The organism is Mesorhizobium sp. M1E.F.Ca.ET.041.01.1.1 (assembly GCF_003997355.1).
Classification (GTDB): domain Bacteria; phylum Pseudomonadota; class Alphaproteobacteria; order Rhizobiales; family Rhizobiaceae; genus Mesorhizobium.
In genome coordinates, this window is record NZ_RZSL01000001.1 from 17,624 (window position 1) to 70,565 (window position 52,942).

Consider the following 52,942-nt stretch of genomic DNA (forward strand, 5'->3'; position numbering starts at 1 on the left):
CGTTGCTGTTGCTTGGTGATGATGAACTCGGCCAGCAGCTCGGCATCCGAATGGCCTTCCCATAAGCCGAAGGAATCCTGAGTACGAATGAGCCGCAGGAGGCATTTGACGAACGGGGAAGCAAGGGCCTCGCCGTCCCCGTGGACAGCAGGGCCAACCGGTTCATGAGGAATTTCGCTTTTCCCCAATTTCAGTACTCCTCTTGAAGGACGATCTCTTTTTCTGCGATGTGTGGTTCGGGCGCTTGCGTGGGCGGGGAATGGCTTGGGCGAGCCGATCCCACGCAACAGTGTCCCGTGGCCGACCTCGAGCACGTCCACCAATGCGAGACCTTTCACCGCGGCGCGAACGCCTGCGCCGCGGTTCGACCCGAGGTAAACGCAATGGAAATTCCACCTGCCGCAAGCCGCGCACTTTTGCGGCATCGACGTTATTGCTGCGAAGTGCGCCTGGGCGGGCGGATTTGCCGGTGTTCAATTCCAATTGTCATGCCCTTCGCGATCCTTGCTCAGGAAGTGACAGCGTTTTGAGTTTCGGAAGTCTTGTTTTGCGGAGCCACACAGAGACCCGCGTGACAGGCAGGCTCACCCGTGTAGTTGGCCAGGGCTTGGAGCAACGAGGTGAGGTAGCGCTGTTTGGTTTGGTCCGGCACTGGCTCCGAATGGTCCAGCGATTTGATTGCCACCTCGATCAACTCGATCGCCCGGTCCTTGTTGCCGCTCTCGTAATAATACTGAGCGACCGGAAAGTAACACCCGAATTTAAAGTCTCCATCGCCTTGCGGAGGATTAAGTTCCAGGATCTGTTCGGAGAGCTCCTTGCCCATCGCAAAGCGATCATCATGCGGAAGATGGGAGTTGTCGATCGTGGGATGGAAGAGTTGGTTCAGCGCCATCACCACCCAAGACATCGCTTCGAACTTTTTGTTGATCGCGTCCTCGACCAATTCGCGCATAAGCGGCAAGCCGGTTTTGATGTCGCGCAGCTTGTGAAGCAGAATATCCGCATGAACCCGCCGAAAATCAAAAGAGTCTGGCATCACGGCGAGGCCTTCTTCGATGGCCAATAGTGCCGCTGCCCAATCCTCGTCCTGCATCGCCGGCCCAAGTTTGGCGTATATCGGCTGACTCAGCGACGATTCGCGCACACGCGAGATTCGCTTTGCATCGACGGCTTTCGCTTCATAGCTGCTGCGCCAGCTGCCGTTAAGGACTTTCGGCAAAACGTCATCGAGAGGTGCCGGGTGGCCGATATAAGCGATGTGGCCGTCGCGGTCGACCACGAACGAGGTGGGAATCCCGAACGAAGAGCTGGGTTCCAGCCAGAGCTTTTTCATTTCGCCAGTGCAATCGAACGCTGTCCGATAATTCAGATTCGGGAACTTCTCGGTCAGCCAGGCATCCACGTTGGTCCGCGCTTCGTCCGCGGTTGCAGCCTTTTCGCAAGCTGCGACTCCGATAATCTCAAATCCGCTGTCTTTATATTTCTCCTGCAGTTCGATCAAATGGGGCATGGCGTGGACACATGGTCGGCACCAAGTCGCCCAAAATTCAACGAGGTAGACCTTGCCGGGCCGAAGGCTCGTGAGGGGCTCGCCACGCAGCCAGTTCTCCACTTTCAGCGCAGGAGCCGGGGACCCCATACGCAGTTCCATCTTGGTGTCCAAAGTCATTCCACACCTTTCGTCTCTTTTGTCGCGGAATATTTTCCAGTCAAAATCGGACACGGTCTCGAGGGCATTGCTCCCTCTCGCTTGCTTCAGCGGAGCTCTCACCGTGTTGCCGCACATCAAGCACGGCAAAGGGCATGCCAACCCTTCTTAGCTTCGGCAAGCGCCGGTACCGCCTTGAATAAGCGAGCCCTAACACGGCCAGCTGACGTTAACCTGAATGTCGGCTTTCGACGGCTCACCTTAGCGGCTGCCGTTTAGGAAGGTGAGAGTTTGGCTGGCCCGCTGGCGATAAGACCGGCTTCGGCGTCCTGGAGTAGTCGCACTTCGGCGATGGGGTCGAAAGTGCGGGAGAGGCTCGGTACCCTTGCAGCCACCGCCGCATGTGGCCCGGCGTCATAATTCGCGTCGCGGTTGCCAACGGCGGCGTTGGGCTCGATCCACGTGGCGTTGAGCCCGACAGCACGTAAAGCTGCATCGTGATTGAATGCCCTTTGCTGTTTCACGCCAAGCAGGAGTCGCGCGACGCTACCTTGCTCAAGCGCGAGCAGAGCGATCTGACGCCGTAGGAATATTGCTCGTCCCGCTTTTGCCGCCAGAGGCGGAAATCTTTCCTGAATGCCACCGCCGATCATCAATATCGACGAATCATATCCCGCTGCCCATTTGTTCGACTCCGAGGTCGGGCCAGCACTCCGTCAAGGGACGGTTGATGAACCCTAGATGCTCGGGATTGGCGCATGGCGCGCGCCGCAGAAGGCTGTCAAGGATGCGGCGCGCTCGCCAGGCCAGCAGCCCAAAGTTCGGATCAGCCAGCCCGCGCTGTCCAAGGCAGGCGTTCTGAACGAAAAGGCGTCGGTCTCGCGGTCCGTCCCAGTACACCGAAAAATCCTCGCCGATGGCGAGCTCATTGCCGATCTGTTCGAGGCGATCTGCGATCGGTTCTAGGAAACCCGGCAGCGGTTTCTCGTACCCGGTGGCCAGGATGACGATATCGGCGGTTACTTCTCCGATGTTGTCCAAGCCGCGTTGCAGCGTGAGCCTGTGCCCTGCTCCGGCATTGATGCAGCGCGACACGTTGCAACTTGGCCGCAATGTGATCTCGCATTGGTGTGGCTCGAGAAAGGCGTGGTGGTAGAGCGCCTGATAGACCGCGCGCAACTTGCTTTCTGAAATGCCCTCGGAGGCAAGCGCGAAACGCCGCAGGAACAGCTGTCGATGCACCTCGCTCATCGCAGCAAAACGATCCGAGAAGCATGGCGTGAACAGCCCGTTTGTGAACGCGTGGTCGTCGAAAGGCATCTCGCGCGTCAAGACCCATGTGATCGCCGCGGGCCGCCGTTCTTTCGGCCGGCCGACAAGGTGCAGTAGCAGCTCGGCTCCCGACTGTCCGCCGCCAACAACGCAGACATGCTTTTTTTGCACCTCAGGATTGATGTGGGCCAACTCAGATGAGTGGAACAGGTTGGGTCCAGTCCAGCCATGAAACTGAGGCGGAATTTGCGCCTGCTTGCCTATGTCGATGACGAGGTTTCTTGCATCAAGGACCGCGTTGTCCGTCCGCACGCGAAACTCGCCGTCAAAGCGGATTTCGCGAACGGCCTCGCCGCCACGGACAAGCGGATTCTTCTGGAACGCCCAGTTGAGATATTGGGCGAACTCGGCTCTAAGCACCCCGTGAAATTGCGCATTGAGGAAATTGTAAAGACGCCCGTTCTCGTGGAGGTAGTTTACGAATGTGTAGGCTGATCGCGGATTGACCAGAGTAACCAGATCCTGGAAGTGGCCGACCTGGAGCTCCGCGCAATCGAAAGCGCTGCCTGGATGTCCTCGGAAATCGACCTCCCGGTCCAGGAACAGTGCCCCTTGCGCAATCTCTTCCTGTATCTGACACGCAAGGCTCAAATTAGATGGTCCAGCACCCACACCAATACAAAAGAGGTCCACTTATCCTTACTCCTCTAGGAGTGTTTTCCAACTCAGCGGCATGTTGACGTCGATTGCCGGGCATTGAGCAATGCGAACCTCACAGGCATGCTTGAGCCGCGGTCCCGACTGAGAGGACAGCAAAAGCGTGTGCCGCCTTCCAGGTCTTGGGCTCAATGTCGGCGGCATCGACAGCGGCGCGGCGTGATCCGAACCCAAGAGCAGAAGGAAAGTGTGTGATGCTGTCGCGCGGCTCTTCCGGATCTTACGGCGGCTTCTAGCGCCGGCCTCCACCCCAGGAGTGGCTGTTTCCCTGCCACGACGGAAGCGGCTCTTTCTTTCGAGGGGCGTAACCATGGATAACGGCTCTTAATGCTTTCGGAGACTCCCATGCATGCGGCGTGCCGGATAAAGACCTGTCAAACCAACGAGTTCGCGCAGTTCCAGCTCGTCTGGAATCCGACATTGTCGCACGCCCGACGATCGGGCAGGGGAAGCTCCGCGGCAGCGGCCCTTGCACACCGCAGGCTGACAGGGACAGCCGCCGATTTGACGCGCGTCCGGGTACTGATAAGGGGCCTTCCAACAGGGTTCGCGCACGAGGCGGGGTCTCCTGGTACACCCGCCCTGTGGCTTGGCTGCGGTCTGCTGCAGCCGTTCGTCTTTACTGCCCGTTGCGGACGATCTCGCACGAGTTGGTTCACGAGAGCGTCGTGAAGCAGTCGAGGCGTCCGGTTTGGCTCTGACAAGCGTCGCAAGATGTTCGCGGATCCAGCCATGTCTCCGCAATCCGACCGGTAACCGACGACGACTTCGGACTGGTTGGCGGTCCTACGACCTGATCGGTGTTCCTACGGAGCTGATCAGCGAGCCAAAAACAGCGGCAATGTGGTCTTCCCAAAGCTCCAGCTCGGCGGACCGCCGAAAATCCGCTCACGCAGCCCACGGCTGCCATAAGCACCCATAACCATCATGTCAGCACAGATGTCGTTCGCGTGCTGGGTCAGCACTGTGCCCGCCGATTTGCCGGCGCTCTTAAGCAGGTCAACGGAGACCCGAGCACCGTGCCGAGTAAGATAGGCAGCGATGTCAGCTCCAGACTGCGCGCCTTTCCCGTTGTTTTGCGCCTTTGGATCGACCATAGCGACACAGACTTCCTTGGCAGCGGATAGGATACTAAGAGCTTCCCGAACCGCACGCGAGGCCTCTACACGCGAATCCCAGCCGACCAGCACGCGTCGAGGCGACAGCGTCGCCTTAACGCCCTTCGGCACGATGAGCACCGGCTTTCCGCTATCGAACAAGCAGCCGTTGACAACAGGAGGTCCGAGAGTCTCATCGTTGAGGAGGTCTCCTCCAACGATCGTCAGGTCAGCGCAGAGCGCCCGCTGTCGTGCCACTTCACCGAGGCTAGCCGGATCGCAATAGTCGGTGTCAACGTCACAGGAAAGCGACATAGCTTTCAGCCTTTTGAGGATATCCGCGGACCGTCTTTCCATTCTGGTCACGTCCTGTGAAAATTTCTCGATTTGCTGAAATCGATAGTTCGGTACTGCAATTGCCTGTGCACGTCCTGTATTCCATTCGGGGGGCGGAGACAACATCAAGAGCAATGGAGGCGGTATAATGAGTACCGATAGGTGCGCGCCGACCTCGGCACACAGTCCGGCAGCTGTTGTGAGGTCCTCATCAGAATGATCAGCACCCGTCACACTGAATATGCTTTTAAATTCCATTTGCCTGCTTCTCCTGGTCTTCGTTAGGAGCGCCTCAAAGCGGCAACACCGCTCTCAGGAGGAAGAGAGAGCGGCACCACGTTCGATCACCGATTTCAGTCGTCCGGCTTCTCGAGCGAGTAGCCGGCCGACCTGACGGTGCGAATGACGCTGCCGGGCAAGGCCGTTTTCAGCGCCCTCCTGATTCGGCTGATATGGACATCGACGGTGCGTGCACCGACATGAATGTTGGGCAGCCAGGCCGCCCCGATAAGCTCGTCCCGGCTGAAGACCTTGCCGGGGGCCTCAATCATAAGCCGCAGCACGTTGAAATCGATCCGTCCGAGATGGATGTCGTGGCCATTACCGCGAACCCGATGGGCATCGAGCTTCATCTCCAGGCCTCCACAACAAATCCAACTGTCGTTTTCAACCCCGTTCGGACCACGCTTGGTCAGCCCGAGCCTCGCCCGCAGGCAGTCGAGCAGCTTGGCCGGAGCCACCGGCCGCACAAAGCTCTCAACGCCTGCCTTCAAGAGATCGAGGTGCTGGTGCTCGGCGCCAGGCGCGATCAGGGCGATGATAGGCAGGTCGGTGGTGCGCGGTTCCCGCTTGAGGTGGGCGCAAATTGCGGACCCGTTTATGCTGGCTGGGTCGCAATCCAGCACTACGGCCTGAAGCTCCCGTTGTTCGGCCAAGGCCAGCGCAGCCTTCGCGCCGTCTGCCGTCTCACTGCTGAAACCGTCAACCTCCAGTATGTGGCTGTAGAGCAGATAGAACTCGGCATCTTGCGAGCAGATCAGGACCAGCGGCTTCTTCATCGGCGATACCCCAACAACCTGGTCGGCCTCGAGTCCCTGGATCGAGGGGACTGGCCAACATAGTTTCTCGGGTCCGTCATGATGGCCTTTCTCGAAAATCGCGCCCATCATGCCAGCGCCACGTGGGGAAAGGTTTCGATGACTGAAATCGCATCGTCGACCAGCTTCGTACCGGCCGTGGCGAGCTTCAGGAGCGTCTCGAAGCCAAACCGGTGGACATCGCGCAGCGTTTTGGACAAAACGACCAGCCGTCCGGTCGTGAAAAGCACCCGACCAAAACCCTCATGGCTCACCTGGATCATCGGCGATGCCATAAGGCCGCAGCGCTCCTCGATCGCAAGCCCGATGGCGGCGTAGTACTTGTCGAGCCTCCACAGCACGTCGGGATCGGGATCTCCGATGATTGGGATCCCTCGGCGCTGTTCCTTGGTAATGATGAAGTCGCCCAGCAGCTCAGCGTCCGCTTTGCGTTCCCACGAGCCATAGGAATCCTGAGAACGGATCAGCCGCACGAGGCATTTGACGAACGGGGTGCAAAGAGCCGCCTCGTCTTCGGCGACAGCTGGGGGGATTGCGGGGTCAGGCATTGGCGTCCTCCTCTTTTCAGTCCTCGTCCTCGAAGGACGGTTTCTTTTCGGCAATGCCCGCTCGCGCCAGCACCTTGCGCAGCCAAGGCGGAGGACACGTCCTGAGCATCATCTGCGTGCGCAAGAGCACCTGTGGGATCGATTGGGGCTCCGCCACTTTGATCGGGTGGATTTTTGCCGCGACAAGCTTGGCTGCCGAAGGGCCGCCAATTGCCAGACAAAACAGGATCTGACAGCCCTTGAGCGCATCCACCTTTGGCGTGATGCGATCATCGCGCTCGGCCCGATGCTCCCCGCTTTCATCGGACACGTCATCGAAGGCCACGGCTTCTACGAGATTCCATTCCTCGCGCGTCACGTCGTAGACAGCAAAGCGCCTGGCCGACCCGAAATGGGCGTTGAGGTCCTGCATGTCCTGAGTGGCGATCGCAACGCGCAATGCGCCCTTACGTCGTTCAGGCATCGGGGCGAAAACCTCACTACTGACCAGCGAGAGGCGGCGAACAGCGTTCATCGTGATATTTCTCGATTACGGAGTGGATCAAGCGCCTCAGGAGTGGGCGCGTGTTGGTTGGCCTGGAAGATGCTGGCGACCTCGAAGATCATGTCGCGGGTGCCCTGATAGAGAATTGCGAGCTTGTGCTGGCTGCCTAGTCGATCGAAGACCGGGAACCCGATGCGCATGAGCGGAATTCGGAGCCGCTCCGATGCTTGGCGCCCGTGCGAATGCGTGACAAGCAGGTCAGCACCGACGGCAAGACTTTCCAGATCGCCGAGATCGCCGATCTGAACCGAAACCGCCGGGACTTTCTCGAGAATTTTAGACCTGTCGGTCGTTGTGACGGCCGCGGCTATCTCGGAGCCGAGGCCAGCAAAGAAGGTCGCAAGTTGGAACAGCTGGTCTGGTTCGGCAGCGATGGCAATTTTCTTGCCGCCGAAATGGAAATGTCCGTCGAGCATCGCGTCCTGCAATTGCGCCCGGCGCCGGCGCACGCGGGCCGGTACCGCCGCGCCCGAAATCGCAGACAGCAGCGACACGAAGCGGTCCGTGTCCTGCAGCCCAGTCAGTGACTGGAACAACACGTAAGGCACGCCGGTCAACCCGTGCAGCGCTTTCGCCGGGCGGCGCATGTGCTCACCGATGGCGATGCATTGCATGGCCGTGCCCAACTCGCGAATGTCTTCGACGCTGGTGCCGCCGTATGTGGTCGCTACCCAGCGGTCAGGAACCGTACCGTCGAGCGAGCCTGAAATGTCGGGCAGAATAACCGGCTTGAGCCCAAAGCTTTCAACCATGTCCCGCATATGCTCGATGTCGGCGATAGAGAGGTTGCATCCGGGCAGGATTGCGATCTTCTTCGGGTGCCGCGCCCGTTCGCCCGAGCGCGTAATCCCTTCGATCATTGCGGTGACTGCCTTGGCCCAGCCCTCTTCGATCGCGCCGTCAAAATCCGGCGTGTTGGCCAGCACGACCTCCGTACCCGCAAGCTGTTGCGTGTGCTTCCGCATGATGTTGGCAATATCACCCGCGCAATCTTCGCCACGCGTCTCCACCAGCGCGGTCGTGCACACCCCGATCAGCGTTGGCTTCGTGCGGTTCTTGAGGTTGAGGATCGCCTCTTCCAGATGGTCGGCTGCGCCGAGGATGGTCGCCACCTCATCCATCGCCGTAGTCTGCAAGGGAATCGCTTCTTTGAAGTGCCGCACGAAGAGAACGAGCGCAAAGCTTGTGCAGCCTTGGCTGCCGTGGAACAGCGGCATCGCACCGTCGACGCCAAGAAAGGCAAAGGCGGCACCCAGCGGCTGCGACGACTTCAGCGGGTTGACTGCCGCCGATTTGCTCTGGGGAAGGATGCGGGCCATCGGTCGCCTCAACACTCGTGTGCCGTCGCGCAGGCGAATTCATCAAACAGGTACGCGGTCTCGTTCCTCGTGCACGGCAATTCGCCTATCAGCTCAGGCTGGCAATCCCACGGGGCCGGCTGGCGCACCTGAGACCAGATCGGATTGTGAATGGCGAGGTCGATCTGGCGTACGAGTTCCACCATGCCGTCATAGCCGGCATAAGGATGCTGGCGCTCCTGGTTGATATCGAGCCAGGGCGTCTTGGCCTTGAGCGCAATGAATTGCGTGCGACCGCCCGACAGCATGATATCGGCCCTGTGTTCAGAGAGCATGGCGTACAGCTCGCTCGCAGCCATGGATTCGAACATGTGCTTGTCGTGCTTGAGAACTTGTTTGATGCGCTCCTTGTCCTGCACCGTAGATTTCTTGATCGAGGTGCCGACGATCTCGATTCCGATCTCCATCAGCGCATGGACAACCGACCAGGACTTCACACCGCCTGTGTTGAGCAGCACGCGCTTGCCTTGGAGCCTTTGCCGGTAGGATTCGAGTTTCTTCCACGCGATCGCCTCCTGCTGCGCGATCAGCGTCTCTGTGCGCTCGAGGATCTCCGGATCGGCGCCCTTCCTCACCAGCAGCCTGACAAGGTTTCGAAGAGCTTGCGATGTGTCGGAGATGCCATAGAAGGAGCCCTCGAAGAACGGGATGTCCCAGCGCTCCTCCATCTTGCGGGCAAGACTGATCAGCGCGGTCGAGCACACCATCATTGCCGCCCGGGCGCGGTGCGCGGAAGCAATGTCGCGGTAACGCGCATCGCCGGGAATGCAGGCGCGCACCCGGATCCCGAGCCGATCGAGGAGCGGCTTTACAAGCCAGAATTCGCCCGAGAGGTTGAATTCGCCAAGGATGTTGATGTCGTAGGGTCCGGGGTCGTCGGGTTCGACCGTGCCGATGACATGATCGAGCAACGCCTCGGCGGCGAGCTTATTGCCGAGGTTCTTGGAGCCTGCCAGGCCAGGCGCATTGATCGGCACCACGGCCAAACCGAACTTTTCCGTGGCGCGTTTGCACACGGCCTCGATGTCGTCACCGATCAGCGCCGTTACGCAAGTCGAGTAGACGAAGATCGCCGGCGGCGCGTATGTGTGCTTGATCTCGCGGATCGCCTTGAAGAGTTTCCGCTCGCCCTGCCCCATCACAAGGTCGAGTTCGGTGAGGTCGGTCGTGAAGCTTGTCCGCCACAAGGTCGGCCCTGACGAAACCGCACCACGGTTGTCCCAAGAATTGCCCTCGCAGGCGAGCGGCGCATGGACCAGATGCGCAACGTCGGTGATCGGCTGCAGGACGATCTTGGCTCCGTCAAAGGCGCAGCCGCCGGCTGCCGCCCCTGGTGTCAGCGACTTCGAGCAGCCCTCCTTGCGCGCCTTGGCATCTTTGCCACGGTTCTTATCGCAGGCGGGCTCATCGAAGGCGTCCTTGATTTTGGCGCTGAGGGAGGACATTGCTCAGCCTCCCCAGTCCATTGGGCAAGGAATGGCCTCGGCGAAAAGCCGGCCACGGCTCTTAGCGCGTGAGGTCATAGGAATAATCCGTCACACCCGTCTCGCTCGTCTCGCGATCGAGTTTGTCGAAGATCTTGTCGAGGATCGTCGTCAGCACGCGCAACGCTCCCTGGTAGCCAAAGAGCGCAAAGCGGTGATGATGGTGCCGATCGAAGATCGGAAACATCAGCCGGATCAGCGGTGTTCCGGTGTCGCGCTCCAGGTACTTGCCGTAGGAATTGCCGATCAAAAGGTCCACCGGCTCGGTAAAGAGCAGTGAGCGCAGCGCCCACAGGTCCTTGCCCGCCCAAACCTGGGCAGCCTTGCCGAAAGGCGAGGATGCTAGCAGCTTCTTCAAATCGGCTTCCCATGCCGAGGTGCCATTGGTGGCGAGGCAATGGGTTGGCTCGCCGCCGGTCTCCATGACAAAGCGGGCCATTGCGTGAACGAAGTCGGGATCACCGTAGATGGCGTATTTCTTACCATGCAACCAGGATTGGCTGTCCGCCATGGCGTCTACCAGTCGGCCGCGCTCGAGGCGAATTGCCTCGGGAATCTCCTTGCCGGAAATCGCCGCGACCTCCATCAGGAATTCGTCCGTCGCCTGAACGCCGAGCGGATAGTGGAACGAGGCCGTCGCCTGCCCGACCTCCTCGCAATAGCCCAGTGTCTTTCGGGTGTTGTGATGCTGCAGCGAAAGCGTTGCCTCGGCGTTGAGGGCCTTCTTCACCTCGTTGATCTTCGTGCCCCCGTCATACATGCGGTATTCACCGTCCGAAGGCGTATCGAACTGGTCAGAGGCATCCTGGATCAATGTATAGGACACGCCCATTACATCGAGCAGGCGCTTGAGCTCCCGGTTGTTGCCGACGCAGAAGCCGTCGAAGCCCGGAATGATGTTGATGGTTCCTTCGATTTGCGTACGCTCCTGACCTTTCCAGAAGTGCTCCAAAATGCCTTTGACCATGTTGTCATAGCCGTCGACATGACTGCCAACGAAGGCCGGGGTGTGGGCAAAGGGCACGTCGAAGTCGCGCGGGACTGAATCTTCGTCCTTGGCGTTCTGGATGAAGCTGTGCAGGTCGTCGCCAATGACCTCTGCCATACAGGTCGTCGACACGGCAATCATCTTGGGGTCGTAGAGCTGGTAGGTGTTGGCGAGCCCGTCGACCATGTTCTTCAGGCCGCCAAACACCGCCGCATCCTCGGTCATTGAGGAGGAGACCGCCGCGGCAGGCTCCTTGAAATGGCGCGACAGGTGCGAGCGGTAATAGGCGACGCAACCTTGGCTGCCGTGGACGAAGGACATGGTTCGCTCGAAGCCGGCGGCAGCGAATACCGCACCCAGCGGCTGGCAGGCCTTGGCCGGGTTCACGACAAGCGCTTTGCGGGCGAGGTTCTTTTCGCGGTATTCCCACGTCTGGGTGAAATCGCGCTGATCGGAAATGATTTCATCGGGGTGCGGACATTCGAAGTTTAGCTTCTTCTCAGCGAGCATCTTTCTGTATTCCGGCTCGCGGAACAGGGGAGCGTGATCGAGAATTTTTTCAGCCGACTGCGGCATGATGATTACCTCTTTTGCATCTGGCTGCGCGGGACGGCAGCTCAGGACGTCAAGACGTTCCAGGCTCCGGCGGATCAGAGGCCGCGGGAGTTCACCGTCTCAGTGGGAGACTGGGGCTGAAGCAAATGTTTATTCGGCAGCCATCGCCCGCTCATCGCCCCGGCTTCTTTTCCAAGGCGCGTGGAATAGGTCCCAGACCGGGTTGTTAATGGCGAGATCCACATCACGTGCGAAAATGGCAAAGCCATCGTAGCCGTGATACGGGCCTGAATAATCCCAGGAATGCATCTGGCGGAACGGTATGCCCATCTTCTGCACCGGGTATTTTTCTTTGATTCCCGAGCCGACCAGATTTGGGCGAATCCCTTCGATGAATTTCTCCAACTCATAGCCGGTCACGTCATCGTAGATCAGCGTGCCGTTCTTCACGTAGTGGCCGGTGCGCTGATAGTCGTCGCTGTGGGCGAATTCATAGCCGGTGCCCACGATGACCATGCCGAGGTCCTCGTAGGCCGTGACGACGTGGCGGGGGCGCAGGCCGCCCACATAGAGCATCACGGTATTTCCTTCCAGGCGCGACAGGTACTTGGCGATGACCGCATCAACAAGCGGCCTGTACTTGGCAATGACCTTTTCGGTCTTCTCCTCGATTTCCGGCCCAAAATGCTTGGCTATGTTGCGCAGAGAGGCTTCGATCTGGGAGGGACCGAAGAAATTGTACTCCATCCAGGCGACGCCATACTTTTCCTCCATATGCCGACAGATGTAATTCATCGACCGGTAGCAGTGGATAAGATTGAGCTTAGCCTTCGGGGCGCGCTCGATCTCTGCGAGTGTGGCGTCACCCGACCAGTTGCCAACCACGCGCAGCCCTATCTCCTCAAGCAGTATGCGCGAGGCCCAGGCATCGCCGCCGATATTGTAGTCGCCGATGACGTTGACGTCGTAGGGGCCGGCCTCGAACTTGACATCCTTTTTGTCGAAGACCCAATCCCGGATTGCATCATTGGCGATGTGGTGGCCAAGCGACTGCGAGACGCCGCGGAAGCCCTCGCAGCGTACCGGCACGATCGTCTTGTCATACTCCTTGGTCTTTTTGCGAGAAACGGCCTCGGTGTCATCGCCAATCAGGCCGATAGGGCATTCGGACTGCACGGTGATGCCGTTGTTGAGCGGAAACAAGACTTCAATCTCGTCAATGATCTGTTCCAGCTTCTTGTCGCCGCCGAAGACGATGTCCTTCTCCTGGAAATCGGAGGTGAACTGCATTGTCCCGAACGTGTCGACGCCCGTTGTACCGACGTAGTAGTTGCGGCGCTGCGACCAAGAATATTGGCCGCAGCCGACCGGGCCGTGCGAGATATGGACCATATCCTTGACTGGCCCCCACACCACGCCTTTCGAACCAGCATATGCACAGCCGCGAATCGTCATCACCCCGGGAATGGACTTGATGTTCGATTTGACGTCGCATTCGGAAAGGACCTCGCTTTCCCCGCCAGCCTCGTTGCCGCTCTTTGCGACGTTGAGGTGCTTCTTGCGGCGCTTCGCCGCCTTGTCGGGATAATGCGACAGCACCTCTTCGATAAGCTTCGCATGAAGAGCACCGTCATTCTCGTATTCCCGGCTCATGAGTCCCCCTTTCAAGGTTGGGTGACGCCTCAAAGAATAGGCGCCGTTCTCTGCAAGGCGCGCCGATTCATGGCAGCGCTAATGTCACTACTGGGCCGCCGCCTTCGCCGCTTCCTTGGAGTGAAGCTCGGCAAGCATCTGCTCGTCGGTCTTCATGATGCCGAAGTCGAGCAGCATCTCCTCCAGCTCCTCCATGGTGATCGGCGTCGGGATCGTACCCTGGCCCGAATTGGCGTGGATCTTCTCGGCCAGAGCGCGGTATTCCCCTGCCTGCTTTGAGTCCGGCGCGTACTGGATCACCGACATCTTCCTGAGTTCGGCATGTTGGACGATGTTGTCGCGGGGCACGAAGTGGATGAGCTTGGAATTCAATCGGCCAGCCAGTGCTTCGGCCAGATCGAGTTCGCGGTCGGTTTGACGTTCATTGCAGATCAGCCCGCCCAGCCGCACACCGCCCGAATGGGCATATTTGAGGATGCCCTTGGCGATGTTGTTGGCGGCATAGAGCGCCATCATCTCGCCGGACATGACGATATAGATCTCCTGGGCCTTGCCTTCGCGGATCGGCATGGCGAAGCCGCCGCATACCACGTCGCCGAGGACGTCATAGGAGACATAATCGACATCGTCATAAGCGCCATTCTCCTCGAGGAAATTGATCGAGGTGATGACGCCGCGGCCGGCGCAACCGACACCCGGCTCGGGGCCGCCGGACTCCACGCACTTGATGCCTCTGTAGCCCACCTTGAGCACGTCCTGGAGTTCGAGGTCTTCCACCGAACCTTCCTGTGCGGCGAGATCCAGGACGGTATCCTGAGCTTTCGAATTCAGGATCAAGCGTGTGGAATCGGCTTTGGGGTCGCATCCTACGATGAGGATTCTCTGCCCGAGGTCGACAAGGGCAGCGAGCGTATTTTGGGACGTGGTGGACTTGCCGATGCCGCCTTTTCCGTAAAAGGCGATCTGACGCAGACCTGACATAATAGCTTTCCTTCCTTCGTTCTAATCATCGCGACTGCCCGCGACACAAGTGCCGATAGGCAGCTCGTGCCGCCTCACACCAAGCATCGCAAAAAGCGTACCAGCGTGATCGGCCGATCCCAGAAAAAACTTTGTCATTAAATTCCAGCCGCTTAGACGGCGGCAAAACGCGCGAACGGGCCTTTCAGGCGTCTGTCACGGACACGACAAAGCCGACACAGATTGTCGTGCGCCATCCAAACCGCCGTGTGTCGAGCTCGAAGCGGGAGAATGGGGAAGTTAGCCCAAAGCTGATGGCGAGACCATCGGAAGACATCGGCTCTTGTCTTTCCAGCCTGCCATTGATCGGGCGGTCGCTGGATGAGCAGGAGCCTGGGGCTTGACCGCGGCGCGGGTAGTTCAGGCAGGCTTACAGAGCGGGAACGCCGGCGGCCGATAGACATCCGCGCTTAACCTTTCATAGCCCGTCTACAAGTTGGTTCCGCCGACGCGCTATATGGAAGCCAAATAATTCAGTAGCTTAGCCGAGAGCATTGATTTTTTCAGAAAGATACGTGTTATACGCGTACGAACCGCCGAACCCATGGTCGGCGCCCTCATGCGCGTGAGACCCCGTTGTGGGCGAGGCTCGCGACTGGCTGCACGATCCTAGCCGGCCTGCTTGCCATTGAGTTTGGTCCCGCCGCGGTAGGCTGCGGCATCAAGGGCAACATCAGCTACAACACTGGCAAGAAGATTATCACGTTCTTGGACAGGAATCTTACTGGGAGACACGCATCAACAGGCGGGCGGGCGGGCTTCGAGAGGTTAGTGTCGCGGCAGCTTGCAGATCTGCCCACGGGGCCGCCACGATCGCAAAGTGTGTACAAAAGCGCCCTCTCTGCCGAACTGAACAGTGCTCACGGCCATAGCCTCGGATGAGCCCGACTGGCTTGACCTCTGCATGATGAGAGCAGCTTTTACACCAGGTGCGCAGCACATGTCTTTAACGAACGCATCGTCTTCAAGAATATAGAGAGCAATTCGGAAAACCGAGTAGTTGGCGGCGAAGCTAGGAGAAGGTATACACCACCCTCTTGTTACCCCAGAGTAGAACGTGCAGCTGCGGCAAGACGCGGGCTTCGAACCACCTGTCGCTGGTCACCTTTTCTACCAGCGATTCCATGCGCATCATATTCCGTCGGACTCGACAGAGACGTCTTCATTACCACGGCGGGGCGGCGTGTGATTGCCGGGTTGCAGACAAACCTCGCCGCGACGTCTTTGGGACGAGTGGTGTCGGCACCGAATCCCTATCATTTAGACTAGCCAGCTTGGGGAGCGCCGTCAGACCGCCAGACCGGAAGAGGAGGCTTCGCGCCAACTTGTGCCAAGAATGTTGGACCGTGCGGAACCGCTGGGGCGGCGCTCAACTCTGGCGCAGGATGAAGCGTCGATTGGGTGAATGAATAGGGCGCGCGTTCGACGGGTAGAGGGAGGCAAATCGCTGGATGTCTGCCGGATCAACGTCAACCGGTTCCATCGCCACCATCCACTCGACGTTTTCGGTGCACGGCGGCGTCGTCAGTGAGCCCTCATAAGTCCAATAGCCAAGCGAGGCTGGCAGAAGCCAGTTGGGATTCACCTCGTCGATCGTCACCTCCCCATTCGGCAGTTCGGGAAAGGCCGCAGCAAGGGCAGCAAAGCTGGCATTTGTCGCGCCGGGCGTTAAAAAGACGCCCAGCACGCCCAGAGTACCACTTTGCGTGTCCTTGTGAACGAAATGCACCTCCATCGGGAAGCTCTTGCCCGCCACGTGATGTTCGCTTGGCGCATGGAAATGGAACTGTACCAGTTCGTAGACACGATCGCTGCGGGTCAGCGTGCTGCCTTGTGGCATATTGATTTGAATGGTGTGGCCGTTGTTCACCATATTGCCGCCGCCCTTGTGCCAGCCGATGGCGATATGCGGGATATCCGCCTTGACCGCGCTGTTGATATTGATCGGCGATTGCTGCGTGCCGGCAGAGCATACGAAATTTTCCTTATCCAGATCAGCCCAGTGCTCCGGTCCGACCGGACCGGTGTACCCCCAATGGGCACTGGTCGCTTGGGCGGCTTGAACGCAAATCCGGCATGCGCCGAGCGCAACCAACCCTTTGATCAGGTGACGACGATACATATTACTTTTGCTCCTCTTGCGAACTGATGTTGGTGGCTGCCCTAATGGACGCGTGATGGCCAATCGGCGCGGCCAGTATTGTCCTTTGCAACTGATAGATGCCCGCATGCCTTGGCGTGCTTTCATAAGTGCGGCTGCCGTTTCTCGGCTGGCCGGCTTCTGCAGCCCGCAACGGGAGCAGTTTCAACCAGCTAAACGATAAAAAATTTGAGCAGACCAGCGCTTGACCCCCGCCGCAAAGGCACAGGCGAAGGTGATCACTGCGCGGCTGCCGTTCGCGCCGGAGGCCGCATCGCTATACTTTACACTCGCTGCCCAAGGAGACGCAGGCGACCCTAATACGTTTTCATCGCTACTCCCGACGCAGCCGACCCACGCCACGAAAACGTTGCTATATTTCACGTTGGGCCAGTGAGGAAATCGATCTTCTTTATGGAAGGCATTTGCGCAATGGATGCATTCCCATGCTGACAGTCGTGCGTCAGGCCGGACAATGAGATACATCGATAAGAGCTGGACAAGGATGAGGGGATGACGTGCTTGCGACGGAGCAGGTGGGGCGAGAAGGCCAGTTCTTGCGGATTTCAACTTTGCGTGACGACAGCTCATCGGAGTCAAGGTGACACACGCCGGCAGCGGGGTGTCCGGGCGGTTTCCAGCCGCACAATCGCGAGACCGCTGACGCGAACAAAGCTCGGCTGTACTCGGCACGCGAAGAGAGCCTGCCAAGCCGTTGGAGCCCGGCCTTCCGGTGCGACGCAAGCCGCAGACTAGACCGCCCTCTTGTTACCCCAAAGCAGAACGTGCAGCTGCGGCAACACGCGGGCTTCGAACCACCTGTCGCTAGTCACCCTTTCGACAAGCCATTCCATTCGCATCATTATTCCGTCCAAGTCGACAGAGGCGTCTTCACTGCCAGGGCGCGGCGGCGTGTGATTGCCGGGTTGCAGATAGATCGGAAGGTGCGGATATCTCGCCGCGACTTCTTTGGCGTAGGCATAGTCACTCTCGTCGAAAACGACGAGCTTGAGCACGATTTGCGGCTTCTCTTGCGCCGCTTCGAGGCATGCATCAAACGCAGCCCAACGGGTGGTCATCTCGCTGGACGGCGGCTTTGGGCTAAGGGTCAGCACGTCAAGATCCGCAAACCACTCCCTCACCACGGAACCCTGCGTTTCCAGTGCAAAACGATAGCCCTCGCGATGGCCGCGTTCTATGAGGGGACCGAACGGCTGAATGGCCGGGTTGCCGCCTGACAAGGAGACCATAACCGGCCTGCCGCCGGAAAGCGCATGGACGGTTTGCCACACGGCATCGATCGGCATCGGTAGCCATTCATGGCGATACTGATTGTCCACCGCGTGAAGGCTGTCGCACCATGAACAGCGATAATCACATCCGCCGGTTCTGATGAACACCGTCGGCAAGCCGATGAGCACGCCCTCGCCCTGGATAGTCGGCCCGAATATCTCGCTCACACGGATTGCGGGATGCATGTCGGTCACGGACGGTATTCCGCCCAAGTTTTCGGTGTTTCGCTAACGCGCACGGCCGCGGTCTGCGGCAGACGTGCCTTGCACCATTCATAGAAATGTCTGGCCAGGCATTCCGCCGTGACCTTCTCATGTCCCAGCACGTCGTTGAGGTGCCGATGGTCGAAGCTCTCGTCAATGTAGCGTTTGAGCGGCGCCAGATCGTGATAGTCGCGCACGAAGCCGTGGGCGTCCAGTTCCTTGGCCGACAGCTCCACTACGACGACATAGTTATGCCCGTGCAGGCGCGCGCATTGATGGTTGGGAGGCAAGGAGGTGAGCTGATGCGAGGCCGAGAAGTGGAATTCCTTGGTGATGTGGAACATTACGCGCGCCTCCTGCGCAGCGCCTCAAGCCAGAAATCGGCGTCCTCGTAGTCGGTGGGATCAGCGTGCCCGGCGAGATGGAACGCTTCGCGCCGCTCGACGCAGGTCCCGCATCGTCCGCAGTGACGCACGCCGCCCTTGTAACAGGACCAGGTCTCAGCAAACGGGGTGCCGTATCTTGCGCCATCCGCAACAATGTCAGCTTTTCCGAGATTCACATACGGTGCATAGAGGCGTATCTGCGCATAGCCGTCGAGCGCGCGGTCTTGCATTGTCTGGAAAGCTTCAATGAAGGCCGGACGGCAATCGGGATAGATGAAATGGTCCCCACCATGCACGGCCGCCGCCACCGCTTCGGCGCTGTGGGCGGCGGCGAGACCGAAGGCGATTGCCAACATGATGGCATTGCGGTTCGGCACCACCGTAATCTTCATCGTGTCTTCGGCGTAGTGGCCGTCCGGCACGTCGATACTGCTAGTCAGCGCTGAGCCGGAAAGGCCACGGCCAATTTCGCCGATGTCGATGATCTGGTGCGGGACCTTCAGTCGCTGCGCGCAAAGAGCGGCGAAGCCCAATTCCTTCCTGTGCCGTTGGCCATAGTCGAAAGATAGAAGGCCGGTGAGTTCGTGCTCCGCTGCCACCATGTGAGCAAGGGAAACGGAGTCCAATCCGCCAGAGCAGACGGCGAGAGTCTTCATCATTGGTATCCTTGTTTTGACCGGGTAAGGCTGCGACCGGAGATTTCTCTGCGCCCCCACTACTCCAGCGACTCAGTTTTGTGAACCGGGAGAATTTGCGCTCAGCCCGATTGGAACGGGAGTGCGTCGCGTCCAACACGCGTGATCAATAAAAGTTGAGCGCTTCAGCAGTTTGTTTCGCATCGCGCCAACTTTCGCAATCTGCTGTCGGATCGTCGACTTCGAGACAAGGTGATGTTCGGCCGACATCGGCTGACTCTTAATTAAGCCGCAGAACACATGTTGGCTTTCTGGCCTTCGCTTGTGCGGTTGGCACGACAATTGACATTCTAATTGTGGGGCGGCACACCCCGCCAGCCGAAAGTGGCAGTGAGCTCCTTCAGGCGCAGGTTGATGTGCTGATTATTCGGCGATTTTCCGATCTCGAACCAGAAAGCGAGGGCGACATGGATGCCAGCAAATTTGACATTGGCGACATCCGCCTGGAGAACCCTGCGCGGCGCGATTGAGGCCGCAGGCGAGCCTGCTCTACCTGCCGCCCTACAGTCCCGACTTCAATCCGATTGAGAACGCCTTCGCCCAACCTAAGGCGCTGCTGCGAGCAAAGGCCGACCATCAAGGCTCTATGGGACTGACGTTGCCCCAGCAGTTTTGAGTTCGTTTCCGGCGTGGGTTGTGCCCTGCTGGGCGGGTGAAGCGACGGGCGCTGGCGCGGAGCCTTTGGCATAGCGCAGCGCGAGCGACCGTCGCGGATTGAAGGTGCTGGCGAACTTGGCCGGGGTCTGCCAGGCGATTTGGGAGTGCGGCCGCGCGGTGTTGTAGTCGGCGTGCCACAGGGCGATGGCTACGCGCGCCTGAGCCAGCGAGGTGAACAGCGTCTCGTTGAGCAGTTCATCGCGCAGTCGGCCGTTGAAGCTCTCGATGAAGCCATTCTGCATCGGCTTGCCGGGCGCAATGTAATGCCATTCGACGCGGTTCTGATCCGCCCAGGAGAGGATGGCGTTCGAGGTGAACTCGCTGCCATTGTCGCTGACGATCATCCTGGGCCGGCCGCGCTAGTGATGAGCCGGTCCAATTCGCGGGCAACCCGCATGCCCGAGAGAGACGTATCAACGATGAGTGCCAGGCACTGTCTCGTGCAGTCGTCGACGACGGCCAGGATGCGGAAGCGGCGCCCGTCGGTGAGCTGGTCCGATACGAAGTCGAGCGACCAGCACTCGTCGGGCCTCAGCGGCACCAGCATTGGCGCCCTGGTCCCGATCGCCCGCTTGCGGCCGCCACGGCGGCGAACGGCGAGCTTCTCCTCCCGATAGAGCCGGAACAGCTTCTTGTGGTTCACGACCAGGCCCTCCCGCCTCAGCATCACGAGAAGACGCCGGTAGCCGAACCGGCGACGCTCCTGCGCGATCGCCTTCATCCGCTCGCGAACCTCCCGGTCGTCCGGCCTGCTGGTCTGGTAGCGAACCGTCATGCGGCAACAGCCGATGGCTTTACACGCCCGCCGTTTGCTCATCCCGAAGCCTTCCTTCAGGCGAGCGACAGCTTTCCGCTTGGCGGCGGGCGTCACCATTTCTTTCCCACAAGGTCCTTCAACGCGGCATTGTCGAGCATGGCGTCGGCCAGAAGCCGCTTCAGGCGCGTGTTCTCGTCCTCCAGCCCTTCAGGTCGCCGAGCCTCGGTGACATCCATCCCGCCGAAGCGGGCCTTCCAATTGTAGATCGAGGCGTCGCTGACCCCGTGCTTGCGGCACAGATCGCCAACCGATACCCCGGCCTCGTGTTTCTTCAAAATTCCGATGATCTGCTCTTCAGAGAAGCGGCTGCGTTTCATGTCCTGATCCTCTGGATGGGCCAGAACGAACTTCAAACCGGATTAGATCAGAGGGGCAAGGCCTCGGCGCGGTCGTCGACCTCTTCACCCCAGCCGAATGTGCCAACTACTTCAAAGCCGCAGGATATGACCTGGATCAGATAGGACGTGCTCCAATGGTTTACACCTGACAGGAGTCCGGCCCCCACAACCGTTTCGCAATGAGGAGCAGCGCTGCCGCTGCTCCTCCAATCACACGACGGATTCACGATGCGGCAACTCGAGCCATGATTTCGGATCGAATGGCCGATGCGGTGTATAGTGAGGCATCCAGCGGCAAATCCCCAAATGCCAGTTGACACAGAAGATAATTAGCACCTGCCTCTTCCAGCTGATCAAGGAGAGCTTTTCGGACAGAATCTGCCGTTCCCACGACGCACAATTCACTTTCAATTGCTGCATCGAAGTTCAAAGGCAAGTTTGGTGGAGTGGAAATGGCATTTAGTTCGTATAGAAATTTGAAGCTATTGAGCCATCGTTCATAGGCAGGTGCTGCGAGCAAATACGCATCTGTTTCAGAACGCCCTATCACCACCATTCGGAGCAATCCAAGAAATGGCGCTTGCTGGCCAATGTCAGCATCGTGAATTCGGGCGGCGCGGAACGCGTCGGTAACGCTGCGAACAGAAGTGGAAGGTCCGACGCAGGCGATGTTTGCCCCATTCGCAGCGGCCCAGCTAGCCGGCTCGGGTCGATTGGTGGCGATCCATGTCGGCGGATGGGGATATTGGTGAGGTCTCAACGTCAGCGGAACATCTTTCAACTCAAAGTGGCGGCCCTGATAAGAAAGCGTCCCGCCTTTCATCGCATTGATGAGAATCTCACTGGCCTCCGCATACTGTTCTGGTGCTGCTTCTACAGCAACCCCGAAGTATCCCAATTCAGTGGGAGCAGAGCCGCGCCCTATGCCGAGTTCAAGCCTGCCGCCGCTCAACTGATCAAGCATGCAGATCTCCTCGAAGGCACGCAGCGGATGATAGAGCGCAAGTAGCATTACCATGGGACCAACACGAAGACTGCGGGTTCGCTGGGCGACGCTCGCTAAGAACAAATTCGGTGATGGACCTCTGCCATGCGGCGTACAGTGGTGCTCGGCGAGATGATACGCATAAAAGCCATAGCCATCGCACGCTTCTGCTAGGCTCAGCCGATCTGCATATTGTTGTGCGATGTCATCGCCGTTTTCGTCCAGATGATCGAAGATGCCGAAGGTCAGGCCCGAAGCGGAAATTTTCTTCAATTAATTGTTCTCCAAATTACCTATTATTTATTCGCTAATCATCATAGCTGGCGACATATCAGCACCTATTACTTGGCGCTTAATGTGAATTGACTTAATGCTTGTGCACACCGCGATTCTTCTTAAAGCTCATACAGACGCGTTTGGCGGCAGCAAGGAATTTGTCCATCTGCTCTGTGGTGCCAATGCTGACGCGAATACAGTTCTTCAAATCTACGTCAGGAAAGCTGGCGATGAGGATCGCCTGCTCTTTCAACGCGGCTTGCCAGCATGAGCCCTCCTGTCCCGCCGGCACACGGGCCAGCAAAAAGTTTGCGTGGGAGGGTGTTACGGAAAAGCCAAGTTGCAACAGCGCCAGGGTCACTCGCTGTCGTTCATGCTTGATGTGCCTGTGGTTCTCTTCGTAGGCGTGGCGATGCGCAAGAATGCTTTTCCCGACCGCCTGCCCGATCACGTTCATGTTGAAGACATTCTGGATGTTGCGCAGCCTGCCAATGATTTCTGGGTGACCGAAACCGAAGCCGACTCGCACGCCAGCAGCAGCATAGCTCTTTGAAAAAGTCCTCAAGATCAAAAGATTCGGATGTCTATTGACGAGGCGCAGGGCATTGTCGGGTGCGAAGTCAACGTAGGCCTCATCCAAGACGACCAAGCGATCTGCTTGCTCCACAAGGCGTTCGATTTCGGCCACCGGCACGAATGTTCCGGTCGGATTGTTCGGATTAGCCAACAGAATGAACTTCGCGTCTTTTGCGGGGCCGGACAGCAGTTTTTCTATCGGCAGGGGATGAGCTTCGCTCGATGCGATTTCGAGAAACTCGGCACCCTGCAACATGGCAAGTTTACGGTTGAACGAAAATCCGGGCGACAGCATCGCCACTCTATCTCCTGGGGCGAGGAAAGCTCTGTAGATGAGTCCGAGCAGCTCCGACGAACCGTTGCCGGCAATCACCTGATCTTTGGAAAATCCGTAAGCATCGGAGGCAGCTGCCCTTAAGCTGAGATTGTCGTCTTCCGGATAAAGATACTGGTGTTCGATCGCAGCAATTGCACTTTGCATTACGCTCTTCGGCAACGGAAACGGGTTCTCGTTCGTATTTAGCTTAACGCAATTTGCATCCGTCGCTGGTCCGTTGGACGAGAGAGCATCTAATTTGCTGGCCACCGGCGAAAAAAGCGAAAGCACGGTCTTCAGTTTTGCATCGCACATGTTCTTCTCCGTTTTTCAGTCCCGCAGGGCATGTGACATGAGGCAATAGTTGATCGTGACTTGATCGACGTTCGGCTATATCAGCGCTGCCTTCCCACCCTGGTGGGGATCGCCGACCACGGTTTGGATTTGACACCGGCAAGCTGTCGAGAACCTGATGACGACCCAACGTGTGGCCGACGGCCGATTCGGCGCAACAGACGGTGTTTCAACATCGCATCGTCCTCAAAGCCGCATGCAGGGCCTGCACGACAGCCCGTCTCCAGCGCCCGCAGATAGGTGGAAGCCGAAGTCTTGCCGAACCTCAGTTGCTCTGCCACCTGGCCCACCGGACTGCCCTGTTTATGGGTCAGGCGCAGGATATCTCTGACGCTCGTTCGTCTTGCTTGCTTCCGTCTTGGCATGGGCTCTCTCGGTTTGCTGATGAGAGAGCCAAATACCGGCTCATCTGAGCATGAGACGCAGGCCTGACGATATGGAGCGTCGCTGTGGCGCGCGTAGCCAAGAGGGTTCGCCTCGGTGGCGGGGCATGCAAGACGGCGCACCTCCTTAGCCATCCTGTCCCATCGTCTCAGATCGTGAGGCGCACCTTATAGTCGGTGAGGAGATCTTGCAGGGTCAGGTTACGCCCTAGCGCTTAAGGTTGTTGGTCGCACCGAGCAAGCGCGGGACCTGTCGACGGACAACAGCGGTGCCACTGCCGGCACTAGGTCGTCCAGCATCGCAGTGAACCGCGTACGTAGTATTTTGTCGTAGGCGGCATTCTGGATAGCCGGATACGGGCTCTTCACCCGCTGCACCACCGATTGCGGGATGATGTCGCGAGAAACATTCACGGATTTCGTGAAAAAAGTGTACCCGCCGAAGAGCCCCACTCGCGGGGGCGGTGCAGCACCACCTCGGTGTCACTGCTCGTGTTCATGCGATGGACTAGGCCGGCCAGCTGTTGACGCAGCTCGCGGTAGTTGTAAGTCTCACCCGTGTAGACGAGCACCAAGTCAGGTCGGCCATCCTCCTGGAGCATCCTCGGCTGACGGCCGCCCTGGATATCGATGATTGCCAGGCGGTGGTGTCCCAGCGCCGCAGGCCCGCCGATCCAAGTCCCCTCGTCGTCCGGACCGTGGTTCGCTATGGTGGCCGTCATATCGGCAAGCTCCCTTCGCGCATCGGGACCTCCGAGGTCTCGATTGAAGTCGATCCATTCACAGATGCCGCACAGGTTATGTCGCCGCATTTGGGGCGAAGCAGATATAAGGCCAGTGGGAAACCATCGAGGCAAAGTGACGGATCTAGCCCAGCTACGATCCGCATCCGACATTGTCGGACATCGGACAGCACCGCGATTCGCTGCATAGGAAGCCTGGAGTCGCGATTTCCCTTGGGGGAATCAGCGCATGAAAGGAGAGCTGGGTCGTGTCTGCCGAAATGAGAAATTGCTCCCCCTTATTGCCTCACCGAGGAATGTTACCCAGCGCGATAGACGGACATGCCCTACCTCCCCCCGTTGCAGCTGAGGGAGATAGGGGCCAGCTCTTCATTCAACCCTCATGGAGGATGATCAGCCCAGCCATTTCCATGCGCCGGCCTTCACAAGCCGTGCACCATTCAGGTTCTTTTCCTTGAAGCGCGACGATCCTTGTCAGACGTCGCAACACTTGCTGCCGAGAGCACGAGCTCTTCCTCGAGCATGCCTTGATCTGCGCCTCGAACGGCTCGCACATGCTGGGTTTCAACGACTTCGCAGAGGTTGATATTCTGCAGTGACTTCGTCTCGCTGCTGCACGGCATTGACGCTGGGAGCCATGCTCGCGTGGCGCAATTGTGCTGAAGCCGGTGCCCACGGCAACGTTTCTTAACCCGCCCCAGATCCTGGCGTTTGGCTATTTCCGACATTCGTGTCCGGCTTCGGACAAAGGCCGGGTTTGCCGAACGGAGTCGCACCCAATTTCCAGTGCTGCTTGAGCAATAATATCGACCGGCATTACTGCACAACACGAAAGTTGCTGCAAAAACCGAAGTGAACCCAAGGCATCGGGTCAATTGGCATGGCGCTTGCGACTCGGTCGATAGAACGCAGTCAAAATCACGGTTGCAGACCATGCCTACCTCTCAAAGCTCGATAAAGCACGCGAGCGAAATTCCCCGTCTCCGCGGAAGCTCGTCGCCTTTAAACGTGCCTGCTCGGGGGCGGTCTTGCACAAGACCGGTCCGAGGCAACCACGCCAAGGCGCGAGGCTGCCGGAACTGTCGACCGAAGTCGATGCCGCTTCAGTTTAACCGAAAAATGCACCGTACCACTTTGGCCTGGGAGCAAATCAATGACCGACAGAAAGAACGTTCCTCTCGTGACCTTTCGCACGCGTGTTCGCGATGAGTCGATCGGGGGGCCAAATCCTTATCGGTGGGAGAACAAGACCTCCGACGATTATTTCGGGGGCAAGCGCGTCATCCTGTTCTCGCTGCCTGGCGCCTTCACCCCGACCTGCTCGACCTTCCAACTGCCCGATTTCGAAAAACTCTATGATCAATTTCTGGAACTGCGAATTGACGCGATCTACTGCGTCTCGGTCAACGATGCTTTCGTCATGAATGCGTGGGGAAAGTCCTTGGGGCTGCAGAAGATCGAGCTGATCCCAGACGGGTCGGGCGAGTTCACGCGCAAAATGGGCATGCTGGTCGCGAAGGACAATCTGGGCTTTGGCATGCGCTCCTGGCGATACGCCGCTCTGATCGACGATGGCGTGGTGGAGCAGTGGTTCGAGGAGGAAGGCTTCTGTGACAACTGCGAGACGGACCCCTATGGCGTTTCATCCCCGCAAAACGTTCTCGACAAACTGAAGGCGGCGGCATGACCCAGAAGTGGCAAGTCTCACACAACCCAAGCACACACTAGAGCATCCTCGGCAGATTACGGTTCAACATGCATCTCTCAGCAAGCCTGCTTCAACGCCAGAAGCAACGTATGGTCTTATCGCCTCAAGCCATTGAAGCTATTCGCTTGCTGCGATTGACGCATACTGAACTCCATCAGCTCGTGCAGCAGGCACTCGAGAGGAACCCCGTTTTGAAGCCTGACCCGTTTGACGACGATTCGCCGCTGTCAGGGGTGGATCAGCGGAGCAGTCAAAGCAGAAGCGAAATCGGCGAATCGCCCATTGGCGGGCCGTCTGGCGGGCGCGGGCAATGGAAGTCGCAACGCAGTAGCGGCAACGATCGACCTGCCGTCGAGGAGTTTACCGCCCACACCGAAACATTGCACGACCATGTCGCCCGCCAGGTCGCCCTCACCCCGTTCACCCCCCAGGAGCGGCTGATTGCCGGACAGCTCGCCGCCCATCTGGAGGACACTGGCTATCTTCAGGTAAACCTTTTCGATCTGGCCAGGAGGTTAAACGTTCGGCAAGCTGATGTGGAACGGGTCATCGGAATCTTGCAGCAATTTGATCCGCCGGGGATTTTTGCGCGAACTCTCAGCGAATGCCTGGAGATTCAGCTGCGCCAGCAAGACCGGTTCGACCCGGCTATGGCAGCTTTGGTCGCCAATCTCGAGATGCTTGCACGGGGGGATTTTCAGGGATTGAAGCAGCGTTGCGGAGTCGACGAGGAGGATCTCCTCGACATGAGGAACGAAATCCGCGCGCTCGATCCCAAGCCTGGAGACCGGTTCCAGTCCGGGACGCCGGAAACCATCGTACCGGACGTCTGGGTAATGCCCAAGTCCGAAGGTGGATGGCGGGTGGAGCTTGATCCGGCCACGCTGCCCAAAGTGTTGATCAACCACACCTATGTCGCCGAAATCTCGCAGCTGACCAATCAAAATCCGGAAGGCAAAGCGTTTCTCGACCATTGCCAGGAAAAAGGGAACTGGCTGATCAGCTGCCTCGAGCAGCGCGCTAAGACGATCCTTAAGGTTGCGACCGAAATCGTGCGCCAGCAGGATGCCTTTTTTACACACGGCGTCGCCCATCTGCGGCCTCTCTGTCTCAAAAATGTCGCTGACGGGATCAAAATGCACCAGTCGACGGTAAGCCGGGTGGCTTCGAACAGGTACATGTTAACTCCGCGCGGGGTGTTCGAGCTGAAGTATTTTTTCACAGCGACAATCGCATCCTGCGAGGGCGGCGACGCGCACTCCGCCAAATCTGTCCGCCATCGGATCAAGGCAATCATCGCCGAAGAATCGCTCGACAAGGTACTTTCCGACGAAGACATCGTTGCTCAGCTCAAGCAGACCGGCATCAATGTCGCTCGCCGTACCGTCACCAAATATCGCGAGGCGATGAACATCCCTTCCTCCATACTACGGCGCCGCGATAAGCGTTTGTCCGCAGCTGCGATCAAGCGAAGTGACTAACCGGCATTCCTGGTCGGCGAGAGGCGACTCTCAACTTCCTCCGGGCCGAAGCAGCTTTCGAAGTCCTGGCATTCCCGACAACTGGGTGCAGTGCATGACGAAAAGCCTTCGGCCTCACACAGCTTGCGGTAAAAGTACTTTTTCCATTTCATGTTTTCTGTGTTGCCTGCCGCCAGCGCGGGAAAATGTCTGGCAAGCAGGCGGCTGAGCTCAGCGCGATTTGAGAGGCCAAGATCCCGCCAAAGATGGTCCGTGCGCATCGCACGCCGGGCGATGATCTTGGCCAAGCGGCCGCTCGCCGGGTCGGCCGGCGCAGCATGCGCTAGCAGCAGCCGGCGTAGCAGCTCCTCTTCCAGTTCCGGCTCGGGCTCGCTCAACTCCTCCAAAGCGAATACGCTGCTGGAGGTAGACGGGAAAGTTGCGGCCAAGACATCACGCAATTCGACAGACGAAAGGCCTGTCCCCTCCGTCGCCAACACCTCGCCCGCCTGGACCTCCTCAAGCGAACGTGAATGTACGCAGGGCAGCACATGCTGATCGAAGCTCCTCCCTAGCTCGGACCCACGCCATTGCGCGCTGGATAGGCAGCCATCATCGTAACGGCCGGCTTCAGCTTCCGGCATGACAAAGCGCCTTGTTGACCGCAGGGATGATCTTGTCGCCCCAGAGCTCGATCTGGCGCAGCATCGTCTTTTGGTCGAAGTCGCCCAATTGAGTCTGAACTGCGATCTGGTCCGGTTTCAAGATATCGATCTCTTCCAGCAGGCGATCAATCACGCGATTTACGCTGCCAATCGGCAAATTTTTGCGCATGGTCTCGAAGGACAGATCCTGCTGGGTCGGTGTCTCCTGCAGCAGGTAGCCATCGTGGCTCTGTTGGCGGCGCTGATGCAGGGCTTCAGAAAGCCGGCGCTGGAAGCGGGCATTGTCGAGATAGCTGTTGATCTCCAACTCGTCGTGGCTGGCATAGCAGCAGCGCAGCAGCGATATCTTGACGTCGGTGACGTTCTTTTCCTCGGATGCCGCCGCCCTCTCGACTGATTCACGCAGTGTGGTCAAAGTCTCTAAGCCGTCGTGGAAGGCTGTGACAAAAAAATTGTGCCCCTCGCGGTAGGCCCGAGCCATCCGTGCGGCTCCGCCAGCGATCCAGATAGGCGGCGTCGGCTGCTGGACTGTGCGGACCGAAATCGCTGTTGGGGGGATCTTCTCATACTGGCCGTCGTGTTCGAAGACGTTTTGGTTGAGGCCCTTGAGAATGATGTCCAGGTATTCCGAAAAGACGGCCGGCGCCTCATCGATGTCCACGCCGAACCGTTCGAACTCGAACTGCTGGTATCCCAAGCCTACGCCGAGCTCGAGACGGCCGTTCGCAACGATGTCGGCGAAGCCGATCTCGGACAGCAGGCGCTGCGGTTGGTAAAGCGGCAGCACGCAGACGGCAGTGCCCAGGCGAATCGTGCTTGTCAAGCCGGCGCAGTGCGCCACCATCATCAGCGGGGATGGTATGAGGCTGTAATTGTTGAAGTGGTGCTCAGCAAACCACGCGGTGTTGAACCCAGCCTGCTCCGAAGCGACGGCCTGTTCGATGGAGTTGCGGATGACGCTTTCTGAGGATTGGTGATAGCCACGCTGGGCGGCCAGAATGAAAGTGGCAAATTCCATGATTTCTCCTCGTTATAGACACGTCAGCCGACCGGGAATGTGCTCGGCATGCACATGCTTGGATCTCAAGCACCTCAGGTGCGTCGTGGAGCCGAGGCTTCATAATGCTCGGCCGGTCGCCCTGCGAAGGCCTGGCAATTAACCTGCGGCCTCCGCAAAACATTCGTCATAGAGTTCGCTGGCGTTTCCCGCATCACCGAACGAGGTCCAGCCGCCGTCCACGTAGAGGATCGAGCCGTTGATGTATGAGGCGTCAGACGAAGCAAGGAAGAACGATGCATCTGCGACGTCTTCTGGCCGTCCCATCCTGCCCATGGGGATGCGTCGTCCGATTGCTGTCAGGTCGATGCGGCCGGCTTTGGCCAACTGAGCAAGTGCGGGCGTGCGGATGTGGCCAGGAGCGACGGTGGCTGTCCGAATTCCGACCGGCCCGAGTTCGGCCGCCATGCAACGGGTCAGCATATCCATCCCCGCCTTGGAGGCGCCGTAGGCATGGCGCGGCGCGAACGGCAGAAAGCTGTCGATCGACCCGAGATTGAGGATCACGCCGCCCGGGCGCATAGCCTTGATCGCTTCGCGCGCGCAGGTGAAGGCGCCGGTAAGGTTGACATCCAGGACGTGTTCGAGCTGTTTCGACAGTTGCTCGATCGCAGGCACAATCCTGTCGGCGGTATCAGCACTATTGACCAGAACATCGATATACCCGAAGCGTCCCCTCAGTTCTTCGAACATCGACACCACATCGCTCTCGACGGCCACGTCCAGCGATTTCGCCAGATGCTTGCCGGGGAGCGATGTAGCCAGCTCTGCCGCTGCAGTGCCATCTTTATCAGCAATCACGACGGTGTCGCCGTTCGCGGCAAAGCGGCGAGCGACGGCCGCGCCAATGCTTTTTGCGCCACCGGTGACGAGCACGATTCGCGCATCTGTGCATTCGGCCGGACAGGAGAGCTCGGCTTGGAGCGCACCATCCACCGGCGGGTGAGCATCCCCCGGCTGGTTGAATGACATCCAGCCTCCGTCGACTGCCAGCACCGAGCCGGTGATGTAGCGCGCCTGCGTGCTGCTCAGAAAACGCACGACCCTGGCGATCTCGTCGGGGCGAGCCAAGCGCCCCATCGGCACGCGGCGGCGTATCGCCGCGAGGTCCATTTTGCCAGCGCGTGCCAGTTCTGTGACCATTGGGGTGCGGACGGAGCCCGGCGCCACCGCCGTGACGCGGATTCCTCGCATAGCCCACTCGCATGCAAGGGACTTTGTCAACGAGATCACGCCAGCTTTCGAGGCTGCGTAGGCGTTGCGCCTGGGATTGCCGACCACGCCCGCCATCGAAGCCACATTGACGATCGCACCGCCCGGCTTCATGCGCCGCGCCGCTTCCCGGGCCATAACGAATGGCCCAATAAGGTTCACTGTCACGCCGCGTCGGAAGGTATCGACAGCGGTGTCGATGATCCTATCCATCGTGGGTCCAACCGCCGCATTGTTGATGAGGACATCGATTTGCGCGAACCGTGCTTCGACCTGGCCGAAAAGTGAGAGCATGTCCTTCTCTCGCGACACATCGCACTCCAGACCGACGTGCGGCGACCCGAGATCCCGAGCCAGTTCAACCACACCACTGCCCGGAAGGTCCACCGCAACTACAGTGTCTCCGTCCGCGGCAAGGATATCGACCAGGGCACGGCCGATCCCGCCCGCAGCGCCTGTGATGATTACGGTGCGTGCTGCCAGTTTCACGAGAGCTTCTCCACGATGACCGCTTGTGATCTCAGCCCATCAACCTTGGGCGGAATGAAGGGCCGAGCCAAATCGTTGCAGTGACCGCCAGTTGCGGCCCCACACAGATGTCGTTCCCGTAGGGCGCTCATCCTCCATTTCTACCCACTTATGCAGCTCCCAGTTGGGGACCCTCGACGCCATCTTGGTCGGTGGGGATGTGACCCTTGAGCAACTGGTAGATGGGATCGTCTGGATGTTGTGCTCCAATCGGCTGTCGCCGGCCGAACCTATCTGCCTCAAGAATCGCTGGCGGGATTTGCTCCTCAACCCAATCGTAGACGACTGTCCGTTCCGCAATTCGCCACTCGTCCTGCCTCTTCTGAAACAGATCGCAGTAACGGCCGCAAAGCAGCGTCTGACGTATTTCTTGGTCTGTATCCGGTCCGCGTTGCAGCGCGGTGAAATAGCTCTCGACCGCGGCCTCTGCTGAACTGATGAAGTCGATCAGGCTGTTCGTGATTTGATGGATGTTACGGTGCCCCGGCAGACCGAGAGCAAATTGGATGAAGTCCTCTGCCGGTCCGCAATAGGGACCGTGCCTGTCATACGCTTCGGGCCAGTATGCGCTACGCAGCGCCGCCTCATCGGCGCGGTCTATCCCGCGGCAGTACCGATACAGGCAGTTGCGGATCGCCTCTCGGTCACGCAGTTCGGTAATTTTCGCGTGGTCGACAGGGTCTGTCGCGAATTGTATGATTGTTTTATCCTTCCCGATGCCAGTCTGCACTTTGCGTGTGTCTCTCTCTACAACTGAGTTAGCGGGGGGCTCGTCAACTTCCAGAGCTTGTTCGGGGCAGGCTCGTACCCCTTTTGAGGCAAGCAGTTGCTCCCCATCGGCAACATCAATATCACCGGGCAAGATGTAGCCGGCGTCATCAAGCTTGAAGACTCTCGGCGCCCGCGCCCAGCAGCGCGCATGACCCTGGCATCTGGCTTTATGTACGACGACACGCATAGCGAACTCCAATGTCGTTGGCTGAAACTTCAGGACCAGTCCAGGATCAGATTCTCGATCCCGAACACATGGCCGCCGAAGGTGATAGGTTCAGTCCCTGTCTTGATCCGAAAGGCTGGGATGCGCGCCAGCCACTCCTCCAGGCCAATGACAATCTCCCGCCGGGCAAGGTGTGAGCCAAGACAACGATGGGGACCATAGCCAAAGGCAGCGTGCCGGTTGTCCTCGCGCGCCAGATCGATCTCATTCGGGCATTCGAATTCCGCCGGGTCACGATTGGCAATCATCGTGGCACAGGAAACATAGTCTCCCTTGCGGATCGGCGCGCCTTTGAAGTCGACATCCTTCGTTGCCACTCGGATCATCTGAATGGTCGAATAGGCGCGCAGCAATTCTTCCGCAGCGACGGCAATCCGGTCCGGTTCGCTTCGTAGCAATTCCTGATCTTTGGGGTTGCGCGCGAGATGGGCCAAGTCGAAGCATATGGCTGCTGAGACCGTGTCGAGTCCCGCGACGAACACAAGCACGCCGATGCCACGGACTTCTTCGTCACTGAGCAGACGACCCTCGACCTTTGCCTTCACGATGAAGGTCATGAAATCATCGACCGGCTCCTTGCGGCGCTCGGTGGCAAGTTCGTCGATGAAGGCCACGATCGTCCGGGCTGCGGGTGGTCGTTGCTCCTTATCGCCGTGGAGCAGATCTCTAGCCCAGCCGACAAATGTTTCTAGTCCGTTGTCCGAAAGCCCAATAAAGCGAAGGAAGATATTGACCGCGAACGGAACTGCAAAATCCTTCATGATGTCGCAGCTCGTGCCTGATGCGGCGATCCTGTCGATCAGCTTGATCGCTCGTTCCCGGACAGCCGGCTCCAATGCCATTACCCGCTTTGGCGAAAGCAGCGGATTGAGCAGTGAGCGAAAAACACCGTGGAATGGCGGATCGAGCTCAAGCGGGATCATCGGCCAGCTCTCGCCGAGCACAGAGGCGAAGATGCTGCGATGGCTGGAAAACGTTTCGGTGTCCTGCAGCACCCGGCGCTGGTCGCTCGCGCGAGTGATGACCCAGGTACCCCGACCGTCGCGCGTGTTGCTGGTTGAATAAAAGATCGGAGGCCCGGCATGAACGCAAGCAACCGCTGCATGCGGATCCCCGTTAGCGGTCGGCAACATGCCGGGCGACGTAAACAGGCTGAAGTCCCTCACCATTTCGGGCGGGACATGATCTGGAACCGGCCGCGATTTAACCGCGCCAGAATCGAGAGACCGTTCATGAGATGCTGTCGGCATTTGCATGCAATCGTTGGTGCAAGCTCCGTGCCGAATTCGTCTTTCGATAATCCTTGCCGTTTGCTGGGCAACAGGTGGCGCCTGCGCTGACTTGCTGGTCGGGATTGCAACATTCTTGTCCAGCGTCGGACACAGAATGTAGAAAGCTAGACACCGACTTGGAGCAACTCAACTGGTGGGATCGCTAGCTGTGGAGCCTCAACAGGTTGTCCTCGGTTAGAGCGAGGCGACTGATAGGTGTTTTGGACTTTAGGCTCCCGTGGGGACGGTGCCAATTGTATCTGTGCAGCCAGACCGGCAACTCTGCGGCGCGGTGATCTGAAGTCGGATAAGCGATGGCATAAGCCCATTCGCGCAGTGCTGTCTGGATGAAGCGCTCGGCCTTGCCATTGGTCTTGGGTGTATAGGGTCTTGTCCTGACGTGCTTGAGGCCGAGATCGCGGCAGGCCTTGGCGAAGGCCTTTGATCTGTAGCAGGAGCCGTTGTCGGTCATGACGCGGGCTATCGTGACGCCGAGGCTGGCGTAGTAGGCCACCGCCGCCTTGAGGAAGGCGATGGCGCTTTCTTTTTTCTCGTCGGGCAGGATCTGCGAGAAGGCGATGCGGGAGGCGTCGTCGATGCAGACATGGACGAACTCCCAACTGCTGCCGCGCGAGCTGGCATTGCCGGTGCGCTTGCCGGTAATGCGATGACCGATGCGCTCGAAACGACCGAGCTTCTTGATATCGATATGGATCATCTCGCCAGGATGCTCGCGCTCGTAGCGTCGGATCGGCTCGGCCGGTTCGATATCCCGCAACCGCGACAGTCCGGCACGCTTGAGAACCCGGCTAACGGTGGCGGGCGAGACGCCGACCTCATGGGCGATGTGCTTGCCGGTCCAACGTTGCCGCCGCAGCGCCATGATGCGCTCGGCGATCAACGCAGCGGTGGCCTGCGGCATATTGGCGGGCCGCGAGGAACGGTCGATCATGCCGGCCCGCCCTTCGGACTTGTAGCGCTCGACCCAGCGCGCCACGATCTTGGCCGACACGCCGTAGACACGCGCCGCATGGGCTTTGGAGAAAGCGCCTTCTATCACCGACAGCGCCATCTCCTCTCGACGCAGCGGTGTGAGACGGGCATTCTTATGGATGTTCATTCGGACCCTCCGGTGAGTGCTGAAGCTTGGTAACTCCAGTCTCCCCGGTCCGGTCCGAATGGACAACCTCCCGAAAGCTCACAGCTAGTCGTGCGGTTATATAGTTTCCGAGGATGGCCCGCTTGCATACCTGCCTGCCGGTAATCTCTAACCCTTGACTTAGGGCGATGGCTATCGGTTATGCGGCTTGAAAGCGAAGAGGTGGACCCTTCGTCGAGCGCCGGTACGATATGGAGTGCTGCTCCGGGCTAATACCCATCCAGACAGAGCGGAACCTTCTATCACGTCAGACGCTCGGACAGTTGCCAAACCCCGATTTCCTGGGAACTGAATTGTGCTCGCCACCGGGTCCATTTTGCCGGCGCGTCTGTGGTGCAGGCCCCGATCAGCCTGACCAATGGCACAGGAACGCTTCTATGACCGAGCACTGCGAATTTGTCAGCTGGCGAACAATTCCTTGTAGCCGCTCGTCACCATCCAGTTCGCACGGTCGAGATGACTACGAAGCGCCTTCCTGGCGCGCTCCGGTTCAAGTGCCGGATCAATGCCGAGGATCAGTTGGGCCATTTCCTCTTCGGGCGCCTCATCGGCTGAGGCGTCCAGGAGCCTCATATAGATGGTAAAGTGCGCCCTGTCGTAGGCGGTAAGACGGTCAGACCAAGGGACTTCGTCGAGCAGTGTTGAGCTTTGAGTCCTATCTGTTCCCGTTGATTGATTCATGTCTGCCGCGAACCTCGCATGTTGATCGCTGGATCCAAGGCAGAATATCCCAAAATGGGATAATCCGAAACGGGGATTAGTCGCTGAGCCGGTCTCTACCTGCCGGTTCACCTAAATGCCCAAATCTCTTCGATCTCCCCGCCACCAGCGGTTTCTGGCCCAGTTGATCTCACTGCGCAATGTCAAAGGGCTGACGCAGGCGCAGGTGGCTGAGAAGCTTGGTCGTCCGCAATCTTTCGTGGCGAAATATGAGGGTGGCGAACGGCGTCTCGATGTCATTGAGTTTCTCGACGTAACTGCGGCCCTCGATGCTGATCCGTGTGAGATTCTGTTGAGCCTGCGCACGTAGTGGGCGCCCGCGCCCATCACCGCGCGTGCCGTGTGCCGGTGGGTCGAGCCCCGCTTTTCTTGGCTCTGGCGTCTCGACCATTCCGCTGCGCCTCCTAGCGCGTCGTTAGACTCTCGCAATTCGCTCTGTTTTGTGCCTTTCTCAGCAGGTGGCGCCGCATCCTTCTAGGCCCGCCGCGGCGTCCCGCAACCCTTAGCCAGCTGTGAGCTTTCAGTAGGTTGTCCATCCGGCCCTTCGGATGCGGTGCGGCTCAGACGGCGGACCCGTTCCTGTCATGATTCGCCGCCGCACCCATTCCTGGGAAGCAGCCATTGGCGAGCGGAGGACAAAATGATGAGACAGCGAAGCGCTGGGCCATCCGCGCTGTGGTGATACGTCGATGCATGGCGGTTGCGCGACTTCGTTGCTTGAAGCGAAGCGACCGCACCGCCCATTTCGTCAACTGGCGAACAAATCCTTGTAGCCGCTCGTCACCACCCAGTTTGCACGGTCGAGATGACTGCGAAGAACGTTGCGTGCGCGCTCAGGTTCGCGTGCCGGATCAATGCCGAGGATCACTTTGGCCATTTCCTCTTCAGTGGCGTTGTCGGCCGAGGCGTCCAGGAGCCTCATATAGGTTGTAAAGTGGTCCTTGTCGTAGGCTGTAATGCGGTCCGACCAGGGGACCTCGTCGGCGAACGGCGTGTTCGATCTGGGCTGCAACATCGCTAATTCTATCTCCGGCCAATGGACCCGCGAAGCCCTGTGCCTGCTAAATGTGGATTACATATTATAGTTGATAAACTCAAGCCGCCTGATCCGCTGGCTTGCGTGCATGGATATGCGCAAGTTGGTCGGACGGAATGTGCAGAGGATCAGGCAAAGGAAGCGCCTGACGCAGGAGCAGCTTGCGGAGATTTCCGGGTTCAGTCAGCAGTACATCAGCGGCTTGGAGAAAGGCCGAAGAAATCCGACAATTATCACGATCTATGAACTGGCATTGGCCCTCGGCGTCAGCCACATGGATCTGGTTCGGCCCGACAAACAGGCATGATACACCCGCCCTCCAAGTAGCTGGCCGCCTGATGGCGCGCGCCGGGTGCTCGTGAACCCAGGCTTTTCTTAGGGTCCCCCGGCAGCCCCTGCCATTTGGCTCGCCCTGGCCCGGCGCACCCTATTGGACAGTCGGCCGCTGCGGTTTTTGTCAGCCTTTCCTGGGGCGGTCGGCATTGCCTTTTAGGCCCGCCGCGGCCTCCCGCAACCTTCGCTCTCGCTTCAGGTCCTTCTCTTGGTTACGATCCTTCGGATGCGGTTCGCCTCTTTCAGCGGGCCTAATCGCTTTCTGCCGCCCACCCCACGGGGACAGCCACGCGAGACTAGTATGGAGCGTTGCGGTTAGCGCACGAACAGCAAAGGAACTGAAAAAACAGGCAACTGTCGAAGCATGGCTGAACCAGCCATCGTGTCGGCATCTTGGAGCCGCGTGTTCGCCTTGAGGCCCTGCCGGTAGGATCCCTGCAGTTGAAGTCATTGTCGGCATTCTGACAACAATGGACATGAACCGCCGAACTATCAAGGCGACCAGGTTGTTGTCTAGCAATGGTTTTCCGAATCGGCACGGCACTTGCGTTACCAAAAACAAGTACGCCGCGGCACGGATCGCCCAAGAGGCTGAACGACCTGATCTGTTTGACCCTCGCAGCAGGGGTGGATGGCTAACACAAAGGAAACTTTGAAGGTGGACGTTTTCGAAAGTTCTCCAATACCTGTCAGGAAAACACGGACGCCATCTTTCTCGGTGGATCTAGCCTTGCTGGGAGTCGCATTCGTTTGGGGGGCGAGCTATCCGGTCGGGAAAGGCGCACTGTTCTACGCGCCGGTTTCGATACTTGTTCTTTATCGCTTCCTGATTACTACGATCATTACGGCAGTGGCTGCAAGACATGAGATCGCATTGGTCTCCTGGGGCGATTTCATCCGCGGCTTCGCATTGGGAACAATACTTTTTTGCATCTTTATTGCTGAAACTTACGGCGTTGCATCGACAAGCGCAATGAACACGGCCTTGATCATATCGCTTTGTGTGATTTTCACGCCGAGCATCGACTATGGGCTATCACGGCGACTTCCACCTACGGGCATTTTGGCAAGTGCTGCCATAGCGTGCATCGGTGTCGGCATTCTCACTGGCGGGATCAGCAGGTTCAGCCCGGGTGACGCGCTTGTCTTGGGGGCCGCGATTCTGCGAGCGGTTATGGTCGTTTCCACCAAACGCCTTCTGGCCGGCCGGCAGATTTCATCTGCAGCCCTGACGGCCATCCAAGGATCGACGGTGGCAACACTTACTTTCGTTTTGGCCGTCGCTCAGTTCGGAATTTCAGGCCTTGTTGTGAGGGCCACCCTTCAGTTTTGGGGCGCTGTTGCCTTCCTTGCACTCTTCTGCACCCTCGCTGCATTCTACATTCAAAATGCCGCAGTGAGAAAATCCACACCGACACGGGTTGGCTTCTTGATGGGAACAGAACCTTTTTTTGGTTTCGTTCTAGCGCACCTTCTTCTGAATGAGCCTTTGACAGTACCGAGCTTGATAGGCGCAGGCCTCGTCCTCGCTGCGACGTTTGCTGGCATCTGGTTTGAGAGCAGGACATCCAAATGAACCCCATCTTGGCTTCCACCAAACCCGCCATCGGCGGCATTTCGAGTTTTGAAGATCTGGAGGCTTTTCCGGACCGAACCGCACCAGTTGCAACCATGTTCAGCGGCGGTCTCGACAGCACCTATCTTCTCTACAAGCTGCAAAGCCTTGGCTTTGCGAACATTGAAGCTGTCGCAGCGGATGTCGGAACGCGCATCGATCAGCCTTTGTTGGAACGGACGGCAGCCATGTTCGGCGCGCGCTTTGTCTGCCTCGAAGGGCGGGATGCCTTTGTCGAACAAGGCGTGAAATCAGCCATTCGAGCCCACGCCAAGTACCTTGGCATCTATCCGTTGAGCAGTTCGTTGAGCCGTCCCATAATCGCATCTTTGGTTGTTAATCATGCTAGGTCAATCAACTCACGGCTGGTTCTTCATACAGCAAACCTTTCTCAAAACAGTCTTCCGCGCCTTAACAATAGCATTAAGCGCTCAGGATTTTCCGGCAACTTCGGCAGTCCGTATGAATGCTCTGTGATATCCCGACAACAGAAGACCTCCGACCTGTCCAAGTGTGGAGCGACTTTTGTGGCGGACCGCACGTGGAGCGCGGACGAAAACCTCTGGTGTCGGGAATTCGAGTCGGGGCCTTTGGAAGATCCCGAGAACTTTTCCATCCCCGAGGAGGCATTTGCTTGGACGCGCCACATTCCCGCAGAGCAGCCGGTAGAGATCAAACTCGGGTTTGCAGACGGAAGTCTCGTGTCAATTGATGACCGTGATGTTGCATTGGTCGACGCAATCCCGTTCCTGAATAACACGGTCGGCAAATTCGGGCACGGCCGCTTTGTCGGGCTTGAACACATCACAACCGGCCAAAAGGTTCTCGAAGTCCGCGAGGCCCCTGCCGCGGCCATTATCTTCGACGCGCTGCGTCACCTCGAAACCGCTTCTCTTGACGTGGCATCAATCGTTTTGAAGCAAGGGCTTGAGCAAGCCTGGTCCCAAGAGGCGGTTTCAGGTGCATGGGGCAGTACTATTCACCAGATGTGCGAACGGGCCATTGCATCCGCCCTCGAGGGCGTTAGCGGGAGCGTCAGCTACATAGTCGATCACACACGCTTTTTACCTCGGTCGATCCGAGCCAGGACGCCGAGATACATTAGGGACCGCGACCTTTGGGAATACCAAGCCGCAACCCACATAGCGTTGTCCAAAGCGTTCCGTCCTCGCCAAGTCACCAAAAGGGAGACACCCGTGGAAAACAACGCACCCCAGGCGCCGGCCAACCTCAGTCAACAATGCACTGACGGTCTGGTGACAAATGGATGGTGGTTTTCAAAAGGCGAGCGCGCCGAAGCCTGCTTTGGCATCGAAATTGATGCAGCCTGGAAGAACTTTGCTGACCATTGGAATCGACTTCTTCTCGATGAATACATGCGTGACGGCGGAACATATCGTTACCGGCGCTATAGCGCTTTTGAATATGACGCGACTGACGGAATCTTTAGGCTCCTACCCCACGCCCCCTACGAACAATCAAAAAGTGTCAATCATCTGAATGGCGGCTTCAAGCGCCACTTCGAGCCCCTTGAAAACTCCTTTATAGACCATCCCGTCTTAGAAAAGATTCTGACAGGTTTCTGCAGAATTCTATGTGAAGCCGCCCGACATGATCGTTGGAATATCAAGATCCATCCCTACCGGATTGTCGCGCGCGATGGTGTAAATGGCAAACCGGCACCCGAGGGCCTTCACCAGGACGGGGTGGACTTCATTGCTTGCTATATGATTGGGCGGGTCAACGTCACCGGCGGCATGAGCATGATCACCGACGCCTCAAAGGAGTTCCTCGGCGAGGTCGAAATGAACTCCCCGAATGATTTTGTGATCTGCAACGACCGCGAAACCTTTCACGATGTATCGTCGATTGTGGCCGAAAACCTGAAAATGCCGTACGCTTATCGCGACGTCCTTGTGATCGCCTTCGAGAAATTATAACGCCCAGCGCGCCGAGAGCATTTTCAACAAGGTTCAATACTGCTTGGTATCCTCTCGGGTGTTCCTGGTGCGGGAACAATGCAGGATTAATTTCTTGCATCTAAACACCTAGATAGCAGTTTCGCCTCTCTGGTATGATGGTTTTTGGCCTCGCGGATCTCGCGTAATACGAATGACCGTGGACACCCCCGATCTTCGCAAGAAAGTGAGAAATTATCCTCATGCTGTCCGACGAGGTGGTCTGCGGCTTCGGAGGCACCGGGAACTGGTTTGGTAGCCAGACATTTGGGATGGAACCGGACATGCTCTCGATCGCCGGGGGGCTTTCATCCGGTCACCTGCCCATTGGCGGCGTCATTATCTCGACAAGATTTATCAATGCGCCGCTGACGAGGCCCACAAGGTCGGCGTGTTCGGTCACGGTTTCACCTACTCCGGTCATCCGGTGATAGCGGCCGTCGCCGCCGAGGCGATCAGGATCTACAGCGAGATCGATTTCGTGACCCAGGCGCGTCGTCTCGGCGATCACTTGCATGGAGCCCTCGCGGACGCGCTCGGCGACCATCCGCTTGTCGGTGAAGCCCGCGGCCGCGGCTTCATCGCGGGGGTTCAGATCGTCGAGGATCGTGCGCCCGTCGCGTCTTCGCGCCCGAGCTGAGGATCGGCGATGTCGAGCGGCGGTGCCGCGAGCACGGCGTCATGATCCGCAATATGGGAGACGTGCTTGGAATCTGTCCGCCCTATATAATCACCGAAAGCGAGATCGACCCCTTGGTTGACGGCATTCGTTCTGCACTCGACGGCGCCGCTGCTGCGAATTCCCGGGTCGGTCGGGTGGCATGAGTTCCAGCATTAAGACCGACTGCTTCACTTCAGTGGATATTATCGAGCAAACGCTCACCCGAGGGGTGCACTTCATCCGTGTCCGGTACAAAACGTCACCCATGTCTCAGGTCGGGCACGCCGCTCGCCAACGACACCGAGTTCGGCCTCGCGGCCTACTTCTACACCGGCGATCTCGGTCGCGCCTTCCGCGTGATGGAAGGACTGAAGTACCGGCGTCAATGAAGGCCTGATCACCACGCCGGAGGTGCCGTTCCGCGGCGTCAAGGAATCGGGCCTCGGCAAGGAAGGCGGCCTCCAGGGCATCGTGGATTATCTCGACACCAAACATGTCTGCATCGGCGGTCTCGGCGTCTAGTGGTTCCCGCCTGACATAGGAGTCCAATCAGAGATTCCCTTTCTGGCCTGCGCGTGCGAGTCTGGCGCATGCGCACAGGAAGATCGTTCACCGTTTCGTCGGCCGATCGCGTCCGTCTGACGGCGCTGATCAGGGATCGCAACGCCCCGCAAAAGCATGTCTGGCGCGCCGAGATAGTGCTTTTGCCCGCCGACGGCGTCGGCACCGGCGAGGTCATGCGCCGCATCGGCAAGTCGAAGACCGACGTCTGGCGCTGGCAGGAGCGCTTTGCCGCGGAAGGCTGTGACGGGCTGCTGCGCGACAAGACGCGACAGTGGCGCATTCCGCCGCTCGGTCCCGATGTCGGCGAGCGCGTCGTGGCACTGACGCTTGCCGATCCGCCGGGCGAGAGGACCCACTGGACCGCCGACATGATGGCGCAAGCCGCCGCAATCAGCGCCAGCGCCGTCAGGCGCATCTGGAAGGCGCATGGTCTCGCACCCCACCGCTGGCGCCAGGTTCAAGCTCTCCAATGATCCGAAGTTCGTCGACAAGTTGCGCGCCGTCGTCGGCCTCTATCTCGATGCGCCGGCCCATGCCATCGTTCTGTCGGTCGATGAAAAGAGCCAGATCCGGCGCTCGACCGCACCCACCCGGCCTGCCGATGAAGAAGGGGCGGCTCGGTACGATGAGGCACGACTACAAGCGCAACGGCACCACCACCCTGTTCGCCGCCCTCAACGTCCACTATTGTCCCGTTGACGAGAATATCATCTTAGTTGCTTGTAAAAATTTGTTCTCCACTTCCGTCTCCATCGTATCTCAGTCAACGCGATGGAGCAGGAAATGACTACAAACATTGTGAAACTGGAAGAAGGCAGGGCAATCGGCTCTAATCGTGACGTGCCGCTGTCAGATCATGAGGCGGAAGCCCTAGGGCATCTTGCGGTGGCGCTGAGTGGCATTTCGACGACCATTCGGTCCGCCGCCTACAAACACGCGCTAAACTCTAGTCACGCGATGAAGCCCCTAAAGGAGACGGAGGACGCGCTTACCGACTACGACGCCTTGGCGAGGGCGGCGGGCCGAAAGCAGCCGAAAGCGGCGGAGGAGGACGACAGGAAGGGGGACGCCCTAGCGAGAGAGGCCGCCGCACAGGTCAGCAGGGTCGATCAGACCCGATCTTCCCGCTGGAGCAGACCGCGAAGGGTACCGGTGGCATCAACGGACTACGTTCGGCAGGTGGTCATGGCAGATAGTCAGCTTGGAGCAGTGTCGGCACTGGTAAACGCGCGGCGAGTGGCTCCAGAACGCTTCCATGCTTCTGTTCCCAGTGTAGATAATAATCCGGATGCTCCGCTTCTGACCTCTTTTTCGGACTATCTGAGCAGGGTGTGCGGACTGGAGTCAAAGTCCCGCGAAGGCGTTCTCCTGGGCAGCCGCCGCTTTCTGGATTGGTTCCATCACCACCATTCCCGGCCAAGCCCTCGGCGCGTTGACGGCTGAGCATGTCCTTGCCGCTGTCGAACATCGGCTGTCACTATCGGCGACCTCCGGTACCCGCACCGGCAGCAACTTCTCACATCGTATTGGGCTGGCCACCACGACCAGAATCTCGCGCGCGTCGTCCCCAGGACGCCCCACTGGCGTTTGGCTCATCTAACCCTCGAACTCGGCTACGGCCCGTCGACGGTCTTCTTCACATGGGTCGGATTCGACGAAATGGACGAGGTCACAGGCGACGGCCATGCTGAACTGCTCGACGACGGCTCCATCGACATCACCTTCTATCACAACGGCGACGAGGCAATCCTCAAGGCCAAACGGGACACTTCTTCAACGGCCTGCTAGGAGATCCGTGTTCGCCTTGCGCTGACAAAGAAGCTCACACATGACGTCCGGGAGACGATGCTGGCAAATGGTCTGGCTGAAGCATTCCACCCACAATACCAAAGCCCGTCCCGATCCAAAGCGCTTCTAAGCACTCCACCTCAGGCGCAAGGCCGGTTGGCCAGTGCATCTTCTTGGTCCGCCGGAAGAGAACCCCGCCCGACAATAGCTTCATGAGGTCTTGCGCTGCAGTGTCGACCGTAAAAAAGGGCGCGCGAGGCGCCCTTCATTTAAACCGGCAGTCGGGAAGCAGACTTCACTCTGATATTCAAAAGCGGTAGGTGACACCTGCGCCTATCAGCCAGGGATCGAGCTCCGCCTTCCCCGTCAGCTTCGCGCCGGTCACCGTGACGTCGAAGTCCGGCTTCAGGAAAAGCTTCTTCACGTCGAAGTTGAGGCCCCAGTGCTGGTCCACCATGTAGTCGAATCCGACCTGCAGCGCCGTGCCGAACGTGTTCTTCACCTTGAGAGCATCAGCGCTGCCAGTGTCCTGGTTGTAGAAGATCGTGTAGTTCACGCCGGCGCCGACATAAGGCTTGAACGCGCCGAGATCGGTAAAATGGTACTGCAACGTGAGTGTCGGCGGCAGCAGCCAAACTTTGCCGATGTTGCCCAACCCTCCGATCGTCCCTTGGCCCGCGATGTTGGCATAAGTGGTACCGAGTATGAGTTCGGCGGCGATGTTGTCGGTGAAGAAATACGAGATATCGAGTTCCGGCGTCACCGTGTCCGAATACGAAAGACCGGAGCCGGGAAGCGTATCAACGTAGCCCAGATCTTTCGTAACGACGCCCAACGCCCGCAGGCGGACCTGCCAAGGGATTGGCGCTTCGGTGACCGAGGCTCCCGTCTCCGCCAGGACGGTCTCTGCTTGCGCAGGCTCCGCGGCGACGGCCTGCTGTCCCACCATGATCAGGGCCACCGCCGCTGCTGTTGCCCGCGCTACGCCCATTCGCGTTCTCGCCATGAGATTCACTCCTTGATGTTCAGAAAGGATGCACTGCACTATTTCGTCTCCTGCTCGAATGAATTGTTGATGGACCTCAAATGCCCCTCTTGCGTTGCAACGCGTTCCGCCGTCTCCGGAGGGTGATCGTTGAAGCCGATTGCGCTGCGGAGAAAATTGGTGCCTAGACTGATGAATGCGGCTTGCTCCCGATTGTCCTCGCCGCAGCCGTGCCCGCCTGCGCTGGCCTCGTAGAAGTAAGCGGGATAGCCAAGAGCCTGCAGTTTTGCGGCCATCTTGCGCGCATGGCCCGGATGGACGCGGTCGTCGCGTTTCGTGGTGGCGATCAGGATAGGCGGATAGGGCTGTCCCGGCGCTGCGGCGTGATAGGCGGAGATTTCCTTCAGGAAAGCCCAATCGTGAACCTTGTCCGGATCGCCATATTCGTCGATCCAGCTCGCGCCCGCCAAGAGCTTGGTGTAGCGACGCATGTCGATAAGCGGTGCTGTGCAGAACAGAGCCCCGAAATGCTCAGGATAGCGGGTCAGCATGTTTGCGATCAGCAGGCCGCCATTTGAGCCACCCTCGGCGGCAATCCGCCTCGGCAGGGTGATGCCCCTTCGCACGAGGTCGGAGGCAACGGCGGCGAAATCGTCGTGGGCGAGACGCTTGCCCTCCCTGCGCCCGGCTTCGTGCCAGCGGGTGCCGAACTCGCCGCCGCCGCGGATGTTCGCCTCGACACACGTGCCGCCGCGCTCGAGCCACAGCTTGCCCAGCGGGGAGTTGTAGTAGGGCAGGAATGATACGCCGAACCCGCCATAAGCGGAAAGGTGAATCGGAGCATCTCCGTTCCCGTTCGCCGGACCAACCTGCGTATAGGGGATCAGCTCATGATCGATAGAGACTGCCTCGTGGCGCGTGACCACCAGTCCGGATGCATCGAAATTCTCCGGGCTGCGCTTCAGGATTGCTGAAGCGCTGAGAGACGGCGCGGCATTCAGATCGAACAGCAAGAGCTGCGGCGGCGTGATCGGATCCTGAGCACAGATCAGGACCTCTCCATTGGTCTCGTGAACTGCCGCATCGAATGACCAGACGTCGACAGTACCTTCGGCGGGCAGGGTGTTCAGGACTCGGCGCGTCCATTCCTGGTGGCCGGGAGTGAACATCTCGAAACGCGGTGCGAGATTGACGAGGTAAGAGATAATGAGCTTCCCGTCATTCCAGAAGAATGACTGCATGGAGCGCCTTTCCCCTGGTTGAAACAGGGTCTCAAAAAGGCGTCCGCCGGCGAGGAAAGTGGAAAGCGAGATGACGATCAGCGCGTCGGCGGGATGGGTGGTGCCTCCCACCGTCCAGGGCTTGCGCGGCCTTACCGCCAGCCAGTCGCCGAAGACCCGCCACGACGCGTCGCGAGGAAGATCGATCTGCCTCCTCGGCCCGCTCCTATCGCCGATCCAGCTGATCTTCTCGAAGAAGGCCGGCTGCTCGATGAACCAAAGGCGCTCGCTGCGGCCGGTGCGGTCCGAATGACCAGACACTTGGAAGCTTTCGAACCCGGCCTCGAAGATTGCCGGCGTGGTGAGGGGATCCGCGTCACGCTTCCACAGTCGAACTGTGCGCGCATAGCCGGAGCGGGTGGCCATGCCATTACCAAGCGCACTGGAAAGCAGAAGCGTGTCAGGGTCCAGCCAATTAACGTAGCCTTTGGCCTCGGGGAGGTTGAAGCCGTCGGCGACAAAGCTCAGAGAAATCAGGTCGAATTCGCGATGCACGACCGCGTCGCTGCCGCCGCGCGACAGGCGCAGAACGGCTCTTTCCCGTCTCTCCGGCTCGATGGACGCGCCGTCCCAGATCCAGTCCTCTCCGTCGCTAGCCGCGAGAGCATCCAGATCGAGCAGTAGCTCCCATTGGGGATCCGCCTTCATGTAGGCGGCAAGGGTGGTCCGGCGCCACAGTCCGCGTGGATTACCGTCATCTCGCCAGTAATTGTAGAGGTACTGACTACGGCGCGCGATCAGGGGAAGATTGTCGCGATTGTCGAAAATGGCTGTCAGAGCCGCGCGGTCGCGCTCGAACTGCGTTCCACTGAAGTGCTTCAGGGTCTTTGCCGACTGGCCGGCGGCCCAGGCAAGTGCCCGCTCGCCTTCCACATCTTCAAGCCAAAGATAGAGATCGTCGTCGGGAGCATCCAGCGTTGGACGGACATCAAATGCGTTCATGTCCGGACAGCCTTCAGAAAGAAGGGATAGAGGCTTCCGTTTGATCGGGAACGCTTAGTGTTGGTAGCGGCGCCCACATGTTCGAAAAGCGTGATCATTGATGAGTTCTTCCAGTCGGTGCGGCATCGCAGTGCTTTTGCGCATAGGGCCGCAACCTTCGTGCCAACTGGGAAAATCGTTTCGGAACAATGCGATCGCTCTGGAAGCGTTGTGTCACATGTCCGACATCGTCGAGAATCCGACAACGAGTGCTCCTCCTAATCACCGGATCAACCTCCGGCGCCAGTCGTGGACACTGTGCAGAACTCGAGAAGTGAAGCTCATTGGAGTGAACCTGGTTGACGCCCAACATCTTCGCTCTGGAGCGCTTCACGCACACGGATTCATGGCAGACACCATGATGCGATCGATGCTGTTAGAGACCAAGCTGGCTGCGCCTGTGAGTTTCAGCCGCCAGCTGGAAGCAGCGGAGTTCTGAGGAGAAGGGTGGGGGGCCCAAGCCCTGCCGCAATCTTGGCCTGCACCGTCCCCTTGATTGTTGTGGGTCAACGTCTGCCTGCCCGCTGAATTTGGCACGCCTTACACCTACGTCACGACCAAGACCTTCCTGTTGCACTTCGGCCTCGACACACTGCGGGATTTGCCCGATTTCGAGGCGATTGAGGTTGCCGCGCTGCTCAGCAAGGAGAAGCTGCTGGCGGGCGATACTCCCATCGGGCTGGTGAGTGGTGGAGGAGGTGAGGAGCGACACTCCAAGGCCAGGACGGGCTAGCGCAGCAGATACATGGAAGTAATCGCTTGATATGAGCGGTTGAGAGTCGAATCAGGGAACTATGCGATCACTATCGATAAGAGGTGGCAATATCGATCGTGATTGTATCGGGCCACTCTACGGCGAAGGAGGCGGCAACTTGTGTCTCCGACCCGAAACGATTACCTTGCGGCCATTATGAGCAAGCATTTGGCATCCGTCTTGACGACGTGAACGCGCCCTGCAGCGTACAGCTGGACGACGCGGCGCTGGCCGATTGCTTTGCGGATCTCGATTTGGCCAAGCAGCATCCCGCTCATGTCAGCGCCTTTCTCGGCGAGGTCCCTCTCGCCCAGCAAGTCGAGTTCGCAACCGCGCACCACATTCGCGGTCGACGAGATGAAGGCTTTTGCCGCCAAGTTCTCTGCCTGGTCCGGCGAAAGCTATCCGCTCGCCGCATAATGGCTGGACATGATAGCCGACGCCCGTCCCGAATGGCGGCGGCTTTTTCGTATTATATCGACCTGATCGACAAGATGCGGCGGAACAGGGGTCCACGTGCGATGCGGCCAAAGCGGATCCAGCTCTCGAGCGCGACTACGGGGTAGGTGTGGTCGCTGGAGCCGCGGCCGACCTCGACCTCGCGCCAGCCGGTCTTGCCGCGCAGGGTGACCAGCAGCCCTTGCCGTCAAAAATCTCGATCCAGCTGGCGCCATCGCTGTTGTCGTCGCGCATGACGTCGAGACCGACGATCTCGGAGCGCCGCAGGCCGCCGCCACAGCCCAGGAGCAAAATAGCGCGGTCGCGCAGGCCCTGAGGTCGTGGCCGAGCGTGGCGATCATCGCCAGCAGATCGTCGCCAGGACCGCCTCTTTCTGCCGCGGTGGCTTTGCGTGCTTGCGGCGAATGCCGGCAAGAACCTTATAGATATGCCGCTCCGCGCGGTCCAACGGCCGGCCGCGCTGGGTAAAGTTCCAGGCGAGGCCGGAAAGCCGCCGCTCGATGGTCGCAAACTAAAGGGCAGGGGCGCCACGCTTCGGATCGCCGGCGGCGGTGCCCGAGGCACAGGCGCTGATATTGAGCCTGATCACCTTCGAGCCCGGAGGCAGGGGATCGAAGCCAGCGCGCCGGCACCAGGAGGAAAAATGCCGCCAATCCTTGGGGTAGGCGTCGCGCGTGTTCTCCGAGGTGGCGTTGTAGCCCCTCGCGGTCTCGACCAGTTCCTGGACATGCGCCGGGACTCTTTGAGCCGGGTCTCCATCTCCTTGTAGAGCTTGTCAAGCTCGCCATCGACTGGCTTCAGGTCGTCGATTGAACATTGCGTCATCATAGGCTTTGTGCCTTGTTGTAGCAGGCATCGTCCGTTCGCGCGGCGGACACAGACATCACCGTCGCTGAGCCGAGAACGACGGTAAAAGAAAATGCACTCACTGACTTCATAACCAATCTCTTTTGCGGGTGATTTAGAAACGGACGCCGAGCTTGGCGCTGAACCCGTGTGTCTGGGCATCCGAGGCGATCTGTCCCTGATAGGCGATGCCGAACGTCGCGTTCTCGGTGATGTTTACGTCAAGCCCAGCTTCGAGCAGAGCTGCGTTCTTTGCGATCGGCACGCCCTTGATGGCGAAGGAGGAACCGCCAGCAAAGGCAAGAGCGGTATCCGGCCTGACGTCGCCGAAGGCGTGGCGCCAGCCAAGACCGCCGCGCGCGGTAGCAGTCACGGTGCCGAGGGTCAGTACCGTCGACGCACGCAGACCTAGCGTGGTAAACGCCGTGTCGCTCGAGCGATCCCCGCTCGACAAGGCGGCTGCGCCGCCATTCTCGGTGAAGCCATCGGCGTCAAAATTCACATAAGCGAGATTAGCGTAGGGCTCGAAGGAAGCCGAAGCCGTATTGATACGGTAGCCGAGCTCGCCAAAGGCCTGGAACGTGCCGGCGTCGTAATCGGCCGAAAGGCTGTCGGCGAAGCCTGGAAAGACCACGGACCTGCCGGTCTCGATGCTGTGCCAGGTATAGGCAAGGCCGGAACGAAAACCGAGATTGCCGTTCTGCGTGCCGGCAAAAAGACCGAGATGGTAATTCTCGCTCGAGCCCGACGACGCGCGATCGTCCGCCTCCAAGGAGGTATGGCTGTAGCCGCTGATGAGGCCGAGCCGCCAGCTTTCGCCGACAGCCGCGTCACCGCCAGCCAGAAAGCCGCCTGTCGAGTGATCGAGACCGGCGGCATTGCCGTCGCTGTCGAGATGACCCCAGGCGCCGAAGCCACGGCCCCATACGGCGAAATTCTCACTCGTTGCCGGGGCCAGTTCCAGACCACCCAGCCCATAAGTCATCACCGGAACGCTGGAGGCACCGACGCCGTCGAACGCCGCACGGATCCGTTCGCTCGCGGCATCGCGTACAGAATGACTGTCCTCGATGAGGCCGCTATGAATGGAAGCATGAACCTCGCCTGATAGCATATCGAAAGCGTTGCGGGCTTCCGGCGCCGTCAGGAACAGGATGTTGTCCTGGATCGGATTACCGCTTCCAAGCGCCTGAGCCGCTGCGGCGACCGAGCGTTGATTGAAGGTGCTGGCTACATCGGCAAACGCCGTCGATGTGCGGCTGATATCGAGATAGACATTGTTGGCATCGTAGACGAGCTGGAAATCGACGAAGGGCGTCGCGTCTGTCGCCAGAGCCCCCGTCAGCCCGCCATAGGTGCCGCTTACGCCGCCTGCTGCGGAGAGCAGAGTATATCGGGCATCGACCGATAGCGTTCCCTGCCGCAGCAGCTCGATCTGCGCGCCGCTGTCGATCGCCGCTGCTCCGCCAACATCGATGAGATCGGACGACCTTGCGAGGTCGACCTGATAGATCGATCCGGACTGCTGCGCGAAATCGCCCGTGACAGTCAGTGTGGTGACGATCCTGCTCGGATCGGTCGCACTGCCAGGAGCGACCGTGCCGCCCTCGGAAATGGTGACCGCACCGTAGGTGCCGCCGCCTGCGACGACACCGCCGCTGTTTGCGATAGCCGTGCCCCCGATCTGCCCGTCATTCCCGAGAAAGCCGGACGTGGTCGCATCATGGGAAAGCACACCTGTATCGGCAAGCAGCAATCCCGCGCCGGAACCGACCGTCGTCATGCCGGAAAAATTGTTCTTTCCGCTCAGCGTTTGCACGCCACCGGCAACGAATAGTTTGCCGCCCATATTATTGTTATCAACGTCGAGGTCGTTGATGCTGCCGGCGAACGTGTCGTTCGAATCCGTTAGCACCAGGGTACGCTTGCCCAGTTCGACCGTTCCGCTGCCACTCAGGCTACGAATACGGGCATCGTTGTAGGCGTCGGAGATTCCCCAATAGTCGCTGCCATTTCCATGTTCGGAGATATCGAACGTGCCGTCTGCAACGACTTTCGCTGACCGTTGGATGTTGCCGAGCCCCGCAAGCGAGAGATAGGCATCCTGAGCAATATTCGTCTCGCCGGTGTAGGTGTTGACATTCGTCATCCGGACCACCGTCTTTGTATCAAGCGTCAGCGATCCGGAGCCGGAGACGACACCCGCTATGCCGAACCCGCCCTCATTCCCCATGCTCGTCGTGATCCTGCTCAGACCGGTCCCTTCGGGTGCGGATGAATCGGTAGAGAAGTTGCTGGCAGTGACGAAATGTGACGTATAAGCGGTATACTTCTTCTCCAGATCGAAAATGACCGATCTGTTTTTGAAGAAGTCAAGACCGGCAACAAAACTGGTCTGGTCATTGGGTTGTTCCGTCGTGCCGCTGGTGTAGGTGAAGTCGATATTGTCCAGCCTTACCGGATCGCCATCCGTTCCTGCGATTGTAACGCTCGGGATGTTGCCCGATGCGCTTACGATCTCGCGTTGCTCATTTCTCCGAACATTTTTAAGTTTGACGCCCGCATCCTGAAATTGCTTCAGCATCGCATCACTGATCTCCAGACTGCCACCGCCCGGTGTGCCGGTGTCGAGCAATACCGCGGTCTTGTTGGGGTCGGTGATTGGTGGGGCTCCATCCTTAACCGTGTACTGCAGATTGTAGCTGCCTTCGTATTCGGTCGAGGCATTGGCGCCAGAGCCAGGAAAATTCTGATAAGAATCCTGATCTTTTTCCTCGGGTTCTCCCCATGGCATGGCATTAGTATATTGGGCCCGGAGGCTTGGATTGAGGTTGACAATCGTGCAGGGGGAACAGCCAGGCGTTTGGTCGCTCTCGGAATCCGGATTCACATTGGCGGAGACCACGTAGCCAGACCTGGTGACACTGCCCATCATGCCCCAGACACTTGTCTTGCCAAGAAAATCGCCGGCCCCGAATGTACCTGCGAAATCGCCGCCTTCGTCTGCCATCTTGCCAGCGGTCATTTTCGCCCGCTGCTCCTTATCGGCGTGATAAGGTTCTTGGAGATCCTGACCATACATATCTTTAAGTCCATCCGTCACGGATCCCGGCGTGCACTTAAGATTGTTGTCCTTGCAATACGCATGGGTATAGACAAAATCGAGAATGCGAGCAGCCCGGTATTTCTTATCGCTTACAGACGGCCCGTCGATTGTTATCTTTTGATCTGGATCGACATATGTAAATTTATCAATTTCCACGTTCTGAAGCTTATTACCATACGTTCCGTCCCCGTACGTATATACGTAAGGCGTGTCGGCAATCGGGCGGACCCCGGTCACCTCTGACCCGATCTGCGTGTTGAGCTGGTCCGAGCCCGTGTCGAATACGTATCGCTGCGCGTTGCCATTGTTGATCTTGGCCCAGATGCCCAGGCGGTCATGGCCTTCCCCGACATACTCCAGCGGGATCGAAATCGGGTCGTCGGCCAACGCTTCTCCAGTTGGAAATGCTACCAGACCCACCCCGAGAGACACAGCCGGCAGGAATACCGTCGTCATCGCGGTGGTTGCCGCCAGAAAGTTCTTTGTCCTGAAACAAGCCTGCATACCTGGTCCTCGAAAAAGTCTCGCAAACTGATTGTTCATTGGAACGGCCTCCTGAATTGTTTAACGAGACCCTTTATGGCGGCCCTGGCTGACAACAGCCTGAAAGCTGCAAGCGGCCTGCGAGAATGGGGCGATCCTGAATGACGACAGGTGCTGTCAACAATGGATGAGTGCTCGGCCTGAAAGCTGAGCACGCTTTATGCTCAGGCTGCTGACAAGGCCAAAGCAGCGTAAGTGCGGAGTGAAATCCAAGGTCCACATGGGTCGTCGCGCTTCCCGTGCGCCTGGGAAGGCGCCGGCCCGGCCAAGCTTTCCCAGATCGTCCGGATGGCGCACAAGATACCGGTTCAGGTCGATCGAGATGGAGGCCGAGGCGTATGCCAAGGCGGTCGACTGCCTGACGAAAGATCAGAATGCGTCGCTGGCGCTCTACGATTTCCGCCGGCAGCGAGCTCAGCTCCTGCCGGGCATCCGTGTTTACTGGCGACGAGACACAAGATGTGCCCAAATTGCCACCAGACCGTCACCTGCGATGAGTTTCGGCAACTGATTTTGTCCTTTCAATCGTCGCCACTTCCTGGCCGCGGCCAACATGGGCCACTCGAAGGCAGCAGACTGGCGGCTATATGGACGGGCTGTGAGCCCGCACCGGAGACATTGGCGAAATCTACGATCTCTATAGCAACGTCAAGGAGAAGCGCGAGGTGTTGCAGATGTGGTCAAATCACATCGAATGGCTGATCAAGCAGGCTGCGGATGACGCTCTGGCGGCGTAGCTGCTGGCATGGGCGGAAGATGCGGCGCAACAATCGT

General features: G+C 58.8%; 42 protein-coding genes and 9 pseudogenes. 15 read left to right on the forward strand and 36 right to left on the reverse strand.

All coding sequences use genetic code 11. The annotated features are described in order from the left end of the window. From EOA38_RS39680 to queC, 18 genes and pseudogenes are all read right to left on the reverse strand, one after another. A pseudogene (locus tag EOA38_RS39680) lies at nucleotides 1–188 on the reverse strand (hypothetical protein); the annotation flags it as partial. A gap of 320 nt (nucleotides 189–508) precedes the next feature. After that, a complete protein-coding gene (locus EOA38_RS00115; RefSeq protein WP_063170388.1) occupies nucleotides 509–1,654 on the reverse strand; it encodes a TlpA disulfide reductase family protein in 1,146 nt (381 codons plus the stop codon). A gap of 272 nt (nucleotides 1,655–1,926) precedes the next feature. Further along, nucleotides 1,927–2,304 (reverse strand): hypothetical protein, encoded by a 378-nt coding sequence (locus tag EOA38_RS00120; RefSeq protein ID WP_024505270.1) that lies wholly within the window; start codon nucleotides 2,302–2,304, stop codon nucleotides 1,927–1,929. Nucleotides 2,305–2,317: 13 nt separating this feature from the next. Beyond that, nucleotides 2,318–3,616, reverse strand: coding sequence for a SidA/IucD/PvdA family monooxygenase (locus EOA38_RS00125; RefSeq protein ID WP_063169368.1), 1,299 nt, complete (start codon nucleotides 3,614–3,616; stop codon nucleotides 2,318–2,320). Between the two features lie 842 nt (nucleotides 3,617–4,458). Next, nucleotides 4,459–5,331, reverse strand: a complete 873-nt coding sequence (locus EOA38_RS00130) for a universal stress protein (protein WP_126087041.1) — start codon at nucleotides 5,329–5,331, stop codon at nucleotides 4,459–4,461. A gap of 95 nt (nucleotides 5,332–5,426) precedes the next feature. Further along, nucleotides 5,427–6,242, reverse strand: coding sequence for a response regulator transcription factor (locus EOA38_RS00135; RefSeq protein WP_063169370.1), 816 nt, complete (start codon nucleotides 6,240–6,242; stop codon nucleotides 5,427–5,429). Then, the gene (locus EOA38_RS00140; protein ID WP_024505267.1) at nucleotides 6,239–6,718 is read right to left on the reverse strand and encodes a NifX-associated nitrogen fixation protein; all 480 of its coding nucleotides are present in this window, start codon (nucleotides 6,716–6,718) and stop codon (nucleotides 6,239–6,241) included. Before EOA38_RS00140 ends, EOA38_RS00135 begins: the two co-directional genes overlap by 4 nt. Nucleotides 6,719–6,734: 16 nt before the next feature. Continuing rightward, nucleotides 6,735–7,232, reverse strand: coding sequence for a nitrogen fixation protein NifX (nifX, locus tag EOA38_RS00145; protein ID WP_063169371.1), 498 nt, complete (start codon nucleotides 7,230–7,232; stop codon nucleotides 6,735–6,737). Further along, nucleotides 7,229–8,581 (reverse strand): nitrogenase iron-molybdenum cofactor biosynthesis protein NifN, encoded by a 1,353-nt coding sequence (nifN, locus tag EOA38_RS00150; RefSeq protein ID WP_126063827.1) that lies wholly within the window; start codon nucleotides 8,579–8,581, stop codon nucleotides 7,229–7,231. Before nifN ends, nifX begins: the two co-directional genes overlap by 4 nt. A gap of 8 nt (nucleotides 8,582–8,589) precedes the next feature. Continuing rightward, nucleotides 8,590–10,065: a nitrogenase iron-molybdenum cofactor biosynthesis protein NifE gene (gene nifE, locus EOA38_RS00155; RefSeq protein WP_095489376.1), complete on the reverse strand. Its 1,476-nt coding sequence runs from the start codon at nucleotides 10,063–10,065 to the stop codon at nucleotides 8,590–8,592. Between the two features lie 61 nt (nucleotides 10,066–10,126). Next, the gene (gene nifK, locus EOA38_RS00160; protein ID WP_126063826.1) at nucleotides 10,127–11,668 is read right to left on the reverse strand and encodes a nitrogenase molybdenum-iron protein subunit beta; all 1,542 of its coding nucleotides are present in this window, start codon (nucleotides 11,666–11,668) and stop codon (nucleotides 10,127–10,129) included. A gap of 129 nt (nucleotides 11,669–11,797) precedes the next feature. Then, entirely contained in the window at nucleotides 11,798–13,300 is a 1,503-nt protein-coding gene (gene nifD, locus EOA38_RS00165) for a nitrogenase molybdenum-iron protein alpha chain (protein ID WP_024505262.1), read from the reverse strand. A gap of 87 nt (nucleotides 13,301–13,387) precedes the next feature. Then, on the reverse strand, nucleotides 13,388–14,281 hold the full coding sequence (nifH, locus tag EOA38_RS00170) for a nitrogenase iron protein (protein WP_024505261.1): 894 nt from the start codon (nucleotides 14,279–14,281) through the stop codon (nucleotides 13,388–13,390). Between the two features lie 1,051 nt (nucleotides 14,282–15,332). Beyond that, a pseudogene (locus tag EOA38_RS40025) lies at nucleotides 15,333–15,529 on the reverse strand (7-carboxy-7-deazaguanine synthase QueE); the annotation flags it as partial. 160 nt (nucleotides 15,530–15,689) lie between these two features. Then, nucleotides 15,690–16,442, reverse strand: a complete 753-nt coding sequence (locus tag EOA38_RS00180; RefSeq protein WP_126063825.1) for a carbonic anhydrase — start codon at nucleotides 16,440–16,442, stop codon at nucleotides 15,690–15,692. Between the two features lie 770 nt (nucleotides 16,443–17,212). Continuing rightward, a complete protein-coding gene (gene queE, locus EOA38_RS00185; RefSeq protein WP_164752747.1) occupies nucleotides 17,213–17,938 on the reverse strand; it encodes a 7-carboxy-7-deazaguanine synthase QueE in 726 nt (241 codons plus the stop codon). A gap of 5 nt (nucleotides 17,939–17,943) precedes the next feature. Continuing rightward, complete coding sequence (gene queD, locus EOA38_RS00190) at nucleotides 17,944–18,300, reverse strand: 6-carboxytetrahydropterin synthase QueD (protein WP_126063824.1); 357 nt, start codon at nucleotides 18,298–18,300, stop codon at nucleotides 17,944–17,946. After that, on the reverse strand, nucleotides 18,300–18,998 hold the full coding sequence (gene queC / locus EOA38_RS00195; protein WP_063170389.1) for a 7-cyano-7-deazaguanine synthase QueC: 699 nt from the start codon (nucleotides 18,996–18,998) through the stop codon (nucleotides 18,300–18,302). Before queC ends, queD begins: the two co-directional genes overlap by 1 nt. 492 nt (nucleotides 18,999–19,490) lie before the next feature. Between queC and EOA38_RS00200 the strand changes: the two are divergent. Beyond that, nucleotides 19,491–19,608, forward strand: a pseudogene (locus EOA38_RS00200) (transposase); the annotation flags it as partial. Nucleotides 19,609–19,621: 13 nt separating this feature from the next. Here EOA38_RS00200 and EOA38_RS00205 read toward each other — a convergent pair. From EOA38_RS00205 to EOA38_RS00220, 4 genes and pseudogenes are all read right to left on the reverse strand, one after another. Continuing rightward, nucleotides 19,622–20,828: pseudogene (locus EOA38_RS00205) on the reverse strand (IS3 family transposase). Nucleotides 20,829–21,072: 244 nt separating this feature from the next. Then, complete coding sequence (locus tag EOA38_RS00210) at nucleotides 21,073–22,107, reverse strand: LLM class flavin-dependent oxidoreductase (protein WP_095484287.1); 1,035 nt, start codon at nucleotides 22,105–22,107, stop codon at nucleotides 21,073–21,075. A gap of 94 nt (nucleotides 22,108–22,201) precedes the next feature. Then, a complete protein-coding gene (gene hisC / locus EOA38_RS00215; RefSeq protein ID WP_126063823.1) occupies nucleotides 22,202–23,317 on the reverse strand; it encodes a histidinol-phosphate transaminase in 1,116 nt (371 codons plus the stop codon). 832 nt (nucleotides 23,318–24,149) lie between these two features. Then, nucleotides 24,150–24,461, reverse strand: a complete 312-nt coding sequence (locus EOA38_RS00220; RefSeq protein ID WP_206437555.1) for a hypothetical protein — start codon at nucleotides 24,459–24,461, stop codon at nucleotides 24,150–24,152. Between the two features lie 1,174 nt (nucleotides 24,462–25,635). On the opposite strand from EOA38_RS00220, the gene EOA38_RS00225 reads away from it, so the two are divergent. Further along, a complete protein-coding gene (locus tag EOA38_RS00225) occupies nucleotides 25,636–26,169 on the forward strand; it encodes a peroxiredoxin (protein ID WP_029356553.1) in 534 nt (177 codons plus the stop codon). Nucleotides 26,170–26,237: 68 nt separating this feature from the next. Further along, complete coding sequence (gene rpoN / locus EOA38_RS00230) at nucleotides 26,238–27,671, forward strand: RNA polymerase factor sigma-54 (protein WP_126063822.1); 1,434 nt, start codon at nucleotides 26,238–26,240, stop codon at nucleotides 27,669–27,671. On the opposite strand, the gene EOA38_RS00235 is transcribed toward rpoN, so the two are convergent. From EOA38_RS00235 to EOA38_RS00265, 8 genes and pseudogenes are all read right to left on the reverse strand, one after another. Further along, nucleotides 27,668–28,294, reverse strand: a complete 627-nt coding sequence (locus EOA38_RS00235) for a nitrogen fixation protein NifQ (RefSeq protein WP_029356557.1) — start codon at nucleotides 28,292–28,294, stop codon at nucleotides 27,668–27,670. The genes rpoN and EOA38_RS00235 overlap by 4 nt on opposite strands. Next, nucleotides 28,281–29,333 carry an LLM class flavin-dependent oxidoreductase gene (locus tag EOA38_RS00240; RefSeq protein WP_024505249.1) on the reverse strand — a complete coding sequence of 351 codons (1,053 nt, stop codon included), beginning with the start codon at nucleotides 29,331–29,333 and terminating at the stop codon, nucleotides 28,281–28,283. Before EOA38_RS00240 ends, EOA38_RS00235 begins: the two co-directional genes overlap by 14 nt. A gap of 138 nt (nucleotides 29,334–29,471) precedes the next feature. Further along, on the reverse strand, nucleotides 29,472–31,073 hold the full coding sequence (locus EOA38_RS00245) for an SDR family oxidoreductase (protein ID WP_063169384.1): 1,602 nt from the start codon (nucleotides 31,071–31,073) through the stop codon (nucleotides 29,472–29,474). A 148-nt stretch (nucleotides 31,074–31,221) separates the two neighbouring features. After that, nucleotides 31,222–31,809, reverse strand: coding sequence for a nuclear transport factor 2 family protein (locus EOA38_RS00250; protein WP_126083656.1), 588 nt, complete (start codon nucleotides 31,807–31,809; stop codon nucleotides 31,222–31,224). Between the two features lie 138 nt (nucleotides 31,810–31,947). Further along, nucleotides 31,948–32,070 (reverse strand): annotated as a pseudogene (locus EOA38_RS40030) (ferredoxin); the annotation flags it as partial. Between the two features lie 29 nt (nucleotides 32,071–32,099). Further along, nucleotides 32,100–33,278 (reverse strand): cytochrome P450, encoded by a 1,179-nt coding sequence (locus EOA38_RS00255; protein WP_164759124.1) that lies wholly within the window; start codon nucleotides 33,276–33,278, stop codon nucleotides 32,100–32,102. Nucleotides 33,279–33,543: 265 nt separating this feature from the next. Further along, nucleotides 33,544–34,500 (reverse strand): IS481 family transposase, encoded by a 957-nt coding sequence (locus EOA38_RS00260; protein WP_127298250.1) that lies wholly within the window; start codon nucleotides 34,498–34,500, stop codon nucleotides 33,544–33,546. A gap of 438 nt (nucleotides 34,501–34,938) precedes the next feature. After that, nucleotides 34,939–35,220, reverse strand: coding sequence for a DUF2285 domain-containing protein (locus EOA38_RS00265; protein ID WP_063169301.1), 282 nt, complete (start codon nucleotides 35,218–35,220; stop codon nucleotides 34,939–34,941). Between the two features lie 115 nt (nucleotides 35,221–35,335). Between EOA38_RS00265 and EOA38_RS00270 the strand changes: the two genes are divergently transcribed. After that, the gene (locus EOA38_RS00270) at nucleotides 35,336–35,569 is read left to right on the forward strand and encodes a helix-turn-helix transcriptional regulator (protein WP_082826573.1); all 234 of its coding nucleotides are present in this window, start codon (nucleotides 35,336–35,338) and stop codon (nucleotides 35,567–35,569) included. Nucleotides 35,570–36,007: 438 nt separating this feature from the next. Here EOA38_RS00270 and EOA38_RS00275 read toward each other — a convergent pair whose 3' ends face one another. Next, entirely contained in the window at nucleotides 36,008–36,274 is a 267-nt protein-coding gene (locus EOA38_RS00275) for a DUF2285 domain-containing protein (protein WP_063169299.1), read from the reverse strand. Between the two features lie 109 nt (nucleotides 36,275–36,383). Between EOA38_RS00275 and EOA38_RS00280 the strand changes: the two genes are divergently transcribed. From EOA38_RS00280 to EOA38_RS00315, 9 genes and pseudogenes are all read left to right on the forward strand, one after another. Beyond that, nucleotides 36,384–36,602 (forward strand): helix-turn-helix transcriptional regulator, encoded by a 219-nt coding sequence (locus tag EOA38_RS00280; protein WP_029354714.1) that lies wholly within the window; start codon nucleotides 36,384–36,386, stop codon nucleotides 36,600–36,602. Nucleotides 36,603–37,259: 657 nt separating this feature from the next. Continuing rightward, entirely contained in the window at nucleotides 37,260–38,204 is a 945-nt protein-coding gene (locus tag EOA38_RS00285) for a DMT family transporter (RefSeq protein WP_082826572.1), read from the forward strand. Continuing rightward, nucleotides 38,201–40,183, forward strand: a complete 1,983-nt coding sequence (locus tag EOA38_RS00290; protein WP_063169298.1) for an argininosuccinate synthase-related protein — start codon at nucleotides 38,201–38,203, stop codon at nucleotides 40,181–40,183. Before EOA38_RS00285 ends, EOA38_RS00290 begins: the two co-directional genes overlap by 4 nt. A gap of 221 nt (nucleotides 40,184–40,404) precedes the next feature. Further along, nucleotides 40,405–40,632 (forward strand): aminotransferase class III-fold pyridoxal phosphate-dependent enzyme, encoded by a 228-nt coding sequence (locus EOA38_RS40900; RefSeq protein ID WP_263485461.1) that lies wholly within the window; start codon nucleotides 40,405–40,407, stop codon nucleotides 40,630–40,632. Continuing rightward, nucleotides 40,593–40,841 (forward strand): aminotransferase class III-fold pyridoxal phosphate-dependent enzyme, encoded by a 249-nt coding sequence (locus EOA38_RS40905; protein ID WP_063169297.1) that lies wholly within the window; start codon nucleotides 40,593–40,595, stop codon nucleotides 40,839–40,841. The genes EOA38_RS40900 and EOA38_RS40905 overlap by 40 nt, the downstream gene beginning before the upstream one ends. Before the next feature lie 308 nt (nucleotides 40,842–41,149). Next, a pseudogene (locus EOA38_RS00300) lies at nucleotides 41,150–41,384 on the forward strand (aldehyde dehydrogenase family protein); the annotation flags it as partial. Between the two features lie 68 nt (nucleotides 41,385–41,452). Continuing rightward, a pseudogene (locus tag EOA38_RS00305) lies at nucleotides 41,453–42,108 on the forward strand (IS630 family transposase); the annotation flags it as partial. Between the two features lie 101 nt (nucleotides 42,109–42,209). Continuing rightward, on the forward strand, nucleotides 42,210–42,869 hold the full coding sequence (locus tag EOA38_RS40035) for a hypothetical protein (RefSeq protein WP_063169296.1): 660 nt from the start codon (nucleotides 42,210–42,212) through the stop codon (nucleotides 42,867–42,869). Between the two features lie 144 nt (nucleotides 42,870–43,013). Beyond that, nucleotides 43,014–43,214 (forward strand): hypothetical protein, encoded by a 201-nt coding sequence (locus EOA38_RS00315; protein ID WP_244514237.1) that lies wholly within the window; start codon nucleotides 43,014–43,016, stop codon nucleotides 43,212–43,214. A 307-nt stretch (nucleotides 43,215–43,521) separates the two neighbouring features. Here EOA38_RS00315 and EOA38_RS00320 read toward each other — a convergent pair whose 3' ends face one another. Together EOA38_RS00320 and EOA38_RS00325 are read right to left on the reverse strand one after the other, a co-directional pair. Continuing rightward, nucleotides 43,522–44,220, reverse strand: coding sequence for an OmpW family protein (locus EOA38_RS00320; protein WP_063169295.1), 699 nt, complete (start codon nucleotides 44,218–44,220; stop codon nucleotides 43,522–43,524). 38 nt (nucleotides 44,221–44,258) lie between these two features. Continuing rightward, complete coding sequence (locus tag EOA38_RS00325; RefSeq protein ID WP_127298251.1) at nucleotides 44,259–46,421, reverse strand: prolyl oligopeptidase family serine peptidase; 2,163 nt, start codon at nucleotides 46,419–46,421, stop codon at nucleotides 44,259–44,261. A 217-nt stretch (nucleotides 46,422–46,638) separates the two neighbouring features. On the opposite strand from EOA38_RS00325, the gene EOA38_RS00330 reads away from it, so the two are divergent. Continuing rightward, the gene (locus EOA38_RS00330; protein WP_095769041.1) at nucleotides 46,639–46,899 is read left to right on the forward strand and encodes a hypothetical protein; all 261 of its coding nucleotides are present in this window, start codon (nucleotides 46,639–46,641) and stop codon (nucleotides 46,897–46,899) included. A gap of 93 nt (nucleotides 46,900–46,992) precedes the next feature. Beyond that, a pseudogene (locus EOA38_RS00335) lies at nucleotides 46,993–47,193 on the forward strand (SMC-Scp complex subunit ScpB); the annotation flags it as partial. Between the two features lie 161 nt (nucleotides 47,194–47,354). On the opposite strand, the gene EOA38_RS38885 reads toward EOA38_RS00335, so the two are convergent. The 3 genes and pseudogenes from EOA38_RS38885 to EOA38_RS00350 all read right to left on the reverse strand — a co-directional run bounded on the left by EOA38_RS38885 (nucleotide 47,355) and on the right by EOA38_RS00350 (nucleotide 52,168). Continuing rightward, nucleotides 47,355–47,591: a hypothetical protein gene (locus tag EOA38_RS38885; RefSeq protein WP_063169293.1), complete on the reverse strand. Its 237-nt coding sequence runs from the start codon at nucleotides 47,589–47,591 to the stop codon at nucleotides 47,355–47,357. A 116-nt stretch (nucleotides 47,592–47,707) separates the two neighbouring features. Then, nucleotides 47,708–48,391 (reverse strand): annotated as a pseudogene (locus EOA38_RS40040) (integrase); the annotation flags it as partial. Nucleotides 48,392–48,634: 243 nt separating this feature from the next. Then, nucleotides 48,635–52,168, reverse strand: a complete 3,534-nt coding sequence (locus EOA38_RS00350) for an autotransporter domain-containing protein (protein ID WP_082826570.1) — start codon at nucleotides 52,166–52,168, stop codon at nucleotides 48,635–48,637. Between the last annotated feature and the right edge of the window lie 774 nt (nucleotides 52,169–52,942).

Bases quoted from the DNA above. Each gene is read 5' to 3' on its own strand.
- nifE (WP_095489376.1), bottom strand. From the start codon at position 10,065: ATGTCCTCCCTCAGCGCCAAAATCAAGGACGCCTTCGATGAGCCCGCC.
- EOA38_RS00235 (WP_029356557.1), bottom strand. From the start codon at position 28,294: ATGCCGGAAGCTGAAGCCGGCCGTTACGATGATGGCTGCCTATCCAGC.
- nifX (WP_063169371.1), bottom strand. From the start codon at position 7,232: ATGAACGCTGTTCGCCGCCTCTCGCTGGTCAGTAGTGAGGTTTTCGCC.
- EOA38_RS00290 (WP_063169298.1), top strand. From the start codon at position 38,201: ATGAACCCCATCTTGGCTTCCACCAAACCCGCCATCGGCGGCATTTCG.
- EOA38_RS00130 (WP_126087041.1), bottom strand. From the start codon at position 5,331: ATGGAATTTAAAAGCATATTCAGTGTGACGGGTGCTGATCATTCTGAT.
- EOA38_RS00265 (WP_063169301.1), bottom strand. From the start codon at position 35,220: ATGAATCAATCAACGGGAACAGATAGGACTCAAAGCTCAACACTGCTC.
- EOA38_RS00120 (WP_024505270.1), bottom strand. From the start codon at position 2,304: ATGATCGGCGGTGGCATTCAGGAAAGATTTCCGCCTCTGGCGGCAAAA.
- EOA38_RS00240 (WP_024505249.1), bottom strand. From the start codon at position 29,333: ATGGAATTTGCCACTTTCATTCTGGCCGCCCAGCGTGGCTATCACCAA.
- nifH (WP_024505261.1), bottom strand. From the start codon at position 14,281: ATGTCAGGTCTGCGTCAGATCGCCTTTTACGGAAAAGGCGGCATCGGC.
- EOA38_RS00270 (WP_082826573.1), top strand. From the start codon at position 35,336: ATGCCCAAATCTCTTCGATCTCCCCGCCACCAGCGGTTTCTGGCCCAG.
- EOA38_RS00220 (WP_206437555.1), bottom strand. From the start codon at position 24,461: ATGACGGCCACCATAGCGAACCACGGTCCGGACGACGAGGGGACTTGG.
- EOA38_RS00140 (WP_024505267.1), bottom strand. From the start codon at position 6,718: ATGCCTGACCCCGCAATCCCCCCAGCTGTCGCCGAAGACGAGGCGGCT.
- EOA38_RS00275 (WP_063169299.1), bottom strand. From the start codon at position 36,274: ATGTTGCAGCCCAGATCGAACACGCCGTTCGCCGACGAGGTCCCCTGG.
- queD (WP_126063824.1), bottom strand. From the start codon at position 18,300: ATGTTCCACATCACCAAGGAATTCCACTTCTCGGCCTCGCATCAGCTC.
- nifN (WP_126063827.1), bottom strand. From the start codon at position 8,581: ATGGCCCGCATCCTTCCCCAGAGCAAATCGGCGGCAGTCAACCCGCTG.
- EOA38_RS00225 (WP_029356553.1), top strand. From the start codon at position 25,636: ATGACCGACAGAAAGAACGTTCCTCTCGTGACCTTTCGCACGCGTGTT.
- queE (WP_164752747.1), bottom strand. From the start codon at position 17,938: ATGCATCCCGCAATCCGTGTGAGCGAGATATTCGGGCCGACTATCCAG.
- queC (WP_063170389.1), bottom strand. From the start codon at position 18,998: ATGAAGACTCTCGCCGTCTGCTCTGGCGGATTGGACTCCGTTTCCCTT.
- EOA38_RS00135 (WP_063169370.1), bottom strand. From the start codon at position 6,242: ATGATGGGCGCGATTTTCGAGAAAGGCCATCATGACGGACCCGAGAAA.
- EOA38_RS40035 (WP_063169296.1), top strand. From the start codon at position 42,210: ATGACTACAAACATTGTGAAACTGGAAGAAGGCAGGGCAATCGGCTCT.
- nifD (WP_024505262.1), bottom strand. From the start codon at position 13,300: ATGAGCCGGGAATACGAGAATGACGGTGCTCTTCATGCGAAGCTTATC.
- EOA38_RS00350 (WP_082826570.1), bottom strand. From the start codon at position 52,168: ATGAACAATCAGTTTGCGAGACTTTTTCGAGGACCAGGTATGCAGGCT.
- EOA38_RS00255 (WP_164759124.1), bottom strand. From the start codon at position 33,278: ATGGTGAGGGACTTCAGCCTGTTTACGTCGCCCGGCATGTTGCCGACC.
- EOA38_RS00115 (WP_063170388.1), bottom strand. From the start codon at position 1,654: ATGGAACTGCGTATGGGGTCCCCGGCTCCTGCGCTGAAAGTGGAGAAC.
- rpoN (WP_126063822.1), top strand. From the start codon at position 26,238: ATGCATCTCTCAGCAAGCCTGCTTCAACGCCAGAAGCAACGTATGGTC.
- EOA38_RS00280 (WP_029354714.1), top strand. From the start codon at position 36,384: ATGGATATGCGCAAGTTGGTCGGACGGAATGTGCAGAGGATCAGGCAA.
- nifK (WP_126063826.1), bottom strand. From the start codon at position 11,668: ATGCCGCAGTCGGCTGAAAAAATTCTCGATCACGCTCCCCTGTTCCGC.
- EOA38_RS00330 (WP_095769041.1), top strand. From the start codon at position 46,639: ATGTCCGACATCGTCGAGAATCCGACAACGAGTGCTCCTCCTAATCAC.
- EOA38_RS00285 (WP_082826572.1), top strand. From the start codon at position 37,260: ATGGCTAACACAAAGGAAACTTTGAAGGTGGACGTTTTCGAAAGTTCT.
- EOA38_RS00260 (WP_127298250.1), bottom strand. From the start codon at position 34,500: ATGAACATCCATAAGAATGCCCGTCTCACACCGCTGCGTCGAGAGGAG.
- EOA38_RS40900 (WP_263485461.1), top strand. From the start codon at position 40,405: ATGCTGTCCGACGAGGTGGTCTGCGGCTTCGGAGGCACCGGGAACTGG.
- EOA38_RS00320 (WP_063169295.1), bottom strand. From the start codon at position 44,220: ATGGCGAGAACGCGAATGGGCGTAGCGCGGGCAACAGCAGCGGCGGTG.
- hisC (WP_126063823.1), bottom strand. From the start codon at position 23,317: ATGTGCGATGCAAAACTGAAGACCGTGCTTTCGCTTTTTTCGCCGGTG.
- EOA38_RS00325 (WP_127298251.1), bottom strand. From the start codon at position 46,421: ATGAACGCATTTGATGTCCGTCCAACGCTGGATGCTCCCGACGACGAT.
- EOA38_RS00180 (WP_126063825.1), bottom strand. From the start codon at position 16,442: ATGTATCGTCGTCACCTGATCAAAGGGTTGGTTGCGCTCGGCGCATGC.